At 67.1% G+C, this 56,185-nt stretch carries 53 protein-coding genes and 1 pseudogene (1 of these 54 cut by a window edge); 21 read left to right on the plus strand and 33 right to left on the minus strand.

Annotated features, from left to right (window positions below):
- The 7 genes from ACV22W_RS08340 to ACV22W_RS08370 all read right to left on the minus strand — a co-directional run.
- The coding region (locus ACV22W_RS08340) for a YadA family autotransporter adhesin (RefSeq protein WP_448018747.1) at positions 1–2,123 on the minus strand (2,123 nt) is incomplete at its 3' end.
- A 1,046-nt stretch (positions 2,124–3,169) separates the two neighbouring features.
- Positions 3,170–4,072, minus strand: a complete 903-nt coding sequence (locus ACV22W_RS08345) for a ferritin-like domain-containing protein (RefSeq protein WP_448018748.1) — start codon at positions 4,070–4,072, stop codon at positions 3,170–3,172.
- A 92-nt stretch (positions 4,073–4,164) separates the two neighbouring features.
- The gene (locus ACV22W_RS08350; RefSeq protein WP_059534037.1) at positions 4,165–4,383 is read right to left on the minus strand and encodes a hypothetical protein; all 219 of its coding nucleotides are present in this window, start codon (positions 4,381–4,383) and stop codon (positions 4,165–4,167) included.
- A gap of 223 nt (positions 4,384–4,606) precedes the next feature.
- Entirely contained in the window at positions 4,607–5,257 is a 651-nt protein-coding gene (locus tag ACV22W_RS08355; protein ID WP_059466925.1) for an NADPH-dependent FMN reductase, read from the minus strand.
- Between the two features lie 310 nt (positions 5,258–5,567).
- Positions 5,568–5,873 (minus strand): NIPSNAP family protein, encoded by a 306-nt coding sequence (locus ACV22W_RS08360; protein ID WP_059598866.1) that lies wholly within the window; start codon positions 5,871–5,873, stop codon positions 5,568–5,570.
- Between the two features lie 331 nt (positions 5,874–6,204).
- Positions 6,205–7,575: a DUF3999 domain-containing protein gene (locus tag ACV22W_RS08365; RefSeq protein WP_448018749.1), complete on the minus strand. Its 1,371-nt coding sequence runs from the start codon at positions 7,573–7,575 to the stop codon at positions 6,205–6,207.
- Positions 7,572–10,979 carry a DUF2339 domain-containing protein gene (locus ACV22W_RS08370; protein ID WP_448018750.1) on the minus strand — a complete coding sequence of 1,136 codons (3,408 nt, stop codon included), beginning with the start codon at positions 10,977–10,979 and terminating at the stop codon, positions 7,572–7,574. Before ACV22W_RS08370 ends, ACV22W_RS08365 begins: the two co-directional genes overlap by 4 nt.
- Positions 10,980–11,455: 476 nt before the next feature.
- On the opposite strand from ACV22W_RS08370, the pseudogene ACV22W_RS08375 reads away from it, so the two are divergent.
- The 4 genes and pseudogenes from ACV22W_RS08375 to ACV22W_RS08390 form a co-directional block, all read left to right on the plus strand.
- A pseudogene (locus tag ACV22W_RS08375) lies at positions 11,456–12,746 on the plus strand (quaternary amine ABC transporter ATP-binding protein); the annotation flags it as partial.
- Positions 12,739–13,635: a choline ABC transporter permease subunit gene (choW, locus tag ACV22W_RS08380; protein ID WP_059819594.1), complete on the plus strand. Its 897-nt coding sequence runs from the start codon at positions 12,739–12,741 to the stop codon at positions 13,633–13,635. The pseudogene ACV22W_RS08375 and the gene choW, both read left to right, overlap by 8 nt.
- A gap of 114 nt (positions 13,636–13,749) precedes the next feature.
- Positions 13,750–14,751 (plus strand): GlxA family transcriptional regulator, encoded by a 1,002-nt coding sequence (locus tag ACV22W_RS08385; protein ID WP_448018751.1) that lies wholly within the window; start codon positions 13,750–13,752, stop codon positions 14,749–14,751.
- A 109-nt stretch (positions 14,752–14,860) separates the two neighbouring features.
- A complete protein-coding gene (locus tag ACV22W_RS08390; RefSeq protein WP_059534053.1) occupies positions 14,861–15,808 on the plus strand; it encodes a choline ABC transporter substrate-binding protein in 948 nt (315 codons plus the stop codon).
- Between the two features lie 138 nt (positions 15,809–15,946).
- Here the strand turns inward: ACV22W_RS08390 and ACV22W_RS08395 are convergent, their stop codons facing one another.
- Complete coding sequence (locus ACV22W_RS08395) at positions 15,947–16,372, minus strand: PACE efflux transporter (RefSeq protein ID WP_448018752.1); 426 nt, start codon at positions 16,370–16,372, stop codon at positions 15,947–15,949.
- Between the two features lie 158 nt (positions 16,373–16,530).
- On the opposite strand from ACV22W_RS08395, the gene ACV22W_RS08400 reads away from it, so the two are divergent.
- Positions 16,531–17,454, plus strand: a complete 924-nt coding sequence (locus ACV22W_RS08400) for a LysR substrate-binding domain-containing protein (RefSeq protein WP_448018753.1) — start codon at positions 16,531–16,533, stop codon at positions 17,452–17,454.
- 49 nt (positions 17,455–17,503) lie between these two features.
- Here the strand turns inward: ACV22W_RS08400 and ACV22W_RS08405 are convergent, their stop codons facing one another.
- The 3 genes from ACV22W_RS08405 to ACV22W_RS08415 all read right to left on the minus strand — a co-directional run bounded on the left by ACV22W_RS08405 (position 17,504) and on the right by ACV22W_RS08415 (position 19,501).
- Complete coding sequence (locus ACV22W_RS08405) at positions 17,504–18,652, minus strand: WD40/YVTN/BNR-like repeat-containing protein (protein ID WP_448018754.1); 1,149 nt, start codon at positions 18,650–18,652, stop codon at positions 17,504–17,506.
- Positions 18,653–18,708: 56 nt separating this feature from the next.
- Positions 18,709–18,978, minus strand: a complete 270-nt coding sequence (locus tag ACV22W_RS08410; protein WP_448018994.1) for a MoaD/ThiS family protein — start codon at positions 18,976–18,978, stop codon at positions 18,709–18,711.
- Positions 18,979–19,102: 124 nt separating this feature from the next.
- Positions 19,103–19,501: a nuclear transport factor 2 family protein gene (locus ACV22W_RS08415; RefSeq protein ID WP_059534064.1), complete on the minus strand. Its 399-nt coding sequence runs from the start codon at positions 19,499–19,501 to the stop codon at positions 19,103–19,105.
- Between the two features lie 77 nt (positions 19,502–19,578).
- Between ACV22W_RS08415 and ACV22W_RS08420 the strand changes: the two genes are divergently transcribed.
- Positions 19,579–20,520 carry a LysR substrate-binding domain-containing protein gene (locus tag ACV22W_RS08420; RefSeq protein ID WP_448018755.1) on the plus strand — a complete coding sequence of 314 codons (942 nt, stop codon included), beginning with the start codon at positions 19,579–19,581 and terminating at the stop codon, positions 20,518–20,520.
- A gap of 28 nt (positions 20,521–20,548) precedes the next feature.
- On the opposite strand, the gene ACV22W_RS08425 is transcribed toward ACV22W_RS08420, so the two are convergent.
- Complete coding sequence (locus ACV22W_RS08425; RefSeq protein WP_448018756.1) at positions 20,549–21,238, minus strand: aspartyl/asparaginyl beta-hydroxylase domain-containing protein; 690 nt, start codon at positions 21,236–21,238, stop codon at positions 20,549–20,551.
- A 203-nt stretch (positions 21,239–21,441) separates the two neighbouring features.
- Between ACV22W_RS08425 and ACV22W_RS08430 the strand changes: the two genes are divergently transcribed.
- Positions 21,442–21,786, plus strand: a complete 345-nt coding sequence (locus ACV22W_RS08430; RefSeq protein WP_448018757.1) for a DUF4148 domain-containing protein — start codon at positions 21,442–21,444, stop codon at positions 21,784–21,786.
- A 71-nt stretch (positions 21,787–21,857) separates the two neighbouring features.
- Positions 21,858–22,133 (plus strand): DUF4148 domain-containing protein, encoded by a 276-nt coding sequence (locus ACV22W_RS08435; RefSeq protein WP_448018758.1) that lies wholly within the window; start codon positions 21,858–21,860, stop codon positions 22,131–22,133.
- 259 nt (positions 22,134–22,392) lie between these two features.
- Here ACV22W_RS08435 and ACV22W_RS08440 read toward each other — a convergent pair whose 3' ends face one another.
- The 3 genes from ACV22W_RS08440 to ACV22W_RS08450 all read right to left on the minus strand — a co-directional run bounded on the left by ACV22W_RS08440 (position 22,393) and on the right by ACV22W_RS08450 (position 25,098).
- A complete protein-coding gene (locus ACV22W_RS08440) occupies positions 22,393–22,920 on the minus strand; it encodes a cytochrome b (protein WP_448018759.1) in 528 nt (175 codons plus the stop codon).
- A gap of 70 nt (positions 22,921–22,990) precedes the next feature.
- Entirely contained in the window at positions 22,991–24,406 is a 1,416-nt protein-coding gene (locus ACV22W_RS08445) for an ATP-binding protein (RefSeq protein ID WP_448018760.1), read from the minus strand.
- A 32-nt stretch (positions 24,407–24,438) separates the two neighbouring features.
- A complete protein-coding gene (locus ACV22W_RS08450; RefSeq protein WP_448018761.1) occupies positions 24,439–25,098 on the minus strand; it encodes a response regulator in 660 nt (219 codons plus the stop codon).
- Positions 25,099–25,382: 284 nt separating this feature from the next.
- Between ACV22W_RS08450 and ACV22W_RS08455 the strand changes: the two genes are divergently transcribed.
- The 3 genes from ACV22W_RS08455 (at position 25,383) to ACV22W_RS08465 (ending at position 28,051) form a co-directional block, all read left to right on the plus strand.
- Positions 25,383–25,733, plus strand: coding sequence for a hypothetical protein (locus tag ACV22W_RS08455; protein ID WP_448018762.1), 351 nt, complete (start codon positions 25,383–25,385; stop codon positions 25,731–25,733).
- Positions 25,734–25,796: 63 nt separating this feature from the next.
- Positions 25,797–26,966, plus strand: a complete 1,170-nt coding sequence (hpnI, locus tag ACV22W_RS08460) for a bacteriohopanetetrol glucosamine biosynthesis glycosyltransferase HpnI (RefSeq protein ID WP_448018763.1) — start codon at positions 25,797–25,799, stop codon at positions 26,964–26,966.
- Positions 26,963–28,051 (plus strand): lysylphosphatidylglycerol synthase domain-containing protein, encoded by a 1,089-nt coding sequence (locus ACV22W_RS08465; RefSeq protein ID WP_448018764.1) that lies wholly within the window; start codon positions 26,963–26,965, stop codon positions 28,049–28,051. Before hpnI ends, ACV22W_RS08465 begins: the two co-directional genes overlap by 4 nt.
- Positions 28,052–28,130: 79 nt before the next feature.
- Here ACV22W_RS08465 and denD read toward each other — a convergent pair whose 3' ends face one another.
- The 8 genes from denD to ACV22W_RS08505 all read right to left on the minus strand — a co-directional run bounded on the left by denD (position 28,131) and on the right by ACV22W_RS08505 (position 36,332).
- On the minus strand, positions 28,131–29,102 hold the full coding sequence (denD, locus tag ACV22W_RS08470; protein ID WP_448018765.1) for a D-erythronate dehydrogenase: 972 nt from the start codon (positions 29,100–29,102) through the stop codon (positions 28,131–28,133).
- Positions 29,103–29,130: 28 nt separating this feature from the next.
- Complete coding sequence (gene otnI, locus ACV22W_RS08475; RefSeq protein WP_448018766.1) at positions 29,131–29,907, minus strand: 2-oxo-tetronate isomerase; 777 nt, start codon at positions 29,905–29,907, stop codon at positions 29,131–29,133.
- 60 nt (positions 29,908–29,967) lie between these two features.
- Positions 29,968–31,293 (minus strand): MFS transporter, encoded by a 1,326-nt coding sequence (locus ACV22W_RS08480; RefSeq protein ID WP_448018767.1) that lies wholly within the window; start codon positions 31,291–31,293, stop codon positions 29,968–29,970.
- A gap of 139 nt (positions 31,294–31,432) precedes the next feature.
- Complete coding sequence (gene otnC / locus ACV22W_RS08485; RefSeq protein ID WP_448018995.1) at positions 31,433–32,071, minus strand: 3-oxo-tetronate 4-phosphate decarboxylase; 639 nt, start codon at positions 32,069–32,071, stop codon at positions 31,433–31,435.
- Positions 32,071–33,357 carry a 3-oxo-tetronate kinase gene (gene otnK, locus ACV22W_RS08490; protein ID WP_448018768.1) on the minus strand — a complete coding sequence of 429 codons (1,287 nt, stop codon included), beginning with the start codon at positions 33,355–33,357 and terminating at the stop codon, positions 32,071–32,073. Before otnK ends, otnC begins: the two co-directional genes overlap by 1 nt.
- A gap of 19 nt (positions 33,358–33,376) precedes the next feature.
- A complete protein-coding gene (gene ltnD, locus ACV22W_RS08495) occupies positions 33,377–34,267 on the minus strand; it encodes an L-threonate dehydrogenase (RefSeq protein WP_059466901.1) in 891 nt (296 codons plus the stop codon).
- Positions 34,268–34,350: 83 nt separating this feature from the next.
- The gene (locus ACV22W_RS08500) at positions 34,351–35,055 is read right to left on the minus strand and encodes a FadR/GntR family transcriptional regulator (protein ID WP_059534092.1); all 705 of its coding nucleotides are present in this window, start codon (positions 35,053–35,055) and stop codon (positions 34,351–34,353) included.
- Positions 35,056–35,258: 203 nt separating this feature from the next.
- Entirely contained in the window at positions 35,259–36,332 is a 1,074-nt protein-coding gene (locus ACV22W_RS08505) for a GlxA family transcriptional regulator (RefSeq protein ID WP_448018769.1), read from the minus strand.
- A gap of 261 nt (positions 36,333–36,593) precedes the next feature.
- Here ACV22W_RS08505 and ACV22W_RS08510 point away from each other — a divergent pair, with 261 nt between their 5' ends.
- Genes ACV22W_RS08510 through ACV22W_RS08535 form a run of 6 tightly spaced genes read left to right on the plus strand, consistent with a single transcriptional unit; the run spans position 36,594 to position 43,631 of the window.
- The gene (locus ACV22W_RS08510) at positions 36,594–37,979 is read left to right on the plus strand and encodes an L-serine ammonia-lyase (protein ID WP_448018770.1); all 1,386 of its coding nucleotides are present in this window, start codon (positions 36,594–36,596) and stop codon (positions 37,977–37,979) included.
- A gap of 15 nt (positions 37,980–37,994) precedes the next feature.
- Positions 37,995–39,239, plus strand: a complete 1,245-nt coding sequence (locus ACV22W_RS08515) for a sarcosine oxidase subunit beta family protein (protein WP_448018771.1) — start codon at positions 37,995–37,997, stop codon at positions 39,237–39,239.
- A 28-nt stretch (positions 39,240–39,267) separates the two neighbouring features.
- Positions 39,268–39,567: a sarcosine oxidase subunit delta gene (locus tag ACV22W_RS08520; protein WP_059534095.1), complete on the plus strand. Its 300-nt coding sequence runs from the start codon at positions 39,268–39,270 to the stop codon at positions 39,565–39,567.
- Positions 39,564–42,575, plus strand: a complete 3,012-nt coding sequence (locus ACV22W_RS08525; RefSeq protein ID WP_448018772.1) for a sarcosine oxidase subunit alpha family protein — start codon at positions 39,564–39,566, stop codon at positions 42,573–42,575. Before ACV22W_RS08520 ends, ACV22W_RS08525 begins: the two co-directional genes overlap by 4 nt.
- Positions 42,565–43,194, plus strand: coding sequence for a sarcosine oxidase subunit gamma (locus tag ACV22W_RS08530; RefSeq protein WP_059600288.1), 630 nt, complete (start codon positions 42,565–42,567; stop codon positions 43,192–43,194). The genes ACV22W_RS08525 and ACV22W_RS08530 overlap by 11 nt, the downstream gene beginning before the upstream one ends.
- A complete protein-coding gene (locus tag ACV22W_RS08535; protein ID WP_059452158.1) occupies positions 43,191–43,631 on the plus strand; it encodes a dihydroneopterin aldolase in 441 nt (146 codons plus the stop codon). The genes ACV22W_RS08530 and ACV22W_RS08535 overlap by 4 nt, the downstream gene beginning before the upstream one ends.
- A gap of 219 nt (positions 43,632–43,850) precedes the next feature.
- Here the strand turns inward: ACV22W_RS08535 and ACV22W_RS08540 are convergent, their stop codons facing one another.
- The 5 genes from ACV22W_RS08540 to osmF form a co-directional block, all read right to left on the minus strand.
- The gene (locus ACV22W_RS08540; protein ID WP_448018773.1) at positions 43,851–44,519 is read right to left on the minus strand and encodes a transglycosylase SLT domain-containing protein; all 669 of its coding nucleotides are present in this window, start codon (positions 44,517–44,519) and stop codon (positions 43,851–43,853) included.
- A gap of 220 nt (positions 44,520–44,739) precedes the next feature.
- Positions 44,740–45,507, minus strand: a complete 768-nt coding sequence (locus tag ACV22W_RS08545; RefSeq protein ID WP_448018774.1) for an ABC transporter permease — start codon at positions 45,505–45,507, stop codon at positions 44,740–44,742.
- Complete coding sequence (locus ACV22W_RS08550) at positions 45,504–46,445, minus strand: ABC transporter ATP-binding protein (protein WP_448018775.1); 942 nt, start codon at positions 46,443–46,445, stop codon at positions 45,504–45,506. Before ACV22W_RS08550 ends, ACV22W_RS08545 begins: the two co-directional genes overlap by 4 nt.
- Positions 46,442–47,620, minus strand: coding sequence for an ABC transporter permease (locus ACV22W_RS08555; RefSeq protein ID WP_448018776.1), 1,179 nt, complete (start codon positions 47,618–47,620; stop codon positions 46,442–46,444). The genes ACV22W_RS08550 and ACV22W_RS08555 overlap by 4 nt, the downstream gene beginning before the upstream one ends.
- Entirely contained in the window at positions 47,617–48,540 is a 924-nt protein-coding gene (gene osmF, locus ACV22W_RS08560) for a glycine betaine ABC transporter substrate-binding protein OsmF (protein WP_448018777.1), read from the minus strand. The genes ACV22W_RS08555 and osmF overlap by 4 nt, the downstream gene beginning before the upstream one ends.
- 167 nt (positions 48,541–48,707) lie before the next feature.
- On the opposite strand from osmF, the gene ACV22W_RS08565 reads away from it, so the two are divergent.
- Complete coding sequence (locus ACV22W_RS08565) at positions 48,708–49,637, plus strand: 2-hydroxyacid dehydrogenase (RefSeq protein WP_448018778.1); 930 nt, start codon at positions 48,708–48,710, stop codon at positions 49,635–49,637.
- Between the two features lie 286 nt (positions 49,638–49,923).
- Here ACV22W_RS08565 and ACV22W_RS08570 read toward each other — a convergent pair whose 3' ends face one another.
- Positions 49,924–51,870, minus strand: coding sequence for a Xaa-Pro dipeptidyl-peptidase (locus ACV22W_RS08570; protein ID WP_448018779.1), 1,947 nt, complete (start codon positions 51,868–51,870; stop codon positions 49,924–49,926).
- Positions 51,871–51,946: 76 nt separating this feature from the next.
- Here ACV22W_RS08570 and ACV22W_RS08575 point away from each other — a divergent pair, with 76 nt between their 5' ends.
- Positions 51,947–52,474: a hypothetical protein gene (locus ACV22W_RS08575; protein ID WP_448018780.1), complete on the plus strand. Its 528-nt coding sequence runs from the start codon at positions 51,947–51,949 to the stop codon at positions 52,472–52,474.
- Between the two features lie 12 nt (positions 52,475–52,486).
- Here the strand turns inward: ACV22W_RS08575 and ACV22W_RS08580 are convergent, their stop codons facing one another.
- Positions 52,487–52,825: a helix-turn-helix domain-containing protein gene (locus ACV22W_RS08580; RefSeq protein ID WP_044844401.1), complete on the minus strand. Its 339-nt coding sequence runs from the start codon at positions 52,823–52,825 to the stop codon at positions 52,487–52,489.
- A gap of 78 nt (positions 52,826–52,903) precedes the next feature.
- Between ACV22W_RS08580 and ACV22W_RS08585 the strand changes: the two genes are divergently transcribed.
- Entirely contained in the window at positions 52,904–53,809 is a 906-nt protein-coding gene (locus ACV22W_RS08585) for a hypothetical protein (RefSeq protein WP_448018781.1), read from the plus strand.
- A 251-nt stretch (positions 53,810–54,060) separates the two neighbouring features.
- Positions 54,061–54,291 (plus strand): hypothetical protein, encoded by a 231-nt coding sequence (locus ACV22W_RS08590; protein ID WP_448018782.1) that lies wholly within the window; start codon positions 54,061–54,063, stop codon positions 54,289–54,291.
- A 58-nt stretch (positions 54,292–54,349) separates the two neighbouring features.
- Here the strand turns inward: ACV22W_RS08590 and ACV22W_RS08595 are convergent, their stop codons facing one another.
- The 3 genes from ACV22W_RS08595 to ACV22W_RS08605 all read right to left on the minus strand — a co-directional run.
- Positions 54,350–55,198 carry an alpha/beta hydrolase gene (locus tag ACV22W_RS08595; RefSeq protein ID WP_448018783.1) on the minus strand — a complete coding sequence of 283 codons (849 nt, stop codon included), beginning with the start codon at positions 55,196–55,198 and terminating at the stop codon, positions 54,350–54,352.
- A 116-nt stretch (positions 55,199–55,314) separates the two neighbouring features.
- Positions 55,315–56,046 (minus strand): alpha/beta fold hydrolase, encoded by a 732-nt coding sequence (locus ACV22W_RS08600; RefSeq protein ID WP_448018784.1) that lies wholly within the window; start codon positions 56,044–56,046, stop codon positions 55,315–55,317.
- A protein-coding gene (locus ACV22W_RS08605) for a DinB family protein (RefSeq protein WP_448018785.1) crosses the window boundary here: on the minus strand, positions 56,043–56,185 show its 3' end. The gene runs 664 nt beyond the window's last position; only the last 143 of its 807 coding nucleotides appear in the window; its start codon lies off the right edge, out of view; the stop codon is at positions 56,043–56,045. Before ACV22W_RS08605 ends, ACV22W_RS08600 begins: the two co-directional genes overlap by 4 nt.

A 56,185-nucleotide genomic window follows, 5' to 3' on the forward strand; every position in this document is an offset into this window, starting at 1 on the left:
GTCGAAGTCGAAGTGGACAGCGAGCTAATCGAGCTGTTAGCCGACGAGAGACCGGTCGACGTGGACGTCGAGAGCGACGCGACCGAGCTGTTGGTCGAGCTGAGGCCCGTGGACAGCGAGTTGATGCCGGTCGAGGTCGACGTGGACAGCGAGCTGATCGAGCTGTTAGCCGACGAGAGACCGGTCGACGTGGACGTCGACAGCGAAGCCACCGAGCTGTTGGTCGAGCTGAGGCCAGTCGACAGCGAGTTGATGCCGGTCGAAGTCGACGTGGACAGCGACGAGATCGAGCTGGTTGCCGACGACAGACCCGTCGACGTGGACGTCGACAAGCTGGCAATACTCGACGTAGTCGTACTTGCGACCGCATAAAGCTGGCTACCGTTGATCGCATCGGTACTTGTCGCGCTGACCAGGCCGGCAGCGACGTTCTCGATGCGGCGTTCCGCACCCGCCGCGCCGACGCTAACCACGCCGGCGGCAGAACTTGCACCGGCATACGTGCCGAACGTCGTGCTGCCGATGGTCGTGCTACTGACCGTGCCCGTGCCGCCGGTGGCCGTCGTTGCCGTGCCCGTCGTGACGGCGCCGGAACCCAACGCCACCGAGCCTGCCACATTCGCCACGGATCCCGCACCAAATGCCTGTGCATTGGTGGCGCTGGCAACCGCGGTGTCACCGAGCGCGATACCGCCCGCAGCCGAAACGGTGCTGCTGTTCCCCAATGCGACGGAGCCTTGCCCAATCGCCGTGTTGGCGTTACCGAGCGCAACCGCGCCCTGACCGTTGGCCGTATCGTTGGCGCCCAGCGCCACTGCCCCCGTGCCGGTTGCCGCATTCGGATCGCCGATCGCGACCGCACCGTTGCCGATCGCGGTCTGCCCACGGCCGATCGCGACCGCGCCGCCGGTCGTCGTCGAACTATTGGCTGTCGTGCCGCTGGAGCCGATCGCGACGTTCTGGCCGATCGAGCCGGAAATGATGCCATCGCCCTGCGCGATGCCGTATGCGCCGCTCGCGGTCGCGCCACGCCCGACCGCGATCCCCGAGGTCGCGGTCGACGCCACCGACGACTGTGCGCCGATCGCGACGGCGCTTGACGCCAACGCATTCGAATTGGCGCCTGACGCAACGCTGTTTTGCCCGGATGCCGTCGCGACACTACCTATGGCCGTCGCACCGGCAGCGGAACCCACTGCAGCAACGCCGATCGCGGTGGCATTTGTAGCGGTCGCCGACGTACTCTGTCCGACTGCCACCGCTGCATTTGCGCTCGCAAGTGCGCCGGCGCCGACGGCGACGGATCCGGTCGCCGACGAAGTCGAGGGGCCTACGGCGACAGCTTGTGATCCGGACGCAGTACTGCCGTTGCCGAACGCGCTCGACGATGTGCCGGACGCCAGCGAACCTTCCCCAAACGCACTGGAGTAACTGCCGGATGCAGTGCTGTAATCACCGAATGCGGCTGAATCCCCGCCGATCGCCGCCGCATGACTGCCAACAGCGGTATCGCGAACGACTGACGAACCTGCGACCCCCGCCGTTGCGTTCGCGCCAATGGCGATATCCTCGGCGTTGCGCGATACGGCTCCGCCGGTAGCGCCATTTTGATTGGCGCCGCCAATTGCAATTGACGCATTTCCGGCCGCTGTGGTCCCGTATCCGAACGCGCTTGATGCGATGCCGCTTGCAGTCGACTCGAGGCCGGCGGCAGTCCCCCACTGCGCGGCACTCGCACCCATGCCGAACGCGGCCGCACCGTTTCCGGTGGCGGTCGTGTACGACCCGTACAAGGTCACACCGAGCAAGTTGTTACCGTTCGCGTTACAGCCAGCAACCGACGAAAATCCACCACTTCCATCGAAGGGGGCGGTTCCGGCGCTATACGTTCGCGTGCCGTCGGGTCCTATTCCACTGACATAGCCGCAATTGCCCCCTCCATTGCCCCCGCTGAACGTATAGGTACCTGCGTAGCTGGCCTGTGCTGCGCCGGCCAGCAACAAGCTGACAAGCAGCTTAACCGAAGCCGAGCGCTTGCCCTTGCCCCGTGCCGAATCGTGTTCGGATGCCGCGACCCAGGCGCCAAGAGCTTCGTTCCAGATCGAGCGGTATGTGCGGTTCATGTCCCTATTACCTCCAAATAAGCACGCCACACACCGGTCTCTTTCGTTAGAGGAATTTGCCGTGCGCTCGCGCGAATCTCAAAAATTGATGGGCGGAGTTTATTTGAGGCGACATTTTGTGATTGACAAACAGTGAAAAATTTAATGTCCTAAAAGTTAAAATATGGTTAATACATCGCGTTATGATGCAACCGACTGTAAGAAGCGTGAAAATGCATGGAATGCTGTATGAAGGGTGCATGGTGAATGCGGCTGAGCATCGAAAATCCGATTAAAATCAATGGCTTGAGTGATTTTTGTGTGCGATGCCGCACACTGGCACGCACAAAAAGTAAGACAAATGAAATGGCAAACGTTTGCGGCAAACGTTGTCTTTTATTGGCTGTAATGTTTGATGGAGTGCTGGCCTGGAGGTGGCCGGCGGACTTGTTAATTTGTTAATTTGATATTTAATGGTGGGTTTGAATTGCATTTTGTGAGTTTGATTAAAAATCAAAAAAACGTAAGGAAATGATTGTCTGACTATGCTGGTTTGCGCATTTCGCCGGCCGCACTCGCCCGTGGGACGTGCCTTCCCCCCGGCGGCTGGCCTCACGAAGTTGTAAAAAAGTGCTACAGACGCATTGACTCAGCTATTTGGATTCCGGATTGGAATTCGCCTATTGACGTATTTCATGTGAGGGGTTCGGAAGCGAATTGAGCGACGTGTCGGAGCGTCCACGACGACGGTTGGCGACGCGCAAGTTCGGGCAACGGGCGGAGCGAGCAGGAAACGTCAGATTTGAGCCACGATGACTCGAACTGGCCGGCCAGGATGGACATCTGCGGAAGGAAAGACGACGCGCAAGCGCGTTGGATGAGCGCTGTCGGGGGAAGCGGGGCGTCGCGCGCGAATTGCCGGATGCGAGCCGGAGGCTTGCTCGTTTTCGTCCGAAGGTGCGCCGCGGTGCGGATGGCGGCCGTGGCCGCACGTCGCGGTTATGTCACCCGGGCGATGCAATGCATCGTCCCGGACGAGGCGCCGCCTGCAACCTGCGGCCGCGGCCTTATTTCTTCAGGAATCGCAGCGCGAGGCGCGCCATGCGCGGCACGAACATCGGGCGCAGCAGCCGTTTGTCGTACCCGGCCATCCGCCGGTCGTTCTCGCTGAGGCACAGTTCGATCAATTCGCGCGGGTTGAGCGCATCGCCGATGTCCGCGGTGCTCGTCGCCGGAAAGTTCGCGTCGTGCGCGACGCCGTCCGCGTCGATCCCGCGCGCGATACCGATGCGTTCCCGGATCAGGAATGCCCACACGGCCGCGACCCGTGCGAATAACCACGGCCGGCGCCACCACGGCAAACTCCGCCAGTACCACGCATACCAGTTCACGAAGAACAGGATGTGCCGGCCTTCCTCCTGGATCACGGGTTCGAAGGTGTCGACGAGTTCGGGCGGGAAATAGCCGGAGCGCTGCGCGGAGCGGAACAGGCCGAACGCGAAGAAGCTGTCGATGCACTCGCTGAAGCCGGTCACCATCCACGACCACTCGGGGTCCTTCGGTGCCGGATAGGCCGGTTCGGGGGCGAGCTTGATGCCGTATGCCTGCACCAGCTTCGACAGCACGACCTTGTGCCGGGCCTCCTCGGCGCCGTCCATCTCGAGCGCCCGGCGCAACAGCGGATCGCCGACGGTCGCCGCGTAAGTGGCGACGCGGATCGACGCGCGGCCTTCGGTCTGCACGGCGATGTCCCAGATCGGCAGCGACGTGAGCCGCTTGAGTTCGTCGGGCTTGAGCGGCGGCCAGTCGATGACGGCCGGTTTGTACGGATTGTGCGTGTCGAGCAGCATGCGGCAAAACATCTGCCTGTGCGCATCGGAACCGATCCTGACCGGACCCTGACGCTCGAAGGTCCAGTTGCGCATGGCGTGATCTGCCGCTGCGTGGTCTTCCTGCAGCGTGTCGGACATGGCTGTTGTTATGCGATTACGAGTTGAAAGATTCTTGCATAGCTTTCGTAATCGCGTATTTTCGAGCCGGCCCGCGCTGCCGTGCGCTGCGCTCAGGCCTGCGTGTCGATCCAGAGGCGTCCCCAGCGGGACGCATACGCGAGCGCGTGCTCTTCTTCGAAGAAGAAGTCGATCGCGTCGAACGACACGGCGCGCGGCGACGGACCGCCACTTGCCTTCTCGATCGTCAGGTTCGCGGCGAACAGCCCGTTCGGCAGCCGGGCGGCAGCGGGGGCGACTTCGTAGCCCTTGTAGCGGATCGTGCGGTTCATGGCGTGCGCATGGAAGGTTCGGGCTTTCAGCGTACGAAAACCCGCGGCGCGCGTGAACCAATCTTTCGGCCAATGCAAATCACGTGGCGGGCAGGATCGTTATCGGCGCGGGGAGACGGCATGAAGCAGGCGGCGACGGCGCGATGCGCACCGTACCGTCGGACACGCGCGCCCGCGCGCGGCGAACGTCGTCGGCCGGGCGCGGGCGGCGGGGAGGCTGGGGTTACTGGTTGGCGATCTTCAGCACGGGCGCGAGCGCGTCGACCGATGCGGCATGCGTGGCCGCGCGATGCGACGCGAACGCGAGCGCGAATTCGGCTGCCTGCGAGCCGACGGTCTCGAGCTGTGCGACGACCTTCGGATCAGAGCAGCTGTCGGCGCTGTCGAAGCGCGTTTCGAGCGTGTTCACGGTGGCGCCGAACGGGGTCGGCCAGCCGCGCAGCGCGTGGACGATCGACCGCAGCGACGTCAGCACGGTGCCGGCGGCCTGCCAGCCGTAGGCCGTGACGATCAGGCCGACCGCGCGGCCGTCGAGGTACGGGCGCTCGTCGGCGCGCAGTTCCTCGAGCGTGTCGAGCGCGTTCTTCACGAGGCCGGACACGCCGCCGTGATAGCCGGGCGTCGCGATGATGATCGCGTCGGCTTCGCGCACGGTGTCGATCAGCTCTCGCTGCGCGTCGGTCAGCGTCTTGTGTTCGGGGGCGTAGTGCGGCAGCGTATGCAGGAACGGGCCGTCGAACAGCCGCGTGCGTGCGCCGGCGGCCTGCGCGCCGCGCAGTGCGAACGACAGCGCGCGTTCGGTCGACGACGCGGCTCGGGTGGTCCCGCCGATGCCGACCACGAACGGGCGGCGGTGTTGATCGAATGCAGTCAAGGGGCGCTCCTTGGGGATGGCTTGCCCGGCTAAGCACAGGCTTAAAACCAGATGGTAACGACCCCGCCGCTACTCTGAAAACGACTTTTCGTTCTATCGATATGCCATGCACACGGGTCGAGCGTGCGCGCGGCGACGCAGATCGATAGCAGAAATGCTTGGTTGGGACGGCGTGCCGCGCTCGATAAGATGGGCCCGTCTCCTCCATGATGTCTCTACTGACATGGGTTGGCCCCGCCGCGCGGATGCAGGCGGGGCTTTTTTTCGTCCGGCGCCGGAAAGGGGGGCGACGCGCGGGCGTCATGCGTCGTTACGCGAACACCGGCCGGAAAAAGCTGCGCTCGTAGCTGACGATGCAGCGCGTTTCCTCTGCATACCGGAACGCGGCCTGGCAGGCGGGATCGGTTTTCGAGCGTTCGCGGTAGCGCTCGTATTCGGCGAGGCTCGGGAACGAGAACATCGCGAGCGCGATGTTGCTGGCGCCCTCGGAAGGCAGGAAGTAGCCGTGGTGCGTGCCGCCGAATTGCTCGACGAGCGGAATCCACATCTTGCCGTAGGTTTCGAACTGCTCGAGTTTGTACGGATCGATGACGTAGCGAAGGAAGCAGGTGACCATGGGCGCTCGCGGTGCTGTGGAGGATCAGCGAGTCTGGAGCGCGTCGCGGGGCGTGTCAACGAGGAGCCGGCCGCGCTCGCGCCGGCTTCGTGCATCGCGGGCAAGGTTTCGCGCGTGCCGACGTGCGTCGACGCCGATGTGTGCGTCACGGCTTGCTTGCGGGCGCAACGATCGGTGAATCCGGTCACTTGTGCGAAGGCGTCGAACCCATGGGCATGCACGCCGTCGCGCCATCGTTGCGCTTCGATCTCTCGTGATTTTCACGACATTTTCTTGCGACGCCTCGCGGCGCGCGGCTGCGGCCTGATTCACCGTGCCGGCGTGGCCTGCCTCAATCGTCGCGTGTGTGCGTGTCGCTGCCGCCGCGCGCGAGGCGCCATGCGATCGTGCCGAGCACGCCGACCGCAACGACCAACGCCACCCACAGCACGTAACGGCGGATCGCATCCTTATCGGCCGGCTCCGACGGGGCCGCCGAAACCGGCAGTGCCGCGCCGACGCGCGCGGGCCGCACTTCCGGCGCCATCCCGACGAGCAACGCATCGCGGCCCACGGCCGACGACGACAGCGACGCATTGCCGACGCCGAGCGTGAACGGCGGCGTGCCGCGCGCGACGAAGGTCAGGGCGGCCGGATGCCAGCCGACCGCGACGGCAGGCTGGCCACTGCCGAGGCCGCCGTTGCGCATGTCGACGACGATTCGCCATGCGCGATCCGGATTCGACGCGAACGCCAGCGGCGGGTTGCGCTGTTCGCCGCCTTTGCCCTGAAGCCGGAACAGCACCACGTCGGCAACGTCGCGCCACGGCGTTTGCGCGTCGGGGCGACTCTGTAGCGTTGCGCGCGCAACCGTATTCGGCTGTGGAAGGTCGATACGCACGCGGTCGACCGGATAGGCGCCGTCGGTGTCGAACAGATACTCGCCGGGCGCGCTGCCGGCGCGCACGTGCGCGGCTTCGCGCCATTGGCGCGGCACGGCCGCGCGGTCCGCCGTGCGTGCATCGTGCGGTTGCGTTTCGATCTCGATCGACCCGATCGTGGGGGCGCCGTCGAGCCAGTCGAGCCGCAGGTAGCGCGGCCCCGTGCCTTCGAGCGCGATGCGTTCCTGCACCAGCATGTCGCCGCCGCGTCCTACCTTCAGCATTTGCGTGCTGCCGAGCGATCGCCAGCTGCGCAGGTCATCGCTCGCTTCGGCGGCGACACGCCCCTGGTAGCTGTCGTCGCTCACGTGCACGAGCAGTGCGTCGACCTCGCCGTCCGCGTGCGACAGGTCGACGAGATCGGCCGCATGCTTCGCACGCGCCGGCGCGGTGACGGCCGCGCGCAGCGAGCCGTCCGGCGCAACCGACACGCCGAGCGGCGCAACCGACACGCCGAGCGGCGCATGTCCGTCGTCGGCGCGCGCCGGCGGCAACGGGAACCAGTGCACCGGCGTGCGCGACGGCGGCACGGCCGCCGCCACGGGCGCATCGAGCGAGTAAGGCACGGGCTCGCCGGTGCCGTTGAAGATGCGCACGTCGCCGAGATCGTCACGCCGGCTGGCCGCATAGACGGCCTGCGGCACGGTGAGCTGGTAATACGGGGCGCTGCCGTCGAGGTCGAGCGAGAAGCGCTGGGCAACGCGTTCCGCACCGGGCGTGCCGTCGGCCGCCGCGAACGACGTCAGCAGGCTCAGGCCGAGCAGGGCTGCGAGTCGTTTCATGGTTGGTGATCGTCCCGTTGGGTCGCGGCCTTCGGCGGTAGCGGCGAGAAATAGCCGATCAACAGCAGCAGGATGCCGATGCCGATGAACGACACGATGCGTTCGATGCCGGTGACGTGCGACAGGTCGAACAGGAACAGCTTGACCACCGTGAGCGCGAGCAGCGCGGCGCCGACGAACCACAGCGGACGCAACCCGCGGCGCGTGGCCCAGATCATCGTCGCGAGCGCGCAGAGCGTCCAGTACACGGAAACCGACGCCTGCACGAGCGTCGATTCTGCCATCGCATCGAATGCATAAGGCACGCCGGTCCAGTGATGCAGCGTGCGCAACAGGATCGCGTTCAGCCACAGGAAGGCCGTCGCGCCGGCCGCGCCGAGCAGCTCGACGCGGTAGTTGCCGAACGACCAGCCGAGCTTGCGCGCGCGCACGAACCACGACGCCGCGAGCGCATAGACGACCACGAGCACGAGGTCGAGCGGATTGAGCAGCGGAACGCGCGCCCAATTGCCGCCGTCCTGCGTGAAGTTCGCGTAGAAGGTCCAGACCCACATCACGACGATCAGTGGCAAGGACGCGAGCGCGCACACGCGCGCGATGCCGTCGCGGCGCGTCAGCCACATGCCGGCGAACGCGAACAGGCTCCAGCCGACCATGAACACCTGCTGGATGCCGAACGACGACAGCACGGCGTCGATGTCGTAGGCAAGGTGAAAACGGTGATGCAGCGTGCGCAGCAGCAGCGCGTTGAACCACAGGAACACGGTCGCGAGCGCCGCCAGGTCGGCCGCGAGTGGATGCCAGCCGACACCGAGCGTCTTCAGGCGGCGCAGCCAGGTGGCGAACGCGACGAAGATCAGCAGTTGCGCGACGTCGAGCGGATTGAGCAGCGGCAGCCAGAACAGCGGCGACGCATCGCCGTCGCTCGTCACGCTGGCGATGCTCCACAGCCACAGCAGCGCGGCGAGCGGCGCGGCGCCCCACACCTGATACGCGCGCGGGAACGCGGCGACGGGCCAGCGCAGGCGGGAGCCGGGGCCCGAAACGAGCAGAAGCAGCGCGCCGAAGCCGTAGGCCCACGCGCTCCAGCTCCACGCGCCTTCGGGCACGAACGCGCGCAGGCGCCAGAAGCCTTCGAGCGAGAACAGCCCGCACAACGTCCAGAACATCAGCGTGTGCAGCGGCGCGATCATCGGCGTGGGGGTGACCGCCACGGCCGACGTCCTCGACGTGCCCGTCGCGCCCGTGGCCGGACCAGCGGCCGCCGTGCCGCGCGACTGACGCAGCAGCAGCGCATAGCATGCGATGACCGCGATCGGCCACGCGAACGCACCCATGCCCGACAGCGGCGCCTCATGTGCATCGAACGCGCGCAATGCGAGCAGCGCGAGCACGGGCGTCAGCGCGAGTGCCGGCCATTCGGCGATCGGCCAGGCGAGCTTGCGGCGCGCGACGTGTGCAAGCCATGCGGTGCCTGCTGCGAACAGCGCGGTCGCGTCGACGACGAAGCGGTCCGCATGCAGATCGACGTGGCGGCTCGCATAGACGAGGATCTCGTGCAGCCCGCTGCTCAGCCACCACAGCAGCCCCCAGGCCGCGGCCGCCGCGCCGACGTCCGGCATCCATGCGTGCCACGCGCGCGCTTCGTCGCGCCCGTGCAGCCACCAGCCCGCGAACAATCCGGCGAGCGCGATCAGCAGCATTGCGATGTACGGGCTGTTGAGCACCGGAAGCGCGTTCGTGCCGGCCGGCCCGAGCAGGCTCGTGAAGAATGCGCCGGCCGCGGCGATCTGCATCAGCAGGCCGAAGCCGAACGGCGCAAGGCGCTTCTCGCGCACGCCGACCCACACGATCGCCGCGCCTTCGATCGCCCATGCGGCACTCGTCGTCGGGCCCGAAAATGCGAGCGGCACCGCGAGCGTCGCGAAGATCACCGCCAGCGCGAGCATTGCCTCGAACAGCAGCGCGAGACGATCGCGGCGCCGCGCGAGCCATGCGGCGACCGCGACGTAGAACGCCGACAGCGCGACCGCGCTCCACGCGAGCCCGAACGGCATGTCCTTCACGAGCGATGCCTGCAGCGCCGTCGCGACGATCGGGGTGCCGAACACGAGCGTGCCGTCCACGTAGTGGCGCAGCGCCAGTTCGCGTTTCACCGCGTACAGCAGGGCGATGCCGACGTACATCAGGAAAAACAGGATCAGGAACGGCTCGGTGGTCGCGAACAGCGCGGGGCGGTATGCCGTCACGCCCCACGCGGAGCCGATCGTGAACGTGAACACGAAGCCGAGCAGGTTCAGCGGACGCCACGCCTTGAACCATGCGATCGCGAAGATGCCCGCATTCAGCAATGCGTAGTAGCTGAACAGCGCGACATGGCTGCCGTGGCCGGTCGACAGCAGCACGGGCGCGAGAAAGCCGCCCGCGCTGCCCATGAATGCAAGCGGCAGCGCGTTCTGCTTCACCGCGAGGAACGCGCTCAGCGCGCACACCGCGACCATCAGCGGGAACGCCGCGCCGACCGGCAGCAACGCGTAGAGCTTGGTCGCGGCGAAGATCGTCAGGTACAGGATGCCGATGCCGCCGCCCTGCAGCACGAGGCCGTATGCCGCGCGGCGCGCACGCACGCGCCAGCCGATCGCGAGCAGCGCGGCTGCGGCGAGTGCCGTGCCGGCGAGGCGGAATTCGATCGGCAGCATGTTGTTGTCGGCCGCGTACTTGAGCAGAAACGCGACGCCGAAGAACAGCACGATGATGCCGACGCGCACGACCGTATTGCCGCCGAGCAACCAGTCGCGCGCGGCGCGGAACGCGCGTTCGGCGATGCCGGGTTCGCGGGGCTTCGGCGGGACGGGCGGGGCAGATGGCGAAGTCGGCGCGGGCGGATTCGTCGGCGCGCCGGCAGCGGCGGTCGCTTCGCTCGTCCGCGTGGCGACTGCCGGTGCGGGAGCCGGGATGGACGTCGACGGCGGTACGCCGGCGCGCGCGACGGCCGGCTGCACGGACGGCTGCGGCGGCATTGCGGAGGGAGCGGGGGTGACCGTGGTAGGTGTCGCCGGTGGCATTTGCGCGGCGCTGCCGGTCGTGGCGGCACCGGCCTTCGCGCCCGCGAGCTGACCACGCAATACGTCGAGCTCGCGCGTGAGCGCGTCGACCGTCGCTTCGAGGCGCGCGACGCGATCGGCGAGCGGCACGGGAGCGGGCTGCGGTGTCGCGGGATTGGCGTAAATCGCGAACGCGTCGGGTAGCGCGTCGCCGCTCTTGCGCTTGCGTTGCTGCAGCGCGTGACCGATGCAGAATCCGACCGCCGCGCCGAGCAGCGTGCCGTTGGCGGCGGAGAAATCCCCGAACAATGCGGCGATACCGCCCACGATGAAACCGATTGCGGCAAAAGCCCAATTCATCGCCTTGCTCCCTCTCTCATTTCGTTATCGTCCTTCGATCGGCGCACGGCCCGATCGAGGCTGTTTCAGTATGGCCGGCAGGCGAACCGGCATGCGCACGCCGTCGGCGCAGCGCGACGCCCAAGGCGCGCTGCGACGTCGCGATCGGCGTGATTGCCGGCAATGTATCACAATGGCCATGGGGGATTTTCTGGGTTGCGGGCGGGCGGCGAAACGTGCCTGTCGCATGTTCGCGATGCAGGCTTTCGTACGACCATTCCTTTCTCAAGAAGGGGACGAGCGACGCCGTCCGATCGGACGTGGAATTGTCGCAAAGCGACGCGCGGCCTCCGCGGGTTGGCGCAAAACGGCGCCGTTCGCGCGTCGCGCTGCTGCGCACAAGTCGCGCCCGGGAGGCCCGCCGTTGTTGGCTGTGCGCGTATTGCATTGCCGCAATCGAGTGTCGCCTAGCGCCGCGCCCCGCGTGGCGGGGCCGCCGGGTGTGTCGTATTTGCGCAAGCGTTTGTCGTAATTCGTCGGCAGGTCGGGGTTTTTTCTGGCAACTATGTAGGCACGCTAGACACGCGTGAGTCCCCGCTACACGAGGAGAAGGTTTCGATGGATGCCCCCAAGGTCGTGGTCGAAGGTCTGTGCAAGGTATTTGGAAGCAACCCGCAGCAGGCGCTCGACATGCTCGCTGCCGGCGCGACGAAAGACGATGTGCTCAAGCGTACCGGTCAGGTCGTCGGTGTGCACAACGTATCGTTCGACGTGCAGGAAGGCGAAATATTCGTGCTGATGGGCCTGTCCGGCTCCGGCAAATCCACGCTGATCCGCCTCGTGAACCGGCTGGTCGATCCGAGCGCCGGCAAGGTGCTGATCGACGGGCTCGACGTCGCGTCGGCACGCCGCTCCGCGCTGACCGCGCTGCGCCGCAAGGACATGAGCATGGTGTTTCAGTCGTTCGCGCTGATGCCGCATCGCACTGTGGTATCGAATGCCGCGTTCGGCCTCGAGGTCGCAGGCGTCGGCAAGAAGGAACGCGAACGCCGTGCGATGGAGGTGCTCGAGCAGGTCGGCCTCGCACCGTTCTCGCACAAGCTGCCGTCCGAGCTGTCGGGCGGCATGCAGCAGCGCGTCGGCCTGGCCCGCGCGCTGGCCGTGAACCCGTCGCTGATGATCATGGACGAGGCGTTCTCCGCACTCGACCCGCTCAAGCGCCGCGAAATGCAGGACGTGCTGCTGCAACTGCAGAAGGAACAGCGCCGCACGATCATGTTCGTGTCGCACGATCTGGAAGAGGCGCTGCGCATCGGCAACCGCATCGCGATCATGGAAGGCGGCCGGCTCGTACAGGTCGGCACGCCGCAGGACATCATCGCGAATCCGGCCGACGACTACGTGCGCGCGTTCTTCGACGGCATCGACACGAGCCGCTATCTGACGGCGGGCGACCTGATGCAGACGGGCGCCGTGCCGACCATGTCGAAGTGCGATGCCGCGAACGTCGCGGCGACGCTGAACGGCAGTGCCGAATACGCGTTCGTGCTCGACGCCGCCCGCAAGATCCGCGGCTTCGTTACGCGCGACGCGATCGGTCAGGACTCGCCGTCCGTGCGGCCGATCGAAAGCATCCGGCGCGATGCGTCGCTCGAACATGTCGTCGCGCGTGTCGTCGCGAGCCCGAATGCGCTGCCCGTCGTCGACGACGACGGCTGCTACTGCGGCTCGGTCGACCGCGCACTTATCCTGAAGGCCATCACGCGTTCGCGAGGCTCCCATGTCTGAAATGATTCCGCTCGGTAGCTGGGTCGACCAGTCCGTTCACTACCTGCTCGACCATGACGCGGCGACGTTCGATACGATCGGCCGCGCGATCGAGGGCCTCGCCGCATTCGTCGAGCATAGCCTGCAGGCGATCCCGATGTGGCTGATGATGGCGATCTTCATCGGTGTCGGTCTGTGGCGCGTGGGCTGGCGCTTCGCACTGTTCACCACCGCATCGCTGCTGCTGATCTTCGCGACGGGCTTCTGGGACCAGACGGTCATCACGCTCGGCCTCACGCTGTCGTCGACGATCGTCAGCCTCGTGCTCGGCATTCCGCTCGGCATCTGGGCGGCGAAGAGCAAGTGGGTCGCCGCGATCGTGCGTCCGATCCTCGACCTGATGCAGACGATGCCGGCGTTCGTGTACCTGATTCCGGCCGCGATGCTGTTCGGTCTCGGCCGCGTGCCGGGGATCCTGTCGACGGTGATCTTCGCGATGCCGCCGGCCGTGCGCCTGACGAGCCTCGGCATCCGTCACGTGAACCGCGAGATCGTCGAAGCCGGCCAGGCATTCGGTTGCACGCCGTGGCAGTTGCTGTACAAGGTCCAGTTCCCGAACGCGCTGCCGTCGATCATGCAGGGCGTGAACCAGACGATCATGATGGCGCTGTCGATGGTGATCATCGCGTCGATGGTTGGCGCGGGTGGCCTCGGCAACGACGTGCTCGCAAGTATCCAGCGCCTCGACATCGGCCTCGGCTTCGAAAGCGGTCTGTCGGTCGTGCTGCTCGCGATCATTCTCGACCGCATCACCGAGAGCTTCGGCCGCGCGCCGGGCACCGTGAAAGCACCGCTGTTCTCCGGCCTGAAACAACTGTTCCGCGCGAAGGCCACGCCCGCGCAAGCGTAAGCAACCGGCGGCCGGTTCGCCTTCCGGCCGCCTTCCCCGATTCGATACCGGCCTCCGTGGCGTTTGCCACGGGGCTGGCTGCGTGCAACCTGCTCAATTCGCCAGGAGCCCGATGTGACGTCCGCCGCCGCTGCCGCCGTGCCCGCCGCTTGCGTTTCACCGGTTTCGTCCCTTGCCCATTTCGGCTTCCTGACGCTGCCGAATTTCTCGATGATCGCGTTCTCGAGCGCGGTCGAAGTGCTTCGGATGGCGAACTACGTTGGGAGATCCGACCACTACCAGTGGTCGATCTATTCGCTCGACGGTGCGCCCGTGCGTGCCAGCAACGGCATCGCGGTGCGTCCGACCCAGGCGCTCGACTACACGAACCTGCCGGACGTGATGATCGTGTGCGGCGGGATCCACATCCGCGAAGTGGTCGACGACGGTGCGCGCGACACGCTCGTGGCACTCGCCGAACGCGGTCTGCCGTTGGGTGGCATCTGCACCGGCGCATATGCGCTGATGTCGGGCGGTCTGCTCGACGGCTATCGCTGCACCGTGCACTGGGAGAATTTGTCCGCGCTGCATGCGGAGTTTCCGCAGGTGGGGTTCGCCGACGAGTTGTTCGTCGTCGATCGCGACCGGCTCACCTGCACCGGCGGCACCGCGCCGCTCGACCTGATGCTGAACCTCGTCGGCATGCGCTTCGGCCAGCAGCTGGCCGCGCAGGTGTCCGAGCAATTCATTCTCGAGCGCATCCGCAGCTCGACCGACACGCAGCCGATTCCCGTCGATGCGCGTGTCGGGTTCTCGCGCGCGGAGCTGATCGAGGTCGTGCGTCTGATGGAGGCGAACATCGAGGAGCCGCTTTCGCTCGAGGAACTCGCGCGGCTCGTGCGACTTTCGCAGCGGCACCTGCAGCGGATGTTCAAGGTTTACCTGAACGTGTCGCCCACCCACTATTACCTGACGTTGCGTCTGAAACGCGCGCGCGACCTGTTGCGCACGACCGACGCATCGATCGCGCGCGTGACGACGACGTGCGGATTCCATTCGCCGTGCCATTTCAGCAAGGCGTATCGCGCGCAGTTCGGTCACGCGCCGAGCTACGAGCGACGGTTGCCCGGGCGCTGACACGACCCGCGCGAGCCATTCGGTCCGCGACGCCGACGGGATCTCGGCGCGCGGTTTCAACACTCGATCCCGCCCCATGAAAAACGACGTCACTTTGAGGAGAAGACAGATGAAGCGCCTATTGATCGCAGCGGCATGCGGGATCGGGATTGCAGCACCGATGTCGGCGGTTTATGCGGCCGACCCGCCCGTGTGCAAGAACGTGCGCTTCGCGGACGTCGGCTGGTCCGACATCGCGGCCACCACGGGCCTCGCATCGACGATGCTGCAGGGGCTCGGCTACACGCCGACCAAGACGATCGCATCGGTGCCAATCACGTTCGCGGGCATCAAGAGCAAGCAGATCGACGTGTTCCTCGGCTACTGGTCGCCGACGATGGATCCGATCATCCAGCCGTTCACGAAGGCCGGCACGATCAAGGTGCTCGCCACGCCCAACCTGACCGGCGCGAAATACACGCTCGCGGTGCCCGACTACGTGTACCAGGGCGGCCTGAAGTCGTTCGCCGATATCCAGAAGTTCGCCGACAAGCTCAACGGCAAGATCTACGGGATCGAACCGGGCAACGACGGCAACCTGCTGATCAAGAAGATGATCGACGGCAACCAGTTCGGCCTCGGCAAGTTCAAGATGGTCGAGTCGAGCGAGGCCGGGATGCTGGTCGAGGTGAATCGCGCGATCCGCGACAAGCAGTGGATCGTGTTCCTCGGCTGGGAACCGCATCCGATGAACGTGCAGATGAAGATCGACTACCTGAGCGGTGGCGACGACGTGTTCGGCCCGAACTACGGCGAAGCGAAGGTGCTGACCGCGACGCCGCCCGACTACGCGCAGCGCTGCCCGAACGTCGCGAAGTTCGTGTCGAACCTTCAGTTCACGACGACGATCGAAAACCACGTGATGGTGCCGATCATGAACAAGGAAGACCCGAACAAGGCCGCGGCCGAGTACCTGAAGGCGAATCCGCAGGCGCTCGACAAGTGGCTCGCGGGTGTGACGACGATCGACGGCAAGCCGGGCCTGCCGGCGGTGAAGGCGTATCTCGGCGTGCATTGAGCGACCGGACGAACGGCGCGCCCGCTGAAGACGGCGCGCCGGCGTGATGAAACGCGGCCCTCCCGTATCGTGCGGGCGGGCCGCGTTGTTTTCGGGCCTCGAGTCGGTTGGCGAATCGCCGCGCGGCGAACGCGAACGTCACGTTTCCTTCGTCGCTGCCGGTACGTCGAACACGCGATCGAATGCCCACTGGAACACGAACGCGTAGCAGAAGAAGAATGCGAACAGCCCGATGTCGACGACGAACGCGTCGAACCACGAGATGTCGAGCCACCACGACACCACCGGCACGAGGATGAAGATCAGCCCGCCCTCGAATGCGGTCGCGTGCAGGATCCGCCGCGCGAGCGTGCGCCTGGGCCGACGGCGCGACGCTTCCCAGCGCTCGAACAGCGCGTTGAAGATCATGTTCCACAGCAGCGCGATCGCGGACATCGTCGCCGACAATGCGCCCGAATAGACGAGGCTTTGCTTGAAGATCGCCGCGATCGCGGGCGAGATGCAGGAGATCGCGATCGCTTCGTAGAGCACCGCCTGCGTGATCCTGCGCGGTAGGCCTTGCACGTTGTTTCTCCGGTTCGACGGTGGCTCGACGGTCGCTTGCGCGGCACGGCGCCGCGACGTCCCGCAAGGCTACGTGCGTTGCGCGAGCGCTTCAATTCACCTAATCTCACCCGGATTGAATCGAATTCAACCCGGCCGGACCCGGCCCGCGAGGCCCCGTGTTCTCGAAAATTCCCCTGACTGCGTTGCGTGTATTCGAGTCGTCGGCACGGCTCGGCTCGTTCAAGGCCGCGGCGGACGAGTTGTCCGTGACGCCGGCGGCCGTATCGCATCAGATCAAGTCGCTCGAAAGCCGGATCGGCGTGCTGCTGTTCGAGCGCGGCGCGAGCGGCGTGCGGCTCACGGAGGAGGGCGAACGGCTGTTTCGCGCGAGCCACGATGCGTTGCTAGCGCTGAGTCGCGGGCTCGACGCGGTGCGGCCCGAAGCGGCCGACGAGCGCACGCTCGTGCTGTCCACCACGCCCGCATTCGCCGCGATGTGGCTGATTCCGCGTCTCGGCCGGTTTCGGCAGGTCGATCCGCAATTGAACATCAAGGTCGAAACCGGCAATACGCTCGCCGATCTCGACCGCGACGCGCGAATCGATCTCGCGATTCGCGCGACGTCGCGCACGTTCCCGACGCTGCACGAGATCGCATTGATCGACGAGTATTTCGGCGCGTATGCGGCCACCGGGTTCGATGCGCATCGTTCGGACGAGCGCCTCGATTTGATCGAGACGGTGTGGGATACGCCGTTGCCGATGTCGATCGATTGGGCGTCGTGGTGTCGTGCGGCGGGCCGGGAAGCATGGCTCGAGCGCGCGGTGTTCCGGCATTACGACGACGAGCACTACGCGTTGCAGGCCGTGTTGCACGGCCAGGGCGTCGGGCTGCTCAGCTCCGTGCTGGTCGCCGAGCACGTCGAGCGCGGCGCGCTGATGCCGATCGAGCCGCCGGTGCGGCTCGCCGGCGCACGCTTCGTCGCGCTGTGCCGGCCCGGGCGGGAACGCGAGCCGCAGGTCAGGCGGTTTCTCGACTGGCTCGAAGCGGAAATCGCGCGCACGCGTGGGGCGGTGGCGCGGATCACGCCGCATGTGTGACGCAACGGTCCGGCGCTTCCATTGCGCTGCGACGCGTGCGAATCGTTCGTTACCCGAAACGCACGCAATACACCGGCGGCAAATGCGCGGAGACCTGCCGCCAGTTTTCACCGCCGTCGCCGGACGTCCATAACCCGCCCGTCGTCGACGCCATCGCGAGATGCGTGCCGGAGTCGTCCACCGCGAGCCCATGCCGATACACGAGGTCGTAGGCCGGCGCGGGCGGCAGCCCGTTCGACAGCGTCTCGAAACTGCGGCCGCCGTCGCGCGTGCGCGTGACGACGAACCGGCCGTTCACCGGAATCCGGCACGCATCCTTCACGGCCGGCACGAACCACGCGGTGTCGGGATCTGCCGGATGCACGGCGACCGCGAAGCCGAAGCTCGACGGCTGCGCCTCGATCCGCTGCCAGTGCGCGGCGCCGTCGGTCGAGCGGAAGATCGCGCAGTGATGCTGGGTCCACAGCACATCGGGAGCGGCTGCGCACTGGACGACGCGGTGCGGATCCTGCACGTTGGGTTCGCCGCGCCGCTCGGGCGGCATGTAGTCGGCTTCCATGCCGTCGGCGCTGACGCGCCAGGTCGCGCCGCCATCGAAGGTCTGCCAGACGCCGCCGCACGAAATCCCGATCGTCACGTGCCGGCTGTCGCGCGGATCGATCATCACCGAATGGATGCCGGCGGCATCGTAGCCGCCGCCGAACCACTCGGCGCGCTCCGGGCGGTCCCATAGTGCGCGGTTGAGCACCCACGAATCGCCGCCGTCGTCGGAGCGGAACAGTCCGCCCGGTATCGTGCCGGCCCACAGCACGCCCGGCTCGTCGGCGCCGCCGGCTTCGAGCGACCAGATCTGCTGAAGCGTCCACGGTGGGCGCGGCGGGGCAGGTGCTTCGTCGTCCGAAGCACCGGCGCCCGCGTGGGTGCCGGCGTCGGCGCGAGGCGTGTCGGCGGGCTGCGGCGGATAGACGGGCACCGCACATTCCTCCCATGCGGCTGCACCGGCACGCCGGCGATGCAGCTTGACGCCGAAGTGGCCGAGATTGAGCGCCGCATACAGCGTGCCGTCGCGCGGGTCGGCCAGCGCCATGCTGACGGGTTCGCCGATGAAGTGCGGCTCGCCGAGCGACCAGCCGCCGTTGCCGTCGGCGTGCAGCACGAACAGGCCCTTGCGGGTCGCGACGAGCAGTCGATCGTTCATATCGGGTCTCTCCAATAAATGCGACCGGGCGCTTGCTTCGATGGAGGTGCGTCCCTTTATCCGCCGGACAGCGCCTGCACGACATAGACGCGGCTGGCATCGCCGAGCGCATCGGACAGGTGTTGCCGGTCGCGCACCGGCTGGCCGTCGATGAACACCGACAGGTGCTTTCGCAGCGCACCCTGGTCGTCGACGATATAGCCGCGCAGCCGCGGCTGCTCGCCGAAGACGGTTTCAAGCGCTTCGCCGAGCGTCCGTGCGTTGATATCGCGCTCGGGCGTGTCGATATGGCGCTGGATCGACGCCGCGAAGAAGAGATGGGCCATGGCAGTGGCTGGCAGGAGCCGCGCGGGGGGACGGTCTGTAGTGTAGGCGATCGATCGGGCCAGCAGCGGCATTTGCGGTACGGCGGGCGGCGCGGCGACGTTGCTGCGCCGCGCAACGATCCGATTATGCGTACTTGTCGCCGACGGTACTTCGCACCGGATGCGTGTCGTAGATGATGACCATGCGCTCGATGCGCGCGTCGTCGTCGAATTCGAAGACGTCGACGCACTCGAACCGCACCTCGGCGCCGTCCTTCAGTCCCCAGTCGTAGACGAAATAGCCGGTGGCCCGACGTGCGCCCGTCGTGCTGACGCAGATGTCGATCGGCGTGATCCGGCTTTGTCCGGATGCCGCCGCGACTTTCTCGAAAAAGGGCCGCGGCGCCATCCAGCCGAGAAACGGCGAGAATATCCTTGCATCCGGCGCGAACAGCGCGCAGATCTCGGCGACGTCGCCGCGTTCGAGCGCTTTCAGGTAGGTATCGACCTGCCGCGTATATAGTGCGTCGGACGACGAGACCATGTATTTCTCCGTTGATTGTTGACGAGTCGTCCGCGACAGCCGTCGCGAGCCGGTTCAACCACGATAGCGATGCAGCGATGACCGAACAAACGAATAATCCGCAACCCGGGTATGCCGCCCGTGCATATCCGCTGGCGGATCTCACGCGTGCGCTGCCGCCGCTGACGGCGTTCCAGGCGTTCGTCGCCGCCGCTGAACTCGGCAGCTTCAACCGGGCGGCCGAGCATCTGTGCCGGACTCAGGGTGCGGTGAGCCGTCAGGTGCAGCAACTGGAAGCGCACTACCGGTGTGCGTTGTTCGTTCGTCATTCGTCGGGATTGACGTTGACCGCGGAAGGCGGCGCGTTGCTGACGGTGGCGGTCGACGTGCTCGCGCAACTGGCGCGACACGCGCATGCCCATGCGCATGCCGCGTCGACCCTGACGTTGCGCCTGCCATCCACGTTCGCGATCCGGTGGCTGCTGCCGCGGCTTTCGGCGCTCAATCACGCGTTGCCGCGAACCGAATTGCGCATTCACACGTCGGCGGACGACACGCCGGATTTCACCGACGCCGATTTCGATGCCATCGTCGTGCGCGGTACCGGAAACTGGGCGGGAATGGTGGCGGTGCCGCTGTTCGACGAGTGCCTCACGCCGATGTGTACACGCGAGATCGGTGCGTCGTTGAAGTCGATCGCCGATCTCGCGCATGCGACGCTGCTGCATCCCGCGCGCAATCGCGACGAATGGCGATGCTGGCTCGACGCCGTCGGCGCAACGCGGATCGACCCGGGCACCGGGCTCGTATTCGATACGCTCGAACTGACGTTGACGGCCGCGGCTCACTCGCACGGCGTCGCGATCGGCGATCCGCGCATGGCGGCGGATCGGCTGGCAGCCGGCGCGCTGGTCACGCCGTTTCCGGAGGTGGTGCGCAACGGGCTGGGTTACTACCTCGTCTACCCGGCGCAGCGCGCCACGCAACCCGCGATTCAAGCGCTCGCGGCGGTTCTGACGCGTCTCGCGCACGAGGATTGACCGCGACGGGCGTGCGCGGTGCGGTTGGCTAGACCGGGATCGACCGCCCCCGCATCCGGATTCCGAGCCGCACGATGCCGATCACCGCATTCGACAGCCATGTCAGCAAGCGCGGCATGCCGCGCCGTCGGATATCGAGCAGCAGCACGATTCGCACCGCGTCGCTGTCGTTCCACACCTCGTGCACGAACGTGTCGTCCCACAGCAGGAAGTGGCCTTCTTCGAGCCGGTATTCATGGCCGTCGACCTTCAGCACCGCGGCCGGCGTGCCGTCGGCGCGCTTCGGCATCGACAGCACGAGATAGCCGCGCAAGATGCCGCGGAACGGTCCGCGATGCGGCGGGATGTGTTTGCCGGGCGCGAGGAACGACAGCGACGCGGACAACACGTCCGGCGACGCCGCGACGATCGATGCGACGGTCGGGCAACGCGACAGGTTGCGCTGGAACGGCTGGCCGTAAGCCTGCATGATGAACATCCGCCAGTCGCGCGCATCGTTGGCCGAGATGTCGTGCTGCTCGCGCATGATCTCATGGAAACGCGGGATGCGCGGCAGGTCGCGCGCGACGGCCAGCGCTTCCGCACGAATGGCCGGCCACGCGCGGACGAATCGCTCGGCGTCGGGGAACATGGCCGGGTCGAGCACGGCACCGCTGTCGATATGACGGTCGAACAGCATGCGAAGCAGGCCGGCTGCATAGTCGTAAGCGACGGACATGATCGAGGCGCGATCCACAAGGTGTCGTCAGTCTGCCCCACGCGCGGTGGGGCCTGCGTTACGTCAGGTTACGCCGGCTGACGAAAGAATGACAGTTCGATGAACGTCCGGCACAAGCGGTTCGCCATTCCGGGAATAAACGGACACTCCGGGTCGTCATACGGGTGTAGCACGTCGTTTCATTGACTTCCGAAGGAGTGAGCATGAATACGCATTGGCTGGTGGCCGCCACGGTGGCGGCGATGTGCGTCGCGAGTGTCGCGACGCCTGCGTCGGCACAGGCACTGACGCGCGAGCAGGTCAGGCAGCAACTGATCGACGCCGAAAACAACGGGCTGCGCTTCGTGACCGATACGTCGTATCCGGACGTGAGTCCGCTGTTCCAGCAGCAGGCCGAACAGATGCCTCGGCATCAGGCCGAAACCGCGGTCGGCAGCGATCCGGCCGCGACTTCCGATGCGGGGAGGCCGACGGTGCTGCCGTCGCGTCCGCGCTCGGCCGCGTGCGTGGGCCCCGAGAGCTTCTGCACGCCGTATTTCGGAAGCTGAAGGAGCGGGCCACCTCGGCCGTCCCGGCATCCGCGAAGGTGGATCGGCACGCAACATTGAAGGAGTTCATGATGAAAACTTGTATCGCACTACTGATGATGATCAGCGTGGTATCCGGTCAGTCTGCATTCGCGCAATCGAATGCGCCGCTCACGCGTGCACAGGTTCGCGAGGAACTGATTCGTCTGGAAGCGGCGGGCTACGATCCGTCGAGGGGGGACGACGGAGAATATCCGGCGGACATTCAGGCCGCGCTGGCGAAGGTCGCCGAGCAGGATCGGGCGAGGATGGCGGCTTTGCCCGCCGCGCCCGCGCCGGCCGCCGTCATGCCGGCGCAGACCGACTAACCAGGTGCCGACATGTACGTATGTGTCTTCGGGCCGACGTGCTCGCGGTACGGCAATACGCACGCCGTTCGCGGCACGCGGCCTGGCCGAACCGCACGGACGGCGAGGCCGTCGATCGCGCGCCGCCGAGATCAGCGCGTTGCCCGCTTCCGATGGGCGCGCAGGTCGATTGCAGGGTGAGCCGCGATGCAGGCGAGCGCGCGATGCGTCATTGCCGGATCTCCGCCTGCGACGATGCGCAAGGGGGCAGGCGGCGAGATTACCAGGGCATCATCCGTTGCATGACCCCGTCGCGCAGGACGAAACGATGCGCGACCGCGGCCGCGACGTGAAGGCAGATGCCGCCGAACAGCACCCACGCGAGGATGCCGTGCACGTCGCCCATCGCGTGCCCGAATCCCGAGCCGGCCGCCGACAGCGCCGGCAGCGGGACGACGCCGAACAGCGTCACGGCCCATGCGCGCGACGACGCATTGATCCAGCCGAGCAACGGCACCACGACCAGCAGTGCATAGAGCCCGAAGTGCGTTGCACCGGACACCGCGCGCATCGCGGGCGACAGTTCGTCGGCCGGCGGGCGATGCGTCACGCGCCAGAGCACGCGGCAAGCCATTGCGGCAAGCAGCGCGGTGCCCACGATCAGGTGCGCGGCGATCAGGCCGATCGGTTGTGTGTCGCGATGCACGTCGGGCATCGTCCAGCCGATTAAATATTGCGCGACGACCAGCGCCACGATCAGCCAGTGAAGAAGGCGTGCGACTGCGTCGTATCGAGCGGTTGTAGACATGAAAACTCCTGGCAAGCGGATGAGGACCGTATCTTCCGGCGGATTTTACGGCCGAATCCTTAACGAAACGTTAAGCGTGCGACCGCGCACCGGCTTCGCCCGATAACGCTTGCGTGTCATCGATCCGAGGGGATTCAGCGGACGGCAACGCGATCGTGACCCCGAGGCCTTGGCCGCCGATGCCGGGCCCGAACTGCACGGTGCCGCCGAAGTATTGGGCGATGCGCTGAACGATCGACAGCCCGAGCCCGCTGCCAGGCAACTGCGTGCCGACGCCGCGATAGAAGCGATCACCGAGCCGCGCGTGCTCGCCGGGGGCGACGCCGGGCCCGTCGTCGCGCACGGCGATGCGTTGCGTGGCACCGTCGTCGTGTACGTCGATCTCGATGCGGCCACCCTGCCGACCATACTTGACCGCGTTGTCGAGCAGATTGTCGAGCAGGATGCCGAGCAGGATCGGATCGGCCTGGATCGCTCGCACGGGCGTGCCGATGGCGACGATGTCGATGAAGTGATCCGACGCCTTCGCGAGATGCCGCTCGATGGCTGCGTCGACCAGTTCGCGGACGACGACGGCGCGCACCGGAATGCGTTCGTATTCGTCGAGCCGCGCGAGCAGCAGCAACTGTTCGGCGAGACGTGCGCTGCGATCGACGCCTTGCACCACGCGCTGCATGGCGAGCTGTTTGCGCGTCGGATCGTCGGTCGCGAGCGCCACCTGGGCCTGAACCTTGATCGCGGCCAGCGGTGTCTTGAGTTCGTGCGCGGCGTCGGACGTGAATGCCCGCTCGCGCACGATGGACTGCCGCAATCTGGCGAGCAGGCGGTCGATCGCGTCGACCAGCGTGCGGACTTCTTCCGGGACGGTCGTGATGCCGAGCGGCTCGAGCGAGCGCGCGTCGCGCGCGCCGATCAGCGTCGACAGCGTCTTCAGCGGCGCGAGACTGCGCCCGATCAGGTACCAGAGCAGCAACGCCAGCACCGGGAGCGCGACGATCAGCGGCCAGACGATGCCGCGCGCGATGCCCGTCGCGAGATCGCTGCGCGTGTTGGCCGGCTCCATCACCCGTATCCATCGTCCCGACGCGTCGTCGCGCAGCGTGTGCGTGCGCCATTGCGTGCCGTGCACGACGATCGTTGCGGGGGTGTCGCTTCGCCCGGCCGCATCGGGCTGGCCGGGCGCGTCGGCCGGCAGGCTCGACGCGACGACGTTGCCCCGCGCGTCGCGGACTTCGAACAGGACGTCGCGCGGCAGACGATCGCCGTCGTTGTCTCGGGCGACGACCGACGTGCCGTGAGTCAGTTCGATGCGTGCGTCGGGCGGGAAGCGGGCGAGGCGGTCGAGGTCGGCCGGTGCGAGATCGACGAGCAGCGACGCATATTCGACGAGGCGGGCGTCTTCCCATTCGCCGATCTCGCGTGTCGCGTGCCGGAAGCTGCCGAACACGGCGACGATCCAGACGACGGTCACGCAGCCGAGCGCCATCGATGAGACGCGACGCCGTATCGAGCGCGAGATCATGGTTTGTCGACGACGTAACCGATGCCCCGCACCGTCCGGATCAGTTCCGCGCCGAGCTTCTTGCGCAGATTCGAGACGTGAACCTCGATCGCATTGCTTTCGATGCCTTCCTGCCATCCGTACAGGCCGTCCTCCAGACGCGCCCGCGACTGGGGCATGCCCGCATGACTCACGAGCTGAACGAGGATCGTCCATTCGCGCGACGTCAGCGCGATGCGCGCCGCGTCGCGTGTCACCGTTTGGGTGGTGAGGTCGATCGTGATGTTGCGCCATACGATTTCATCGCCGGCGCGACCTTGGGAGCGGCGCACGAGCGCGCGACAGCGGGCGAGCACCTCGGACAGCTCGAATGGTTTCGCGAGGTAGTCGTCGGCGCCGTCGTCGAGGCCGCGGACCCGATCGGCCACGGTGCCGCGCGCGGTCAGTACGAGCACCGGCGTGGTATCGCCCGCGTCCCGCATCGCGCGCAGCAGTTCCGTTCCCGATTTGCCGGGCAAGCCGAGATCGAGGACGGCGAGCGCGAAGCGCGTCGTCGCGAGAGCGGCGGTGGCGGTATGACCGTCGCGCAGCCAGTCGACCTGATAACCGGCCTGACTCAGGCTGATTTCGAGGCCGCTGCCGATCAGGTCGTCGTCTTCGACAAGGAGGAGGCGCATGGTCGATTCGTGTGCGGATACAGCAATTGTACGAGCCCGCCTATGCGCGCCGTGCAACGGATTGTAATTGCGTTCCCTCGAATATCGCCCGATTCTGAAGATCGCTTAAGGTTCGGCACCGGCATTCCCGCTACCATCGGCCACAACATTTCTCGGGTCGATCTCCGCTTCCCCTGATCCCGAACCGGGTTTGGCGCGTCCGGCACGCGCTTGCCCGTCCACCCGCGACCGTGTCGATCGAAGCAGGATCGATGCGGGTCGTCCGCACAGGAGGTTCATTCCTGATGGCATCCTCGACGATCGAGCGATGGCGCGCCTACCTGTTGATCGCCGCGCTCGCCGGCATGTTCATTCAGTGTTTCGTGCTGGTTTCCTTGTTTGCGTTGCGCATACCCGAAGCGTTTTTCACGACGATGACATTCCGCATCTGGACCGTCGTCGCGGTCGCGACCGCGATCCTGTCGGCCCGTAAGGTGGCCGACGCGGCTTTCAGGGCCGCGGACGTTTGCGGCTATGTGCGCGTGTCCGGAGTCGATCGCCGCACGGTAGTCGTGTCATCTGATTGCGCGTACCGTCGCTTGGTCGTCCTGCATATCCGGCTCAACGGGAATCGATACGGCGGCGTGTACGGGTGAGCGCGCGTTCGCGTGCGCCGGCTCCCGGGCGTCGCGGTCACTGAGCCACCACTGGGGAGAAGCATGGTCTTGCTGCATGTGCTGTACGCGCTGGCCGGCGTGATGTCGATCGCCTGCGGGCTGGGCGTGTTGCTCGGCATTGCCTACACTGTCACGGCCAGCGTGCTGGTCGGCCGGTTCTTTTCGCGCGCGCGGGAGACGCCGCGCGACTATCCGGGCGTCACCGTCGCGAAACCGCTGCACGGCGACGAATGGGACCTCGTACAGCATCTCGAAAGCTTCTTCGTCCAGGATTATCCGGGGCCGGTACAGCATCTGTTCGGCGTGCACGATGCGGGCGACGCGGCGCTGGCGGCCGTCGAGACGCTGCGCATGCGCCATCCGGACGCGAACATCAAGGTCGTCGCCGATGCGCGTTTATACGGGCCGAATCGCAAGATCGCGAATCTCGTCAACATGCTCGAACACGCGGAACATTCTGTGCGGTGTCTTGCCGACAGCGATGTGCTGGTCGAGCGCGATTATCTGCGTGCCGTCGTCGGCGCGCTACAGCAGCCGGAAGTCGGCATCGTGACGAGCGTGTATCGCGGCGTCGCGTCGCCGGGCTTCTGGCCCGGTGTCGCCGTCGCGATGACGAACTACCATTTCCTGCCGGGCGTCATTACCGGGCTTTTCATCGGGCGTGCCCGTCCGTGCTTTGGCCAGACGATTGCGATCACGCGCGCGACGCTCGAACGCATCGGCGGGCTCGCGCGTTTCGCGCATCACCTGGCCGAGGATCACGCGCTCGGCGAAGCGGTGCGGCAGGTCGGCGCGCAGGTCGTCGTTGCGCCGTTCGTCGTCGGACATGCCTGTGTCGAAGAGACCTTCGCCAGGTTGTACGCGCACGAATTGCGCTGGAGCTGCACGATCCGCGCGGCGGACCGGCTCGGTCACGCCGGGTCGGTGCTGATGCATCCGTTGCCGCTTGCATTGCTGGCCGTGCTGTTTTCCGGCGGCACGCTCGCCGCGTGGTGGCTGGTGTTCGCTGCACTCGTCGCGCGGGCGCTGCTGATGTTCCGGACGAGCCGCGCCACCGGCGCGGGTCTGCGCGGCGCGCTCTGGCTGCCGTTCGTCGATTTGCTGCAGTTCGTGGTGTTCGTGTCGAGCTTCTTCTCGTCGCACGTCGTCTGGCGCGGCACGCGCTTTCGCGTCGACCGCGAGGGCTTGTTGTCGCCGGCGGGGAAATCATGATGCACGACGCGCATTCCGACGTCGAAGGCGCGGACCGGCCGCCCGCGCGTCGCGACGCGCGGTTGCGGCATGCGGGGCGTGCGGCGGCGCTGGCCGGGCTGGTGCTCGCGGTGTGGCTGATCTGGCGCGAGCATCCGCTGGAGATCCTGCACCGAATGCGGATTGCCGGCGCCGGGTTGCTGGTCGCCGCGCTGGCCCACATCCTGCCGATGCTCGCGAATGCGTGGGACTGGCGGATGCTGATCCGTGGCCCGCGCCGGCCGTCGTTCGCGACGATGCTCAAGCTCGTATGGATCCGCGAATCGATCAACGGGCTGTTGCCGGTCGCGCGGATCGGCGGCGAGATCGTGTCGTTCAGCCTGCTGCGGCAGGCGGGCGTGCGCCCGGCGACTGCCGTGGCGAGCCTCGTCGCGGACATGCAGCTGACGCTGATCAGCCAGCTCGTGTTCGCGCTGGTCGCGATCGGCTATGTGCTCGAACACGTGTCGTCCGATGCCGCGCAGGTGGCCGCGCGCCTCGCCATCGGTATGGCGGCGCTCGTGCCGGTGCTGCTGCTGTTCGCGCTGGTTCAGCACGCGCGGCCGTTCGAGCGCGCGATGCGCGTGGTCAACCGCGTCACGAGCGGCAAGGTGGTGGCGCTGGTCGGCGAATCGGCACGCACCGATCAGTCGATCCGGATGATCTGGAGAAAGACGGGTCTCGTCGTCCGCTATCTGGCGATCTGGCAGACACTGCAATTTGTCGGCTATTCGCTGGAAATCTGGCTCGCGCTGCGTTTCCTCGGCGCCGATCCGACGTTCGCGCAGGCGCTCGCGATCGAAGCCCTGATCCAGCTCCTGAGCAGCATCGCGTTCCTGATGCCGGGCGGGCTGGGCGTGCAGGAGGGCGGGTTCGTGCTGATCGGCGGGTTGCTCGGGTTCGACGCGCCGACCTGTCTGGCACTCGCCGGCGCGCGGCGCGTGCGCGACTTGCTGTTCTATCTGCCGGGCTTGCTCGCATGGCAGCATGCGGCCGGCGCGGCGCGCTCGCCGTACGAGGCGAAACGCGCATCGATGCCCGTCGGGGAGTCCGCCGGGCCGCGTTGATGCGGCACGACGTTGCCGGCCACCCGGGCGGGCAGCGGTTCGCCGACGCGGCCGCTTGCCTCGCCGGGCGGCGCGGCAATCAACACCGCTCGTCGGCGATGTGGCTGCGGATCACGTCCGCGAACGACGTGTCGCCCTTCAGGCCGAACGCTTCGGCGCGCGTCGTGTCCCAGCGGCCCGGCCAGCTGCCGACGATCTTCTCGACGCGTTCGTCCGGCGCATGACGGATCAGTTTCACGACCTCGTCGCCCGCGACTTCGCGCAGCGCCGCGATCATTTCATCGACGGATACCGACAGGCCCGGCAGGTTGATCACGCGCTTGTTGCCGAGCTTCTCGCTGTCGATCTCGCAACCCGCGACGAGCGCGTCGATCGCGCCGCGCGGCGACAGCAGCCACAGCCGCGTCGAACCGGGCACCGGACACACGCTTTCCTCGCCGTTCAGCGGTTCGCGGATGATGCCGCTCGCGAACGACGACGCCGCCGCGTTCGGGCGACCCGGCCGCACGCTGATGGTCGGCAGCCGCAGCACGCGGCCGTCGACGAAGCCGCGTCGTGCGTAGTCGCACAGCAGCAGTTCGGCGATTGCCTTCTCCGCGCCGTACGACGATTGCGGATTCAGCGCGGTGTCGTCCTGCACGACGTCGGGCAACACGCCGCCGTAGACGGCCACCGAGCTCGTGAACACGACGCGCGGACGATGGCCGCGCGCGCGGCACACTTCGAGCAGCGTGCGCGACGCGTCGAGATTGATCCGCATGCCGAGATCGAAATCGGCTTCGGCCTGCCCGCTGACGATCGCCGCGAGATGGAAGATCGCGCCCGTCTGCGCGTCGATCGCGCTTTCGAGCACCGTGCGATCGGCGATGTCGCCGACGATCGACGTCACGCGCGCGTCGCCGAAATCGCTGCCCTTCACGACGTCGAGCAGCACCAGCTCGTCGATCTTGCCGGTCCGGCCGTCGGGGCCGGTCAGTTCGCCGCGCTCGAGCAGCTTGCGAGCGAGACGCTGGCCGAGAAAGCCGGCGCCGCCGGTGATCAGTACTTTCATGTTGTGAGCCCTCTTCGGAATGCGTGGATTACAGATAAGGCTTGAGCCAGCCGAGCCCTTCGGACGTGCCGGCCTTCGGGCGATACTCGCAGCCGATCCAGCCGTCGTAGCCGAGCGCGTCGATCAGCTCGAACAGATACGGGTAGTTGAGTTCGCCGATGTCCGGCTCGTGACGCTCGGGCACGCCGGCGATCTGGATGTGGCCGATGCCCGCGAAATCGCGCTTGAGCTTCATCGCGAGGTCGCCTTCGACGATCTGGCAGTGATAGCAGTCGAACTGCACCTTCAGGTTCGGCGCGCCGACTTCCGCGCGGATGTCGTGCGCATCGTCCTGGCGGCTCAGGAAATAGCCGGGCATGTCACGCTGGTTGATCGGCTCGATCAGGATCGTGATGCCATGTGAGGCCGCCGCCTGCGCCGCATGCCGCAGGTTCGCCACGTAGGTATCGCGATGGCGCGCGCGGTCGGCGCCCGGCGCGACCATCCCGGCCATCACGTGCAGCTTCTTGTTGCCGAGCACGCGCGCATAGTCGAGCGCCTGGTCGATGCCGTGCCGGAACTCGTCCTCGCGGCCCGGCAGCGACGCGATCCCGCGCTCGCCGGCGGCCCAGTCGCCCGGCGGCGCGTTGAACAGCGCCTGCTCGAGGTCGTGCGCGTCGAGGCGCGCGCGAATGTCCTCGGCGGCGAAGTCGTACGGGAACAGGTACTCGACGGCCTTGAAGCCGTCGTACGAGGCAGCGGCGAAGCGTTCGAGGAACGCGTGCTCGGTATACATCATCGAGAGGTTGGCGGCGAAGCGGGGCATGGCAGCGGGTCCTGTGAATGAATGGGGCAGGGCGCACGGCGCCCCGCGTTGAATGACGGATCAGCGGTTCACGAGTTTCGCGGGCGTGAGCCACACGGCGATCGCGCCGATTACGAGCATGGCGGCCAGAACGTACATGCCGGACGACGTGCTGTGCGTGACGTCCTTCAGGTAGCCGATCACGTACGGGCTCGCGAACCCGGCGAGGTTGCCGACCGAGTTGATGATCGCGATCCCGGCGGCCGCGGCGGAGCCGGCGAGGAACGCGGTCGGCAGCGACCAGAACAGCGGTGCGCAGGTCAGCACGCCGCCCGCCGCGAGCGACAGGAACACGATCGACACCGCCGTATTGTGCGAGTACGACGCGGCGACCGCAAACCCGACCGCGCCCATCAGCGCCGGCACGATCAGGTGCCAGCGGCGTTCGCGGCGCTTGTCCGCGCTGTGGCCGAACAGGTTCATCACGACGATCGCGACGACGAACGGAATTGCCGACAGCAGGCCGATCTGCAACGTATCGGTGATGCCGGTCGACTTGACGAGCGTCGGCATCCAGAACGTGAGACCGTACTGGCCGGTGACGAACGCGAAGTAGATCAGCGACATCCACCACATGCGCGGATCGGAGAACACGGCCTTCAGCGAATGGCCGTGCTGTTGCTGCTCCTGCGGCTGCGCGGCGATTTCATCCTCGAGGATCTGCTTCTCGCGCTCGTCGAGCCACTTCGCGCTGCGGATGCTGTTGTCGAGATACAGGATCGTCGCGATGCCGACGAGCACGGCCGGCACGGCCTCGATCATGAACATCCATTGCCAGCCGTGGAAGCCCGAGCCGCCGTGGAAGCGCTCCATGATCCAGCCCGACAGCGGGTTGCCGAAGATGCCCGACACCGGAATCGCCGACATGAACACCGCGATGATCTTCGCACGGCGATGCGACGGGAACCAGTACGTGAGGTACAGGATCACGCCCGGATAGAAGCCGGCTTCCGCGAGACCGAGCAGGAAGCGCAGCACGTAGAACTGCGTCGGCGTCTTCACGAACGCGAACAGCGCGGACAGCAGGCCCCACGTGATCATGATCCGCGCGATCCAGATGCGCGCGCCGATGCGGTGCATCAGCATGTTGCTCGGCAGTTCGAACAGGAAGTAGCCGAGGAAGAAGATGCCGGCGCCGAGGCCGAACACGGTTTCGCTGAACGCGAGGTCCTGCGACATCTGCAGCTTCGCGAAGCCGACGTTTACGCGATCGAGATACGCGACCACGTAGCAGAGCATCAGGAACGGCACGATGCGCCAGAACACTTTCCTGTAGGTGCGGTCGAGCTCGCCCGATTGGGCGGGCGCGGCGGGCGAGCGGCTTGCGGCCGCGTCGAGAGCAGTCATCGTCGTCTCCTGGGATGTCATGTGCCGGCGGCGCGCACGCCGCCGGATTGTGTCGTGTGTGCTGATGGAAGGGCCCGCGCACACGGCGGGCATGGGAATCGGTACGTAGTCCTGCGAGATCCGGGCGCGATGCGTTGCGTTACCAGCGTGCGCCGAAGGTCTGGCGCAGTTCGTCGAGCGCGGCGTCGGACAGCGGCTCGGGCTTCGGGTTCGTCATCAGCCAAAGCCGCGCGGTTTCCTCGAGCTCCTCGAGCGCGTACGACGCGTGCGACACCGATTGCCCCCACATCACCGGGCCGAGGCGGTCGAGCAGCACGCCGCGCACCTGATCGGCGAGTGCCGCGACTTCGGCTGAGACGGCCGGGTCGCCGGGGCGGCGATAGCGGATCAGCGGAATGTGGCCGACCTTCATCACGTAGTACGGCGTGATCGGCGGCAGTACGTCGGTGTCGCGCCATACGCCCGCGAGCGTCAGCGCGACGAGGTGCGTCGAATGCGTATGGACGATGCCGTGCGCCTGCGCATTGCGCGCGTAGATTCCGCGATGCAGCGCGAGCGTCTTCGACGGCTTGCCGCCCGAGACCGGCTGGCCGTCCAGGCCGACCTTCGCGATGTCGTTCGGGTCGAGGCGGCCGAGGCAGGCATCGGTCGGCGTGATCAGCCAGCCGTCGTCCAGACGCGCGCTGATGTTGCCGGCGCTGCCGACTGCATGGCCGCGCGCATACAGGCTCGCGCCGACGACGCAGATCTCCTCGCGCAGTTTCGCTTCGTGGCTCATCATGCTGCTCCGTCGAGCGCGCGCAGCGCCTTGTCGAAAAAGTCCACCGTGCCGAAGTTGCCGGATTTCAGCGCGAGGCCGAGCGGCTGCGCGTCGATGGTGGCCGTCGCCGGCACGCCCGGATCGATCTGCGCACCGATCTGCAGCGACTTCACGTCGAGCGCCTGCACGACCGCGCCGGACGTCTCGCCGCCGGCGACGACGAACTTGCGCACGCCGAGCTCGCGCAAGCCCCTGGCGATCGCCGCGAGCGTGCTCTCGACGAGATGGCCGGCCGCCTCGACGCCGAGCGCCTGCTGGACGGCCTTCACTTCGTCGGGTGTCGCGGTCGCGTAGATCAGCACGGGTTGCGGCAGGTGCGAGCGTGCGAACGCGAGTGCGGCGTCGACGACGGGCTCGCCGCGCGAGGCCGCGAGCGGATCGATCCGGAGGCTCGGCCGGCTTTCGCGCCACGCGGCGACCTGGGCGTTGGTCGCCTTCGACGCGCTGCCGGCGAGCACCGCCGACAACCCGTCGATGCGCGGCAGCGAGGCCGCATTGTCGCGCTCGGGCAGCTGATCCGCGCGACGGAAATTCGCGGGCAGGCCGAGGGCGACGCCCGAGCCGCCGGTGACGAGCGGCAGGCCCGCGCACGCTTCGCCGAGCACGTAGAGGTCGCGATCCGACAGCGCGTCGGCGATCGCGAAGCGTGCGCCTTCCGCGCGCAGCTGCTCGATTCGCGTGCGCACGGCGGCCGCGCCCAGCGCGATCGTGTCGTAGCGGATCAGGCCGACTTGCGATTTCGTTTGCCGCTGCAGCACGCGCACGAGGTTCGCGTCCTTCATCGGCGTGAGCGGGTGGTTCTCCATGCCCGATTCGTTCAGCAGCACGTCGCCGACGAAGAGGTGGCCGCGGAAGATCGTGCGACCGTTTTCCGGGAACGCCGGGCACGCGATCGCGAAGCCGCCGCCGGCCGCATCGAGCAGCGCATCGGCGACGGGCCCGATGTTGCCCGCGTCGGTCGAGTCGAACGTCGAGCAGTACTTGAAGAAGAATTGCCGGCAGCCCTGCGCGCGCAGCCATTCGTGGGCGGCGAGCGATTGCGCGACGGCGTCGGCGGCGGGAATCGTGCGCGACTTCAGCGCGACGACGATCGCGTCGGCGTCGACTGCGGCGTCGCCGGCGGGCACGCCGATCGTCTGTACGGTACGCATGCCGCTCTTGACGAGCATGTTCGCGAGATCGGTCGCGCCGGTGAAATCGTCGGCGATGCAGCCGAGCAGGGGACGGGAAGCGGAAGCTGTCATGGCGGGAACGTCGTTCGAATCAACGGGCGGGCGGCAGCGTGATGCCGGGGAAAGTCTTGATCACGGCGGAATCGTCCTCGCCGCCGTGGCCGGCGCTCGACGCGCTCATGAACATCTGGTGCGCGGTGGCCGACAGCGGCAGCGGGAACTTGCTGCGCCGCGCGGTATCGAGCACGAGGCCGAGATCCTTCACGAAGATGTCGACGGCCGACAGTGGCGTGTAGTCGCCGTTCAGGATGTGCGGCACGCGGTTCTCGAACATCCACGAGTTGCCGGCGCTGTGCGTGATCACGTCGTAGAGCGCGTCGGCATCGACGCCTTCGCGCAGGCCCAGGGCCATCGCCTCGGCGGCCGCCGCGATATGCACGCCGGCCAGCAGCTGGTTGATGATCTTCACCTTCGAGCCGATGCCGTGCGCGTCGCCGAGGCGATACACCTTGCCGGCGATCGCGTCGAGCACGTCGTCGCAGCCGGCATACGCGGCGGCGGGGCCCGACGTCATCATCGTCATCTCGCCGGAGGCCGCGCGCGCGGCGCCGCCGGATACCGGCGCGTCGAGCATCTGCAGCCCCGCGGCCTCGATGCGCGCGCCGAGCGCGACCGCGAAGTCGGGCGCGACGGTCGCGCTCGCGATCACGACACCGCCCGGCTTCATCGCCGCGACCGCGCCGTGTTCGCCGAACAGCACCGTTTCGGTCTGCGCGGCATTGACGACGAGCGTGACGACGACATCGCATCGCGCGCCGAGTTCGGCCGGGCTCGCGCAGGCCACGCCGCCTTCGGCCGCGAACGCCTGCAGCACGGTGTCGCGCACGTCGCATGCGTGCACGCGGAACCCCGCGCGCAGCAGCGAGCGGGCGACGCCGAGGCCCATCGCGCCGAGGCCGATGACTCCAACATTTCGTGACATGGTCAACCTTGATCGATTCGGGAAAGGTTCGGGACAACGACGGCACCGGTTCGGCCCGGGCCGCCGCATTCAGCAATCGTTCATCAGCAGATGCCGGCTTCCGCGAGACGGCGGGCGGCGTTGTACATGTGCGTGCGCGCCGCGTTGCGCGCCGCCATCGGGTCGCGCGCGCGGATCGCGTCGGCGATCGCCGCGTGTTCCTCGCGCACCTGCCGCGAGAAATCCTCGCGCGTCGCTTCGTTGCGCCGCGTGACCTTCACGCCGGCCTCGAGGTACTGGTTCAGAAACTGCAGCGTCTTCAGGAAATACGGGTTGCCGGTGACGGCAGCGATCGTGCGGTGGAACGCGACGTCTTCCGCGACGCCGTCGCGCCCTTCGGCCGCCGCGTCGTCGATCTTGCGCAATGCGTCGTCGATGTCGGCCATGTCGTCGGCCGTGTGGTGCAGCGCGGCTTCGGCCGCGACTTCAGCCTCGATCGCGCGGCGCACCGCGAGCAGGTGCGGCAGCGAGCTCGCCTCGACGGCTTCCGCGTAGTCGATCCGCAGCGGCCGGATCGCGCCGTGCTGGTTCACGTATACGCCGCTGCCCTGGCGCGGCTCGACCACGCCTTCGTTCTTCAGCCGCGAGATCGCCTCGCGGATCACGGTGCGGCTCACGCCGAATTCCTGCGCGAGCACGGCTTCCGTCGGCAGCTTGCCGGTGGCCGAGAAACTGCCGACTTCGATCTGCTTCAGCAGTTGCTGCGCGACGTGGTCGCTCATCGCACGGGCGGGAATCTTCTCGAACATGGCACTCTAGTTTGTAAGGTGATGTGGTCATCATACAAATTTGAAGATGCGTCAGCATCCGGGATAACCCTCGGTTAGCGGGCTGTAACGTCGGTCAAATTGACTGGAACCGGTTCCAAATGGCGGGAAAATGCCGCGATCGTGCGAGGTCCAAGGCGCGGGCAGGAGAAGGAAAGGGCGCGCGCGGACGGCGCGCGCGATCGTCAGTCGGCGATGTCTTCGACGGGATCGGAATCGGCGGTCACCGGCACGCCGGCTTCTGCGCTGTCCCCGCCGCGCTCGCGATAGGTCGCCGGCGGCACGCCGAACTGCTTGCGGAACTCGCGGCCGAGGTGCGACGCGTCGGCGAACCCGCAACTCGACGCGATATCGGCGACGGTGCGGTCGGAGCTGGTCAGCAGCCACGCGGCCGTGCGCAGCCGCACCTGCTTCGCGAACGCCTGCGGGCTCTTGCCCGTCTCGGCCTTGAACAGCCGCTCGAGCTGGCGCGTCGACATGTCGAGCTTGCACGCGAGTTCCTCGAGCGGCAGCGCGCGGCCGACATGCTGTTCCATCAGGAGAATCGCGCGCTTGACCTTCGGGTGCGTGGCCGGCTCGAGGCCCGGCGGATGCGGCTGCGGCGCATTGCCCTTCTGCATCTCGCCGACGAGCAGGATTCGCAGCGCCTTCTGCACGGTCGCATGATCGAAATGGCGCAGCAGGATTGCGGCGGCGACGTCGATCGACGCGCGGCCGCCCGAGCAGGTGATCCGGCGCCGGTCGATCACGAACAGGCGATCGGCGATCAGCATGTCGGGATCGGCGTTCGGGAAGCGTTCGATGAAATCCCAGTAGTGGAACCAGCTCACGCACGTGCGGTAGCCGTCGAGCACATTCGCGCGCATCAGCGTGAACACGCCCGTGCAGATCCCGACGACCGTCGCGCCGCCCGTCGCCGCGCGGCGGATGAAGTCGAGCGTTTCGGGGCCCGCTTGCGGCCCCGAATGCAGCAGCCCGCCGACCACGACCACGTAGTCGAACGGTTCGGCGCTCTCGAAGGTTTCCCACGGCGTGATCTGGATCCCGCAACTCGCGCGCACCGGCGCCAGCGTTTCGCCGATCACGCTCCACGCGCAGCGCACCGGCTTGCTGTAGTCGCCGTCGTCGGCCGACAGCCGCAGCATGTCGACGAAACCCGAAAAGGCCGTGAGCGTGAAGTTCGGCAGCAGCACGATGCCGAAACGGATGCGCTGCGGCGCGGGTTCGGCGAGGGGGGAAGCGGGTACGTCGGGTGTCATCGCGGTCAATCTCGTCACGCCGGGAAGGCGGGTCTCACTCGTTGCAGTCTGTTCGCGGGCACGGTTGCCGGCTGGCGCGCGCGCCGGCCGACTTGTGGTTTTTCGTCGTCAATCATCGTCAAAACGCACTTTCCGGCCGTCCTGCGCGGGGCTTGGCGGCGGTATCCCACGCCGATGCCGTTTTTGTTCTATCGGCCAATTTTACGCTTTGATGTACTGATGCCAACGACATTTCACGTACGCCCACCCAGAGGAAGTCAGATGAACGTCAGCGCGTTCGACCTGTTCAAGATCGGTATCGGCCCGTCCAGCTCGCATACGGTCGGCCCGATGATCGCCGCGTGCCGCTTCGCGTCGCACATCGAGGACGCGAACCTGCTCGGCTTCGTGCGCCGCGTGCGGGTCGAACTATACGGCTCGCTCGGTGCAACGGGCAAGGGCCACGGCACCGACAAGGCGGTGCTGCTCGGGCTCGAGGGCCATCTGCCCGACACGATCGATCCGGACCTGATCGAGCCCCGGCTCACGGCGATCCGCGCGGAGAAGTCGCTGGCGCTGCTCGGCAAGCAGACGATTCGCTTCGACGAGAAGGAGAACATCGGCTTCTATCGCAAGCTGATGAGCGGCACCAGCATCGTGCATCCGAACGGGATGCGCTTCCAGGCGTTCGACGAGCACGGCCAGCTGCTCGTCGAGAAGGAGTATTACTCGATCGGCGGCGGCTTCGTCGTGAACCGCGACGGCGATCGCGTGAACGGCGTGCGTGCTGCGGCCGACGTGCCGTATCCGTTCCGCACCGGCGACGACCTGATGCGCCAGTGCCGCGAACACGGGCTGTCGATCGCCGAGCTGATGCTGCGCAACGAATGCACGCTGCGTCCGGAAGACGAGGTGCGCGGCGGGCTGCTCGCGATCTGGCGCACGATGGCCGCGTGCGTCGAGCGCGGCTGCAAGGTCGAGGGCGAACTGCCGGGCCCGATGCGCGTGAAGCGCCGCGCGGCCGAACTGAACGGCCGCCTGCGGGCGCGTTCGGAGGAGTCGCTGCGCGATCCGCTTTCGATGCTCGACTGGGTCAACCTGTATGCGATGGCCGTCAACGAGGAGAACGCGGCGGGCGGCCGGGTCGTCACCGCGCCCACGAACGGCGCGGCCGGCGTGATCCCCGCGGTGCTGCACTACTACGTGAAGTTCGTGCCGGGCTCGAACGAAGCCGGCATCGTCGAATTCCTGCTGACGGCCGCCGCGATCGGGATCATCTACAAGGAAACGGCGTCGATCTCGGGCGCGGAAGTCGGCTGCCAGGGCGAAGTGGGCGTTGCATGCTCGATGGCCGCGGCCGCGCTCGCCGCGGTGATGGGCGGCACGCCCGACCAGGTCGAGAACGCGGCCGAGATCGGGATGGAGCACAACCTCGGCATGACGTGCGATCCGGTTGGCGGGCTCGTGCAGATTCCATGCATCGAGCGCAACGCGATGGGCGCGATCAAGGCGCTGAACGCATCGCGGATGGCGCTCAAGGGTAACGGCCAGCACTACGTATCGCTCGATTCGGTGATCAAGACGATGCGCGAGACGGGTGCCGACATGAAGACGAAATACAAGGAAACGTCGCGCGGCGGTCTTGCCGTGAACGTCATCGAATGCTAACGAAGGATCACTAACATGAGCCGCTACTCGATATTCAGCCTGTTCCGCAACGGCCTCTCGTATCACGAGAACTGGGAAAAGCAGTGGAAGAGCCCGGAACCGAAGAAGGAATACGACGTCGTGATCGTCGGCGGCGGCGGCCACGGCCTCGCGACCGCGTACTACCTCGCGAAGGAACACGGCATCACGAACGTCGCGATCCTCGAGAAGGGCTGGATCGGCGGCGGCAACACCGCGCGCAACACGACGATCGTGCGCTCGAACTACCTGTGGGACGAATCGGCCGCGCTGTACGAGAAGGCGATGAAGCTGTGGGAAGGGTTGTCGCAGGACCTCAACTACAACGTGATGTTCAGCCAGCGCGGCGTGATGAACCTCGCGCATACGCTGCAGGACGTGCGTGACACCGAGCGTCGCGTGAACGCGAACCGCCTGAACGGCGTCGACGCCGAATTCCTGACGCCCGCGCAGATCAAGGAAATCGAGCCGACGATCAACCTGAACAGCCGCTATCCGGTGCTCGGCGCATCGATCCAGCGCCGTGCGGGCGTCGCGCGTCACGACGCGGTGGCCTGGGGCTTCGCCCGCGGCGCCGACCGCGCCGGCGTCGACATCATCCAGAACTGCCAGGTGACGGGCATTCGTCGCGAAGGCGGCGCGGTGGTCGGCGTCGATACGGTGAAGGGTTTCATCAAGGCGAAGAAGGTCGCGGTGGTCGCAGCCGGCAACACGACGACGCTCGCCGACATGGCCGGCGTGCGCCTGCCGATCGAGAGCCACCCGCTGCAGGCGCTGGTGTCGGAGCCGATCAAGCCGGTGGTCAACTCGGTGATCATGTCGAACGCGGTGCACGCGTACATCAGCCAGTCCGACAAGGGTGACCTCGTGATCGGCGCGGGTATCGACCAGTACACGGGCTTCGGCCAGCGCGGCAGCTTCCACATCATCGAAAGCACGCTGCAGGCGATCGTCGAGATGTTCCCGGTGTTCTCGCGCGTGCGAATGAACCGCCAGTGGGGCGGCATCGTCGACGTGTCGCCGGACGCGTGCCCGATCATCACCAAGACCGACGTGAAGGGCCTCTACTTCAACTGCGGCTGGGGTACCGGCGGCTTCAAGGCGACGCCGGGCTCGGGCTGGGTGTTCGCGCACACGATCGCCCGCGACGAACCGCATCTGCTGAACGCGCCGTTCGCGCTCGACCGCTTCTACACGGGCCACCTGATCGACGAGCACGGCGCCGCCGCCGTCGCGCACTGACCCCCGCACTGAACGAGGAGAAAGAAACATGTTGCTGATCGAATGTCCGTGGTGCGGGCCGCGCGCCGAATCCGAGTTCACGTGCGGCGGTGAAGCCGACATCGTGCGCCCGGTTGCGAACGAGAACATGACCGACCGCGAATGGGGCGAATATGTGTTCATGCGCGAGAACAAGCGCGGGATCCACCGCGAGCAGTGGCTGCACACGCAGGGCTGCCGCCGCTGGTTCAAGGTCACGCGCGACACGGTGACCTACGATATCAAGGGCTACGAAAAGTTCGGTGGCGCAGCCGCCGGCAACGCACACGAAGAGGGCACGAGCAAATGAGCCAGAAAGACCGCCTCGGCACCGGTGGCCGCATCAATCGCGCGATTCCGCTGACGTTCACGTTCAACGGCCGCACGTATCAGGGCTTCCAGGGCGACACGCTCGCGTCCGCGCTGCTCGCGAACGGCGTGCACTTCGTCGCGCGCAGCTTCAAGTACCACCGTCCGCGCGGGATCGTGACGGCGGACGTCGCGGAACCGAATGCCGTCGTGCAGCTCGAGACCGGCCCGTACACGGTGCCGAACGCGCGCGCGACCGAGATCGAGCTGTACCAGGGCCTCGTCGCGACGAGCGTGAACGCGGAGCCGTCGCTCGAGAACGACAAGTACGCGATCAACCAGAAGTTCTCGCGCTTCATGCCGGCCGGGTTCTACTACAAGACCTTCATGTGGCCGCGCAACATGTGGCCGAAGTATGAAGAGAAGATCCGCGAGGCCGCCGGCCTCGGCAAGGCGCCCGAGGTGCTCGACGCCGATCGCTACGACAAGTGCTACGCGCACTGCGACGTGCTCGTGGTCGGCGGTGGCCCGTCGGGCCTCGCCGCCGCGCATGCTGCCGCGACGGCCGGCGCACGCGTGATTCTCGTCGACGACCAGCGCGAACTCGGCGGCAGCCTGCTGTCGTGCCGCGCGGAAATCGACGCGAAGCCGGCATTGCAGTGGGTCGAGAAGATCGAGGCCGAACTGCGCAAGCTGCCCGACGTGACGATCCTGTCGCGCAGCACCGCGTTCGGCTACCAGGACCACAACCTCGTGACGGTCACGCAGCGCCTGACGGATCACCAGCCGGTGTCGATGCGCAAGGGCACGCGCGAGCTGCTGTGGAAGGTGCGCGCGAAGCGCGTGATCCTCGCGACCGGCGCGCATGAGCGTCCGATCGTGTTCGGCAACAACGACCTGCCGGGCGTGATGCTCGCCGGCGCGGTGTCCACCTACGTGCATCGCTACGGCGTGCTGCCGGGCCGCAACGTGGTCGTGTTCACGAACAACGACCGTGCATACCAGACCGCGCTCGACCTGAAGGCGTGCGGCGCGAAGGTGACGGTGGTCGATTCGCGTGCTTCGTCGAACGGCGCGCTGCCCGCGGCCGCGAAGCGGCAGGGCGTGACGGTGATGAGCGGTGCGGTCGTGACGGCTGCTTCGGGTAAGTGGCGCGTATCGTCGGTCGACGTCGCGTCCTACACGAACGGCCAGACCGGCGGCAAGCTGCAGTCGCTGCCGTGCGACCTCGTCGCGATGTCGGGCGGCTTCAGCCCGGTGCTGCACCTGTTCGCGCAGTCGGGCGGCAAGGCGTGCTGGAACGACGAGAAGGCCTGCTTCCTGCCGGGCAAGCCCGTGCAGGCGGAAGCGAGCATCGGTGCGGCCGCTGGCGAGTTCGGTCTCGCCCGTGCGTTGCGGCTCGCGGTCGACGCGGGCGCCGAAGCGGCGAAGGCAGCGGGCTTCACGGCCGCGCAGCGCCCCGTCGCGCCGCAGGTCGCGGAAACCGTCGAAGGCGCGCTGCAGCCGTTGTGGCTCGTCGGCAGCCGCGAGGCCGTCGCACGCGGGCCGAAGCAGTTCGTTGACTTCCAGAACGACGTGGCGGCCGCCGACATCCTGCTGGCCGCGCGCGAAGGCTTCGAGTCGGTCGAGCACGTGAAGCGCTACACCGCGATGGGCTTCGGCACCGACCAGGGCAAGCTCGGCAACATCAACGGGATGGCGATCCTCGCGCAGGCGCTCGGCAAGACGATTCCGGAAACGGGCACGACGACGTTCCGCCCGAACTACACGCCCGTGTCGTTCGGTACGTTCGCGGGCCGCGAGACGGGCGACTTCCTCGACCCGATCCGCAAGACGGCCGTGCATGAATGGCACGTCGAGCACGGCGCGATGTTCGAAGACGTCGGCAACTGGAAGCGGCCGTGGTATTTCCCGAAGAACGGCGAGGATCTGCATGCGGCCGTGAAGCGCGAATGCCTGGCGGTGCGCAACAGCGTCGGCATCCTCGACGCGTCGACGCTCGGCAAGATCGACATCCAGGGTCCGGACGCGGTGAAGCTGCTGAACTGGATGTACACGAACCCGTGGAACAAGCTCGAGATCGGCAAGTGCCGCTACGGGCTGATGCTCGACGAAAATGGGATGGTGTTCGACGACGGCGTGACGGTGCGCCTCGCCGACCAGCATTTCATGATGACGACGACCACCGGCGGCGCGGCGCGCGTGCTCACGTGGCTCGAGCGCTGGCTGCAGACCGAATGGCCCGACATGAAGGTGCGGCTCGCGTCCGTCACCGATCACTGGGCGACGTTCGCGGTGGTCGGCCCGAAGAGCCGCAAGGTCGTGCAGAAGGTGTGCCAGGACATCGACTTCGGCAACGACGCGTTCCCGTTCATGAGCTACCGGAACGGCACCGTCGCGGGCGCGAAGGCGCGCGTGATGCGGATCAGCTTCTCCGGCGAGCTCGCCTATGAAGTGAACGTGCCGGCCAATGCGGGCCGCGCGGTGTGGGAAGCGCTGATGGCTGCCGGTGCCGAGTTCGACATCACGCCGTACGGCACCGAGACGATGCACGTGCTGCGCGCGGAGAAGGGCTACATCATCGTCGGCCAGGATACCGACGGCTCGATCACGCCGTACGACCTCGGGATGGGCGGGCTCGTCGCGAAGTCGAAGGACTTCCTCGGCAAGCGTTCGCTGTCGCGCTCCGATACGCAGAAGGAAGGCCGCAAGCAGTTCGTCGGCCTGCTGACCGAGGACGAACAGTTCGTGCTGCCGGAAGGCGCGCAGATCATCGCGAAGGACACGCAGGTGTCGGCGGTCGATCCGACGCCGATGATCGGCCACGTGACGTCGAGTTATTACAGCCCGATCCTCAAGCGCTCGATCGCGCTGGCGGTGGTGAAGGGCGGCCTGAACAAGATGGGCGAGAGCGTCGTGATTCCGCTGGCCAACGGCAAGCGCGTCACCGCGAAGATCTCGAGCCCGGTTTTCTACGATACCGAAGGGGTGCGCCAGCATGTGGAATGAAACGAGAAACCAGTCGCAAGTGGCGGGCGCGGGCGTGACGCTTGAGTCGCCGTTCGTCGGCGCGGCCGATGTGCTGAAGCCGCACCAGGCGCGCGCGTCGAAGAAGTTCATGCTGCGCGAGCGGGCGTTCCTCGATCTCGTGAACGTGCGCGGCGAACTGAGCGACCCGGCATTCGTCAGCGCGTTCGAGCGCGTGGTCGGCTGCCGGCCGCCTTCGGCGCCGAACACGGTGGCGCGCGGCGCCGAGTACGACGTGCTGTGGCTCGGTCCCGACGAGTGGCTCGTGCGTTCGAACGGGCCCGTGCAGGCGGGCGTGCTCGAGGCGCAACTCGCGGAGGCCGTGCAGGGTTCGTATGCGGCGGCCGTCGACGTCGGCAGCGGCTACACGGTGGTCGAGGTCAGCGGCGAACGCGTGCGCGACGTGATCGCGCGCGGCTGCCCGCTCGATCTGCATCCGCGCGTGCTCAAGCCGGGCCAGTGCGCGCAGTCGCACTACTTCAAGTCGCCGATCACGCTGATCCCGACCGGCGACGATACGTTCGAGATCGTCCTGCGTCGCAGCTTCGCCGACTATTTCGTGCGCATCATGCTCGACGCCGCGGCGCCGCTCGCATCATGAAGCCGTTCGACGAACCGTTCGTGGCGATCGACGCGCCGCGCCTGCGCGGGCGTGGCTGGAGCGTGTTCGTCGACGAACTGAAGGTGCCCGCTCGAATCGGCATCCACGCGCACGAACACGAGGCGCCGCAGCCGATCGTGATCGATGCGCGGCTCGGGTATCGCTGCGAGCCGAGCGAGCAGGGCGAGTGGATCGACTACGACGGCTACTGCGCACGCGTCGCGTCGTTCCTGTCGCACAAGCCGCATACGCGGCTGCTCGAAACGCTCGTCGCCGATCTCGCGGTCATGTCGTTCCGCGAATGGCCCGCGCTGGAGTCGCTGACGTTGTCGATGTACAAGCCGAAGATCCGGCCGGGGACGAAGCGCGTCGGCGTGTCGCTCGACTGGACGCGTGGGGATTACCTGCGGTGGACGGGGGCGGCGGGGCAGCTGTGACGGGCTGAGCAGTCCGTATCGTTTCAAGGCGGCGCGTCATGACGAAGTCACGACGCGCCGATTCCCGTCCATGCAATGACGGAAACGCGTTGCTGCCCGCGAGAACGCAGGCTTTCATCGAATTTCTTCACGCGCATTTCGCGTGCGATTAATGGACGGTCGGTGTGTGACGTCGCACGTCCTGCCGCGTCGGGATCGCACGCGCAGTGTGCCGTGCGCTTACTTCACGTTGTGGCTCGCGGCGCGTGCCGCGTTCGACGGATCGCTGACCGGCACCATGCGCGCGTTCGTATCGTTCACGCCTTTCGCGCCGTCTTCGGGTTCGAGCACGAAGCGGAACGTGTCGACCCGCTGCATCACCTTCGCCGCATACGCATTCGATCCGCCATAGTTTTTCAGCCCGGCCTGCACGTTGCCGCCGGCTGCCCGCACATAGCCCGACAGGATCTTCGAGCCGGCCTCGACGTTCGCATTCGGTTCGGTCAGGTCTTTCACGTTGCGCAGCATGCCGCGGTGCGCGGAAGGCACCACCTGCATCAGCCCGGTCGCGCCATGCTGGCCACGCGCCTTTTCCTGGAAGCGCGATTCGATCGAGATGATGGCGTAAACGAGTGCCGGAGGCAGCGAATATTTCGTCGCGGTCAGGCTCACGATATCGGCGAGCTTCGCGGCACGCTCTTTCGCGACGCCGAACTTCTTCGTCAGGTAGGACGTGATGCGGCGGTTTGCTTCGTTTGGCTGATCGTTCGCGAGCGGGGCGGAGGCCTCGGCCGGCGCGGAGGCGATCGCTTCGGGCGCGGAGGCAGGCAATGCGGGCGCCTGCTGCGCCGAGGCCTGGTGCGCGATGCCGAGCGCAAGCACGATCAGCCAGGGAAACCGTCGTCGCATGGTGGATTGCGGGGAAATGGGAGGCGCATAGTATATCGGCCAATCGTTCGGACGTGTGCGAGCGCGGGCTCGACTGAAAGCACGATGTAGGCTTTTGTAGGCGCGTGCTCCGGACAGCCCCGATCGTTGCACCAACACGTATCGGAGTCCGGATGAAGCGCGGCCGGATTTTCTCTCGCGTCCCCAATTTCATGCGCGGGGTAGCGATCGCAGATGCGTGCTACGCCCGCCGCGCGCTGGCCACCCGTGCAAGCGCGCCGATCGCATCGCTGACCAGCACCGCGAGCAGCCCGACGATCACGCCGCCCTGCAGCACGAATGCCGTATTCGACGTCTGCAGGCCCGCGATGATCACGTCGCCGAGCCCGCGCGCGGCGACCGTCGACCCGATCGTCGCGGTGCCGAGATTGATCACGACCGCGAGCCTGATGCCGTTCACGATCACCGGAAACGCGAGCGGCAGCTCGACCGACACCAGTTGTTGCCAGCCGCTCATCCCCATCCCGCGCGCGGCTTCGACGACATCGCGCGGCACGTCTTCGAGCCCTGCGATCGTGCTCTCGAAAATCGGCAGGAGCCCATACAGAACGAGCGCGATCAGCACGGGTTTCAACCCGAAGCCGACGGCCGGCACCGCGAGCGCGAGCACCGCGACGGGCGGAAAGGTCTGGCCGATGTCGACGACGCTGCGCGCAACCGGCAGGAAATCCGCGCCGGACGGCCGCGTAACGGCGATGCCGGCCGCGACTGCGACCACCGTGCCGATCAGGCTCGACAGCACGACGGTGCCGAGATGCGCGAGCGTGAGGTCGAGCAGGCTCGCGCGATCGTAGATGACCGGCGCGCCGTTGTCCGCGAACGGCGCGAACATGCCCTGCAGCCACGCGGGGCGCAACAGCAGCACGAGCAGCAGCGCGAGCGCGGCCGCGCGCATGACATGCGCGGGCAGCCGTCGCGGCAGGGGCGAACGCGCGAGCCGCGTCGTCATGCGGGTTTTCTCGCGTGCGCGCGGATCGCATCGAGCGTGATGCGGCGCGGCGCATCGCGCCCATTGCCGTCGTCGACCGGCAATGCGTCCGCGCCGCGCCACAGCAGCTCGGACACCGCGTCGCGCAGCGTGCGCGTCGCGGCGATCGGCTCGCCGTCGGCGCGACCGGGCTCGGCTACCGCGTCGATCGGCGTCAGCGCGAGCAGGCGCAGCGGCCGGTCGACGCCGGCGACGAGCTGCTCGACGACACCCGCGGCCGGCTTGCCGAGAATCTCGGCCGGCGACGCGACTTGCAGCAGCCGTCCGCCATCCATCACCGCGATCGTGTCGCCAAGCTTCAGCGCTTCCTCGATATCGTGCGTGACGATCACGACCGTGATGCCGAGGCGGCGCTGCAGCGCGTACAGATCGTCCTGCGCCTTGTTGCGGATGATCGGATCGAGCGCGCCGAACGGCTCGTCCATCAGCAGCATCGCGGGCTCGGCCGCGAGCGCGCGCGCGACGCCGACGCGCTGCTGCTGGCCGCCCGACAGTTCGTGCGGCAGCTTGTCCGCGAACTCGGCCGGTGCGAGATGAAACAGGTCGAGCAGTTCGCGCACGCGCGCTTCGATGCGCTCAGCCGGCCAGCCGAGCAGGCGCGGCACGGTCGCGATGTTGCGCGCGACGCTCCAGTGCGGAAACAGGCCGTGCCCCTGGATCACGTAGCCGATGCGCCGCCGCAACTGCTCGGGCGGCACGCTCGCGGTGTCGACGCCGTCGATGCGGATCGTGCCGGCGGTCGGCGCGATCAGACGGTTGATCATCCGCAGCAGCGTCGACTTGCCGCTGCCCGATGCGCCGACGAGCGCGGTGATCGTGCCTTGCTTCATCGTCATCGATACGTCGTCGACGGCGACGACGTCGCCGAAGCGTTTGCCGATGCGTTCGATCTCGATCATGCGGTACGTCCCTTCGCGAGCGTGGTCGCGGCTTCGAACACGACGGCGGCCGCCAGCGCGAGCGCGATCGTCGGGATCGCGCCGAGCAGCACGAGATCGGCGGCCGATTGCCCGATCCCCTGGAAGATGAAGGTGCCGAAGCCGCCGCCGCCGATCAGCGCGGCGACCGCGGTCAGCCCGATGTTCTGCACGAGCACGATGCGCACGCCGCTCAGGATCACCGGCAACGCGAGCACGAGGTCGACGCACAGCAGCCGCTGCGCGCGCGTCATGCCCATCGCGCGAGCCGCTTCGGTCACATGCGGCGGCACCTGCTCGAGCCCGACCACGACGCTCGACGCGATCGGCAGCAGCGAGTAGAGAAACAGCGCGAGCACGGCCGGCGCGACGCCGATTCCGCGGATGCCGAGCGCGGCCGCGAGCGGCACGTGCGCGGCGAGCAGGCCGAGCGGCGCCATCATCAGCCCGTACATCGCGATGCTCGGGATCGTCTGCACGATATTGAGCACCGGCATGACGACGGTGCGCACCGGCGCGACCCGCGCGCAGGCGATGCCGAGCGGCAGGCCCGCGACGAGCGCGGCCGCGACCGATCCGCCCGCGAGCGACACGTGCCGGATTGCCTCGCGCCAGAAGTCGTCGCTGCGCACCGCGTATTCGCGCATCACGGACAGGCCGTCCCACCAGCCGCTCGCGAGCGGCAGCCATATCGCTGCGATCGCGACGACGAGCGCGACGAGGCGGCGCCACGGGCCGAATGCGAGCCGCGCGAGTGCGTCGGCCACCAGCACGGCCCACGCGAACAGCAGCAGCCAGGCGCCCGCCGCGGGCGACACGCGTGCGAGCACGTCGTCGGGTGCGACGACGTGCGTCGCCGAGGCACCGACCGCGTAGGCCAACGTCGCGAGCCACGTGCAGCCGGCCGCGAGCCGCCACGCGGGACGGCTCGCCGTCATCGCCCACAGCGCGCCGACGACCCACAACGCGGCGAGCGCGGCGCCCTGCACGGCGGGCAGCGCGGCTAACGCCGACAGCCCCGTGCCGGCCGCGATGCGGTTCGGCCGAAGCACCATGAACGGCATGCCGCATACCGCAACGATCGTCAGGACACCGATCAGGATGCCGACCTTGTCGAGCGTGACGCGCCGCGCGGACGGCACCGCGCGATCCGTCACTTGAGGAAGCCTTTCGACTTCAGGTAGCTCTTTGCCACGCCGGCGGCCGGTTCGCCGTTGATTTGAATGCGCGCGTTCAGCATCTGCAGCGTCTTCAGGTCGAGGCTTGCGAACACCGGCTTCAGGTACTCGTCGATTTGCGGATGCGCTTTGAGCACGACTTCGCGAATCACCGGTGTCGGCGCGTAGACGGGCTGCACGTGCTTGTCGTCGTCGAGCACGACCAGGCCGCTCGATGCAATCCCGCCGTCCGTCCCGTACACCATCGCCGCGTTCACGCCGTCGGTCTGGTTCGCTGCCGCCTTGATCGTCGCGGCCGTGTCGCCGCCCGACAGCACGACGAGCTGATCCGGTTTCAGCTTGAAGCCGTACGCCTTCTCGAACGACGGCAGCGCGGACGCGCTGTTCACGAATTCCGCCGACGCTGCGAGCTTCAGCTTGCCGCCGCCCGCGATCCACTTGCCGAAATCGGAGAAGGTCTTCAGGTGCTGCGCTTGCGCGACCGGCGCGAGCACGGCGACGCCCCACGTGTTGTTCGCGGGCGCCGGTTCGAGCCAGACGAGATGGTTCGCCGCATAGTCGAGCTTCTTCGCGGTGTCGTAACCCTGGCTCGCGTTCTTCCACAGGGGATCGTCGGCCTTGTTGAAGAAGAACGCCGCGTTGCCCGTGTATTCGGGGTAGATATCGATCTCGCCGCTCGTGAGGGCCTTGCGCACGATCGGTGTCGTGCCGAGCGCGATCTTTTCGGTGACGGGGATGCCATGGGCCTTCAGCACCTGTGCGATGACGTTGCCGAGCAGGTTGCCCTCGGTGTCGATCTTCGACGACACCACGACGGGCGTGTCGGCATGCGCGCCGGGTGCCACGACAGCGGCGGCGAACGCGAGGCCCAGGATTCGGGCGGACAGGGCGAGCTTCATCGGGGCCAATCTCCAGAACGGGGACGTTACGCCGAAAGTTACTTGACTGAGTCGGCTTTGGCAAACCATGTGCGGCGGCACGTCCACAGCGCGCGTGGGGGTAACCCGCACGTGTCACGCGCCGTTGTTACACTGGAACGCATTCCCGCCTGCGGACATTTGCTGACATGAAGCCTGAGCTGCTGGTCCTTATCGCGCTGCGCGGCGACGCGCACCGCCAGATCGCCGCGTCATACGACGTCCATCATGCACCGACCGCCGATGAACGCGCGCGCGCGATCGCCGACCACGGCAGCACCATCCGTGCGGTGTTGACCAACGGCAGCACGGGCCTCACTGCCGCCGAAATCGATCTTCTGCCGCAGCTTACGTTCGTCAGCGCGCTCGGTGCCGGCTACGAGCACATCGATGTCGCGCATGCAAATGCGCGCGGCATCACCGTGGTGACGGGCGCGGGCACCAACGACGATTGTGTCGCCGATCATGCGTTCGCGTTGCTGCTGGCGGCGGTGCGCAACGTCGTGCAGCTCGATGCGAACACCCGCGCCGGCGTATGGCGCGACGCGCTGCAGATGCCGCCGAACGTGTCGGGCAAGAAGCTCGGCATCGTCGGGCTCGGCAAGATCGGCGAGAAATGCGCGCGGCGCGCGGCCGGCTTCGACATCGAGATCGGTTATCACAACCGTTCCGCGAAGGATGTTCCGTATCGCTATTTCGATCGTGTCGATGCGCTCGCGCAATGGGCCGATTTCCTGATCGTCGCGACGCCGGGCGGCGCGGGCACGCGTCATCTGGTCGATCGCACGGTGCTCGACGCGCTCGGCCCCGGCGGCTTTCTCGTGAACGTGTCGCGCGGCAGCGTTGTCGATACCGCTGCTTTGGCGGATGCGCTGCGCGAACGGCGCATCGCGGGCGCCGGGCTCGACGTGTACGAAGGCGAGCCGGAGCCGCCGCGCGCGCTCACGGCGCTCGACAATATCGTGCTGACGCCGCACATGGGTGGCTGGTCGCCGGAGGCGCTCGATCGCTCGGTCCAGCAGTTTCTCGACAACGCCGCCCGTCATTTCGCGGGGGAGCCGGTGCTGACGCCGGTATGAGCGGGCGGCGCCGCGTGCGAAAGGCGAAAGGGGTGAAAGGCGCACCGGCACGAAGTCGAACCGGCCCCGCCAACAAGAGAAAAAAATGCGTCGCGGCCGCGAATGCAGCGCTGTGAAATGCGCGTCGCATGGCTGACGCGATCGCGTTGCCGATGAAGAACGGCGCCGTGCGACGGTGAAGCAAAGTCGCTCGGCGCCTTCGGTACGTTCCGCTCGGCGTCACGCGCATGCGATCGGAGCGATCGCACGCGCATGGCGGTCAGTCATAGCGAACGACCGCGTCGGCTCAGGAGGAAACGAGCGGCACCGTCACGGACGTGCCGGCCGGATCGAGCGCGAGACCCGTGCCCGGTGTCGGCCGCAGCGTCGCCTCGTTGTCGCTCGACAGCACGACGAGGCCGAGCTTGTGACCTGCTTCGAGCTTGTAGTCGCGCGGCATGAACGTCAGCTTCAGGTCATACGGCATCCCCGGCAGCACGGGCTGCGAGAACCAGTCAGACACGCGATTGCGCGGATCGGTCCATGCCCGCGTGACGATCGTTGCCGAGCCATCCGGTGCACGGTCGACCAGCAGCGCGGTCACGTTCGCGACGCCGGTGAAGGTCAGCCGCACGCGTGCGGTCGCGGTGCCGGACAGGCGCGTCGCGGCCGCGAACGGCGCCGTCTCGAAGCGGCTGCGATGCTCGCCGGTCGCGGCGTTCGCCAGCGTGAGCGCGGGAATCGACGCATCGTCGGTGAAGCGCACGAGCGGACCGCCGCTCGGCAGCCGCAACAGCGTGCCGGTGCCCGTGCCGTCGCCGCCCGCGAAGTACGCGACCGGCGTGGCGTGCCGCGCGGCCCAGTCGGCTTCCTTCAGCAGCGTGCCGTCGGCCTGCTCGACCACCGCGCGCGAATCGCGTTCGACGCCGTTGTCGACGCCGATCAGGTAGCGCGTGAACCAGCGGTTCACTTCGGCGGTCCACGCATCGGCCATCGCCGGCACGCGGGTCGGGTCGGTGTGCTTCAGGCGATGCAGCCACAGCTGCGTTGGCACGCCCTGACGCCGCATCGCCAGATACCACGACGTCGACTGGTCGACGCGCACGTTATCGTCGGTCAGCCCCTGCGCGACGAGGGCCGGCGCGACCGCCTGTGCGGTCGGAATGTCGCGTGCGGCCCAGAACGGCGAATAGTCGCCCGTCTTGCGGTCTTCCTGCTGCAATGCCTCGTCGATCAGGTGCGTGCAGCGCTCCGGATGCGCGTTGGTCAGCAGCGCCTTGATGTAGACGTCGACGTCCTCGCCCTGATAGCCCTCCGGCGCACGCACGAGCCCGCCCGAGCGGTAGTAGCCGTACATGTTCGACAGGCCGGCGATCGGCACGATCGCGTCGAGCCCGCGCGTGCGCAGGCTCGCGACCATCTTCGGCAGCGTGCCGTCGTACGACACGCCGTACATGCCGACGTGGCCCGTCGACCAGTTCGCGACGACCGGCTTGCCGCTCGCATCCTTTGCGGCGGCATCGCGGCCGAGCCAGCGGATCACCGACGCCATCGCGACGGATTCGTCGCGCGTGAGGATCGTCGGGCAGCCGTCGGAACCGGCGGTGCCGAGCGAATCCGCATAGACGATCGTGAAGCCGCGCGGAATGAAGTAGCCCTCGATCCACGAACGGCCAGCCGCGGCCGCCTCGAGTTGCTGCAGCATGCGCGTTTGCGGCGCCGCGGCCATGATGCGCGCGGAGGCGCCGGTGGCTGCCGCGGCCGCAGTGGTGGCCGGATGCGGGGTGCCGTCGAGTTCGACGTCGACGTCGTGGTTCGGGCTGTCGGCGAGCCCTGCATAGTACGGGCTTGCGAGCACGATGACGGGGGTGCGTGCGCCGTTGGCGGTTTCCGACGGACGCACGATGCGCACGTGAATGCGGTCGCGCGTGCCGTCGCCGTCGGAGTCGACCGGCGTGTCGACCCACGCGTTTTCCTCGATCGTGCCGCCGGATAGCGACGGCTGTACCTGACCGTTGGCGATCACCGGCTTGTAGCGCCCGCCGCTGGCGGGATTCGCGTACGGGACGCCGGACGGCGACACGGGCCCTTGCGCATTGTCGCCCTGCTGATCCTGGTTTTGCCCTTGACCTTGCGCGAGCGCGGACACGCCCGCCACGCTGCCGCCGTCATCTCCGCCGCACGCGGCGAGCGTCGCGGCTGCAACGAGCGCGGGTAGCCATGCGCGGCGCGATCCTCTGAAATGAAATTGCATTGCCGACCTCGTTCTTTTGATTGTGTGGATACGACCGTTCCGCGATACGCCCCCTGCGGGCCGGGCCGATTACTGCATGCGACGACAAGAAAACCGCATCATCGGGACAACGCCGGGCGACGTGTGCCCGCTGGAAAGCAGCGGCTTCGGACGGCATGTCATGCAGGACTGCAAAGTAAATGTGCGCATGCCGCGCATCCTTCCAGGTGAGACGGAACGACATCATTCGATGAGACGGGGATGTTGCGAGCTGCGGTGCTGCGCTGCGGAAAACACGACGCGACGCGCGTGCGGCGACGGAATGAAACGGATCGGCGGTTTCGGCCGCGCCGCGCATCGTGATGGCTTGCCGGTTCGCGTTTGCTTTCCGGAAGCTTGCGCAAAAGTTATCTCAGTGAAAACGGCGTGTCAAACTTTTTTAACTGTGAGTAAAAATTATTTGAAGCGCCATCGATGCGGCGCGTGGGGTGTGCTGGCGGTGCGTGTGTTCGGCGATGCGCCGGCCGCCGCTTCGCGCCGCATCGCCCGATGCAAAACGGGCGATGACGAATCGTCTTCGCCATCGCCCGCTCGCTGGTGCTTTCAGCCTTCCTTCCATTCATGAACGCCGGTGAAGTCACCCGTCGTCGGCCTTCGCCTGCAGATCCTTCAACCCCTGAATCACGACCAGCAGCGCACGCCCGTGCTCGTCGGAGCCGTCCCAGGCGTCGACGATCGCGTCGCGCAGCAGGTCGTTGTACCGGCGGCGCGCCGGGCCCGTATCGACGCCATAGAAACTGCATAGCTTGTTGAATGGCGCGCTGCGTCGCAGCCGGTGCCCGTTCGATAGCCGAAGGCGCGACACGGTCGGCTGGCTGACGCCGGAAAGTCGCGCAATTTCGCTGGACGAGCGCGTGTCCGCCATCAGACGGCGTAACAGGTCTTGTACAGGAAAATCATGGTCCGGGGCTTCCATGCGATACATTATACCTATACAGTTACGGTTGTTGAATGGGCTTGCTGTCACCAGCGAGGCTGTATCCCGAGAAAGTTGATGACACTGAAACACCTCCCTCCCACGTTCTGCTGGACGAAGATCGGTACCGAGTCCGGCGAGGAACTGCCGACTGTCGTCCTCCGCAAGGAATGGGAGCGCCGGCTCGGGGGCGGGCGTTTTCTGTGGGGGATCAACCAGCCGCTCGGCAGCAGCGCGCAAGTCGCCGCGCATCGCACGGGCTCGCTGCTCGCGCTGTTTTCGCCGGTCGCGTCGCGCACGCGGCCGGGCGAGCGCAGGCGCGAGGACGCGCTGCTATGGAATGCATGGGTCGACGCCAGTGGCCAGGTGCGGCCGTTGCCGCCGCACACATTCATCGCGAGCCGCTCGAAGCTGCCGTCGGGCCGGCGCCGCGAACAGCACTACGCACTCGTCTGCGCATCGTCCACCGCACTGACGGTCGGCACGCAACTGCGCGTGTTCCCCGATCACCTGCGCAGCGTGAGCACGGGCAAGCCGCTCGGCGTCGCGCAGGGCGCCGCCGTGGTCGATTGCATCGGGCGCGCGAAGGAGCAAACCGGCAAGAGCTATCCGCTCGCGCTGTCGGTCGAACTCGAAGCGCCGTATTTCGTGCGGCTCGCGCAGCCGTGTGTGCTGAAGGCGCGTGATCTTGCCGAGGTGAACAAGGCAACCCGCGCCGGCGATTTCGATTGCTTCGTCGAGTTGGTCGCGCGCTTGCGCGGCCGTTCGCCGACGGATGCCGTGCGCGGCGTCACGCGCGATCTGTTCGACGTGCCGCCGATCGAAACGGCGGCCGCCTATGTCGCGCCCACGCATGTCGCGCGACTGCGCAGCCGGCCCGCGGCCGAGCATCCGGGCGAGCTCACCGGCGATCTGTTCGATCTGTCGCCAGGCGAAGCGGCCGCGTTCGGCGGTCTCGCGCATCCGCGCATCGGGCGCGCATGACGTATTCGCCGCGCATGTGCGGCGCGTGACGCGAAGCAGGGCCGCTGAATGCGTGTGCAACGACACGCACGCAAGAATTTGTTGCAATGTCGCCGTAGCGGATCGGCAAGCGTCGCGCGACAATCGCCTCGAAGCGTGCCGCGTGGTGGCGCGTGCGCCGGCTGCTCGACGTCGTTCACGCCGCCGACATGCGCACCGCGCACGGTGGGCGTCGGTGTGCTTCACGCTGCAATCCTGAGGGAGAAGTGTCGATGTCGATCCACATCTGTTCGCGGGAAGCCCAGGCGGCGCAACGCTTCGTCGAAGCCACGCGCAACGTCGACCAGGCGTTTCGCGCCGTGCGCGGCGAAGGCGACGACGACGTTTCGTCGGCCGAATATGCGCGTGCGATGTCGCGCCTCGATCGCGCGCTCGACGAACTGGCGCGTGCGCAGGAGTGCTTCGATCGCGTGGTGAGCGCCGACGCGGCGCACGGCAACTGAACTCGATTCGCGGCTTCCACTTTCACTTCTGCTTATGCCGAGTCGCGCCGACCGGATGCTACGCGTAGCCGCCGTGCTGGAACGACGTCGCGAAGAACTGCATCTGGTAGCGGATCGCGTGCGCCCAGTAGTCCCATGTATGTCCGCCCGGACGCTCCGCATAGTCGTGCGGCACGCCGAGCGCGACGAGTCTTTGGTGCAGCGTGCGGTTCGAACCGACGAACGAGTCGTCGCGGCCGCAGTCGATCGTCAGGTCCAGATGCGCGCGGACGAAAGCGCGCGCGCTTTCGACGATCGCGTTGCGGTTCCAGAATGACGGATGGCGGCCGGGGTCGCCGAATACGTGGTCGATGCCCGGTTCGTCCTCGCAGCAGCGCGGATCGACCGCGCCGCTGATGCTGCCGACCGCGCCGAACGTGTCGGCCCGGTCGAGCGCGATGCGCAGCGCGCCGAAGCCGCCCATGCTGAGCCCTGTGATGGCGCGTGCGCCCTTGGTCGCGATCGTTCTGAAGTGCATGTCGACATACGACACGACTTCGTCGCCGACGAAGGTTTCGTAGCGGCTGCCCGAGTCGAATGGGCTGTCGATGTACCAGCTTTCATGCCCGCCGTCGGGCATCACGAGGATCACGCGGTAGCGATCGGCCAACGCGGCGATGTGCGTATTCGCGGTCCAGTCGGTATGGTCGCCGCCGGAGCCGTGCAACAGGTAGACAACCGGAAAGCGCTCGACGCCGCGTTCCGGACCGTGGCGCAGACGTGCGTAGTCGTCGGGCAGCACGACGGTCGCCTTCAGCGTCTGGTTCATCGCGGCACTCGGAATCGCGACGACCCGTGCCTGATAGGCGAGGGCCGGGCCCGCAGCGGCAAGCAGCAGGAGTAGCCAGAACGCGCGTACCAGATTCATGGAGCCTCACATCGGGAAAACCCTGTTCGGCGACTCTAGCAACCGTCCCTTTCAGCCATATTTCGGCGAAACCTACGGATTGTCAGGTGGCGGGCGCAGCCGGGCGAGCGTTCGCGTCAGCCGAGACAGCGTGCGAGCGTCTCGCGGAACGCGGCAGGCCGCTCGGCCGCCATCAGGTGCCCGCAGCCGGCCATCGTTTCGAAGCCGGCACAGCGCACGAGCGCCCAGTCGGGCACGTGCCAGCCCGCGCGCGAGCGTTCGCCCGCGACGAGCCACACCGGATGGCGCTCGAATACGTCGGCAAGCGCCTGCAGATAATCGGGTTCGCCCGTTGTCGCGACGACCGAGCGTCCCGTCGCGCGTAGCGTCGACGCCGGCTGATGCGCGAGCCAGCGGCGCGCGTCGTCGAGCTGGCGTGGTGACGGATCGTCGATCGCGCCGCGCAGCCAACCGAACGGATCGCCGCGCAGACCGTTGAGCATCGCGTCGGCTTGCGCAGCCGACATACGGCCGACCGATGCCGACCAGAACGCATCGTCGAGCGTGAAGTTGCCTTCGACGTTGACGATCCGGCGCACGCGCGCTGGATGCGCATCGGCGAACAGCATCGCGATCGCGCCGCCGACGGAGTGACCGACGATATCGACCGGCTGCGCGCCGAATTGCGCGTCGATTGCCTGCCGGACATGCTCGACTTGCGCGGCGAGCGTGATCGCGTCGGACGGCGCGCCGCGATGGATGCCGTAGCCGAGCAGGTCGGGGGCGAGATGCGGGCCGGGCCATTCGGGCACGTCGAACGTGCCGATGAAACCGTGGACGAAGACGACGGGCGGGGTGGGCGGGCTCATTGGGCGGTTGACGACGGAAGGGGCGGCAATTCGAGTTCGTCGAGCAGTTCGTCGAGTTCGAGCACGTGGGTGCGATCGTGGTCGAGCAGTTCGCGCACCAGTTCGTCGAGCGACATCCGGCGGATGCCGTCGCGCAGCC

It is taken from the genome of Burkholderia sp. AW49-1 (genome assembly GCF_053427845.1).

Coding starts and splice junctions, on each gene's coding strand:
- ACV22W_RS08505 (WP_448018769.1), bottom strand. CDS start 36,332: ATGACACCCGACGTACCCGCTTCCCCCCTCGCCGAACCCGCGCCGCAG.
- ACV22W_RS08430 (WP_448018757.1), top strand. CDS start 21,442: ATGAATACGCATTGGCTGGTGGCCGCCACGGTGGCGGCGATGTGCGTC.
- ACV22W_RS08440 (WP_448018759.1), bottom strand. CDS start 22,920: ATGTCTACAACCGCTCGATACGACGCAGTCGCACGCCTTCTTCACTGG.
- ACV22W_RS08585 (WP_448018781.1), top strand. CDS start 52,904: ATGACACTGAAACACCTCCCTCCCACGTTCTGCTGGACGAAGATCGGT.
- ACV22W_RS08500 (WP_059534092.1), bottom strand. CDS start 35,055: ATGTTCGAGAAGATTCCCGCCCGTGCGATGAGCGACCACGTCGCGCAG.
- ACV22W_RS08450 (WP_448018761.1), bottom strand. CDS start 25,098: ATGCGCCTCCTCCTTGTCGAAGACGACGACCTGATCGGCAGCGGCCTC.
- ACV22W_RS08410 (WP_448018994.1), bottom strand. CDS start 18,978: ATGGCCCATCTCTTCTTCGCGGCGTCGATCCAGCGCCATATCGACACG.
- ACV22W_RS08530 (WP_059600288.1), top strand. CDS start 42,565: ATGTGGAATGAAACGAGAAACCAGTCGCAAGTGGCGGGCGCGGGCGTG.
- ACV22W_RS08390 (WP_059534053.1), top strand. CDS start 14,861: ATGAAGCGCCTATTGATCGCAGCGGCATGCGGGATCGGGATTGCAGCA.
- ACV22W_RS08345 (WP_448018748.1), bottom strand. CDS start 4,072: ATGTCCGACACGCTGCAGGAAGACCACGCAGCGGCAGATCACGCCATG.
- ACV22W_RS08465 (WP_448018764.1), top strand. CDS start 26,963: ATGATGCACGACGCGCATTCCGACGTCGAAGGCGCGGACCGGCCGCCC.
- ACV22W_RS08510 (WP_448018770.1), top strand. CDS start 36,594: ATGAACGTCAGCGCGTTCGACCTGTTCAAGATCGGTATCGGCCCGTCC.
- ACV22W_RS08580 (WP_044844401.1), bottom strand. CDS start 52,825: ATGGAAGCCCCGGACCATGATTTTCCTGTACAAGACCTGTTACGCCGT.
- ACV22W_RS08590 (WP_448018782.1), top strand. CDS start 54,061: ATGTCGATCCACATCTGTTCGCGGGAAGCCCAGGCGGCGCAACGCTTC.
- ACV22W_RS08365 (WP_448018749.1), bottom strand. CDS start 7,575: ATGAAACGACTCGCAGCCCTGCTCGGCCTGAGCCTGCTGACGTCGTTC.
- denD (WP_448018765.1), bottom strand. CDS start 29,102: ATGAAAGTACTGATCACCGGCGGCGCCGGCTTTCTCGGCCAGCGTCTC.
- hpnI (WP_448018763.1), top strand. CDS start 25,797: ATGGTCTTGCTGCATGTGCTGTACGCGCTGGCCGGCGTGATGTCGATC.
- ltnD (WP_059466901.1), bottom strand. CDS start 34,267: ATGTCACGAAATGTTGGAGTCATCGGCCTCGGCGCGATGGGCCTCGGC.
- ACV22W_RS08455 (WP_448018762.1), top strand. CDS start 25,383: ATGGCATCCTCGACGATCGAGCGATGGCGCGCCTACCTGTTGATCGCC.
- ACV22W_RS08445 (WP_448018760.1), bottom strand. CDS start 24,406: ATGGCGCTCGGCTGCGTGACCGTCGTCTGGATCGTCGCCGTGTTCGGC.
- ACV22W_RS08370 (WP_448018750.1), bottom strand. CDS start 10,979: ATGAATTGGGCTTTTGCCGCAATCGGTTTCATCGTGGGCGGTATCGCC.
- ACV22W_RS08545 (WP_448018774.1), bottom strand. CDS start 45,507: ATGACGACGCGGCTCGCGCGTTCGCCCCTGCCGCGACGGCTGCCCGCG.
- ACV22W_RS08520 (WP_059534095.1), top strand. CDS start 39,268: ATGTTGCTGATCGAATGTCCGTGGTGCGGGCCGCGCGCCGAATCCGAG.
- otnC (WP_448018995.1), bottom strand. CDS start 32,071: ATGAGCCACGAAGCGAAACTGCGCGAGGAGATCTGCGTCGTCGGCGCG.
- ACV22W_RS08550 (WP_448018775.1), bottom strand. CDS start 46,445: ATGATCGAGATCGAACGCATCGGCAAACGCTTCGGCGACGTCGTCGCC.
- ACV22W_RS08360 (WP_059598866.1), bottom strand. CDS start 5,873: ATGGTCACCTGCTTCCTTCGCTACGTCATCGATCCGTACAAACTCGAG.
- ACV22W_RS08600 (WP_448018784.1), bottom strand. CDS start 56,046: ATGAGCCCGCCCACCCCGCCCGTCGTCTTCGTCCACGGTTTCATCGGC.
- ACV22W_RS08405 (WP_448018754.1), bottom strand. CDS start 18,652: ATGAACGATCGACTGCTCGTCGCGACCCGCAAGGGCCTGTTCGTGCTG.
- ACV22W_RS08540 (WP_448018773.1), bottom strand. CDS start 44,519: ATGCGACGACGGTTTCCCTGGCTGATCGTGCTTGCGCTCGGCATCGCG.
- otnI (WP_448018766.1), bottom strand. CDS start 29,907: ATGCCCCGCTTCGCCGCCAACCTCTCGATGATGTATACCGAGCACGCG.
- ACV22W_RS08350 (WP_059534037.1), bottom strand. CDS start 4,383: ATGAACCGCACGATCCGCTACAAGGGCTACGAAGTCGCCCCCGCTGCC.
- ACV22W_RS08535 (WP_059452158.1), top strand. CDS start 43,191: ATGAAGCCGTTCGACGAACCGTTCGTGGCGATCGACGCGCCGCGCCTG.
- ACV22W_RS08480 (WP_448018767.1), bottom strand. CDS start 31,293: ATGACTGCTCTCGACGCGGCCGCAAGCCGCTCGCCCGCCGCGCCCGCC.
- ACV22W_RS08575 (WP_448018780.1), top strand. CDS start 51,947: ATGCGACGACAAGAAAACCGCATCATCGGGACAACGCCGGGCGACGTG.
- ACV22W_RS08435 (WP_448018758.1), top strand. CDS start 21,858: ATGAAAACTTGTATCGCACTACTGATGATGATCAGCGTGGTATCCGGT.
- ACV22W_RS08425 (WP_448018756.1), bottom strand. CDS start 21,238: ATGTCCGTCGCTTACGACTATGCAGCCGGCCTGCTTCGCATGCTGTTC.
- ACV22W_RS08420 (WP_448018755.1), top strand. CDS start 19,579: ATGACCGAACAAACGAATAATCCGCAACCCGGGTATGCCGCCCGTGCA.
- ACV22W_RS08515 (WP_448018771.1), top strand. CDS start 37,995: ATGAGCCGCTACTCGATATTCAGCCTGTTCCGCAACGGCCTCTCGTAT.
- osmF (WP_448018777.1), bottom strand. CDS start 48,540: ATGAAGCTCGCCCTGTCCGCCCGAATCCTGGGCCTCGCGTTCGCCGCC.
- ACV22W_RS08595 (WP_448018783.1), bottom strand. CDS start 55,198: ATGAATCTGGTACGCGCGTTCTGGCTACTCCTGCTGCTTGCCGCTGCG.
- ACV22W_RS08565 (WP_448018778.1), top strand. CDS start 48,708: ATGAAGCCTGAGCTGCTGGTCCTTATCGCGCTGCGCGGCGACGCGCAC.
- ACV22W_RS08415 (WP_059534064.1), bottom strand. CDS start 19,501: ATGGTCTCGTCGTCCGACGCACTATATACGCGGCAGGTCGATACCTAC.
- choW (WP_059819594.1), top strand. CDS start 12,739: ATGTCTGAAATGATTCCGCTCGGTAGCTGGGTCGACCAGTCCGTTCAC.
- ACV22W_RS08570 (WP_448018779.1), bottom strand. CDS start 51,870: ATGCAATTTCATTTCAGAGGATCGCGCCGCGCATGGCTACCCGCGCTC.
- ACV22W_RS08525 (WP_448018772.1), top strand. CDS start 39,564: ATGAGCCAGAAAGACCGCCTCGGCACCGGTGGCCGCATCAATCGCGCG.
- otnK (WP_448018768.1), bottom strand. CDS start 33,357: ATGACAGCTTCCGCTTCCCGTCCCCTGCTCGGCTGCATCGCCGACGAT.